Origin of the sequence: Streptomyces sp. NBC_01214 (assembly GCF_026340975.1) — a bacterium.
Lineage (GTDB): Bacteria > Actinomycetota > Actinomycetes > Streptomycetales > Streptomycetaceae > Streptomyces.
In genome coordinates this window covers 864035-920043 of the sequence record NZ_JAPEOS010000001.1, presented here as the reverse complement: position 1 = coordinate 920043, position 56009 = coordinate 864035, and the positions used below count along the sequence as shown (strand labels likewise).

The 56009-nt window shown below is 72.9% G+C and carries 53 protein-coding genes (1 of these 53 cut by a window edge); 30 read left to right on the top strand and 23 right to left on the bottom strand.

The window, feature by feature from the left end; all coding sequences use genetic code 11:
- Both OG594_RS04545 and OG594_RS04540 read right to left on the bottom strand, forming a co-directional pair.
- On the bottom strand, positions 1-203 hold the beginning of the coding sequence (locus OG594_RS04545) for an ATP-binding protein (RefSeq protein WP_266595382.1). 1045 nt of this gene lie to the left of the window's left edge; 203 of the gene's 1248 nt are visible here — the first part of the coding sequence; the start codon lies at positions 201-203; its stop codon lies beyond the left edge, outside the window.
- Positions 200-862 carry a response regulator transcription factor gene (locus OG594_RS04540; protein WP_266602594.1) on the bottom strand — a complete coding sequence of 221 codons (663 nt, stop codon included), beginning with the start codon at positions 860-862 and terminating at the stop codon, positions 200-202. The genes OG594_RS04545 and OG594_RS04540 overlap by 4 nt, the downstream gene beginning before the upstream one ends.
- Before the next feature lie 90 nt (positions 863-952).
- Between OG594_RS04540 and OG594_RS04535 the strand changes: the two genes are divergently transcribed.
- The 5 genes from OG594_RS04535 (at position 953) to OG594_RS04515 (ending at position 5051) form a co-directional block, all read left to right on the top strand.
- Positions 953-1441, top strand: a complete 489-nt coding sequence (locus OG594_RS04535; RefSeq protein WP_266595380.1) for a hypothetical protein — start codon at positions 953-955, stop codon at positions 1439-1441.
- Positions 1438-2553 carry a peptidoglycan-binding protein gene (locus OG594_RS04530; RefSeq protein WP_266595378.1) on the top strand — a complete coding sequence of 372 codons (1116 nt, stop codon included), beginning with the start codon at positions 1438-1440 and terminating at the stop codon, positions 2551-2553. The genes OG594_RS04535 and OG594_RS04530 overlap by 4 nt, the downstream gene beginning before the upstream one ends.
- Positions 2554-2573: 20 nt before the next feature.
- Positions 2574-3287, top strand: coding sequence for an ABC transporter ATP-binding protein (locus OG594_RS04525; RefSeq protein ID WP_266595376.1), 714 nt, complete (start codon positions 2574-2576; stop codon positions 3285-3287).
- Positions 3284-4510 carry an ABC transporter permease gene (locus tag OG594_RS04520; RefSeq protein ID WP_266595374.1) on the top strand — a complete coding sequence of 409 codons (1227 nt, stop codon included), beginning with the start codon at positions 3284-3286 and terminating at the stop codon, positions 4508-4510. The genes OG594_RS04525 and OG594_RS04520 overlap by 4 nt, the downstream gene beginning before the upstream one ends.
- 97 nt (positions 4511-4607) lie before the next feature.
- On the top strand, positions 4608-5051 hold the full coding sequence (locus OG594_RS04515) for an NUDIX hydrolase (RefSeq protein WP_266595372.1): 444 nt from the start codon (positions 4608-4610) through the stop codon (positions 5049-5051).
- Between the two features lie 177 nt (positions 5052-5228).
- Here OG594_RS04515 and OG594_RS04510 read toward each other — a convergent pair whose 3' ends face one another.
- Positions 5229-6092, bottom strand: a complete 864-nt coding sequence (locus OG594_RS04510) for a serine protease (RefSeq protein ID WP_266595370.1) — start codon at positions 6090-6092, stop codon at positions 5229-5231.
- 84 nt (positions 6093-6176) lie between these two features.
- Positions 6177-6671: a GNAT family N-acetyltransferase gene (locus OG594_RS04505; RefSeq protein WP_266595368.1), complete on the bottom strand. Its 495-nt coding sequence runs from the start codon at positions 6669-6671 to the stop codon at positions 6177-6179.
- Positions 6672-6832: 161 nt separating this feature from the next.
- On the opposite strand from OG594_RS04505, the gene OG594_RS04500 reads away from it, so the two are divergent.
- Together OG594_RS04500 and OG594_RS04495 are read left to right on the top strand one after the other, a co-directional pair.
- Positions 6833-8167, top strand: coding sequence for a ricin-type beta-trefoil lectin domain protein (locus OG594_RS04500; protein ID WP_266595366.1), 1335 nt, complete (start codon positions 6833-6835; stop codon positions 8165-8167).
- A gap of 93 nt (positions 8168-8260) precedes the next feature.
- Entirely contained in the window at positions 8261-9514 is a 1254-nt protein-coding gene (locus OG594_RS04495) for an MFS transporter (protein ID WP_266595364.1), read from the top strand.
- Between the two features lie 43 nt (positions 9515-9557).
- On the opposite strand, the gene OG594_RS04490 is transcribed toward OG594_RS04495, so the two are convergent.
- Positions 9558-10784: an amidohydrolase family protein gene (locus OG594_RS04490; RefSeq protein ID WP_266595362.1), complete on the bottom strand. Its 1227-nt coding sequence runs from the start codon at positions 10782-10784 to the stop codon at positions 9558-9560.
- A gap of 131 nt (positions 10785-10915) precedes the next feature.
- On the opposite strand from OG594_RS04490, the gene OG594_RS04485 reads away from it, so the two are divergent.
- From OG594_RS04485 to OG594_RS04475, 3 genes are all read left to right on the top strand, one after another.
- Positions 10916-14305 (top strand): BTAD domain-containing putative transcriptional regulator, encoded by a 3390-nt coding sequence (locus OG594_RS04485; protein ID WP_266595360.1) that lies wholly within the window; start codon positions 10916-10918, stop codon positions 14303-14305.
- A gap of 178 nt (positions 14306-14483) precedes the next feature.
- The gene (locus OG594_RS04480; protein WP_266595358.1) at positions 14484-14684 is read left to right on the top strand and encodes a hypothetical protein; all 201 of its coding nucleotides are present in this window, start codon (positions 14484-14486) and stop codon (positions 14682-14684) included.
- 160 nt (positions 14685-14844) lie between these two features.
- Positions 14845-15576: a class I SAM-dependent methyltransferase gene (locus OG594_RS04475; RefSeq protein ID WP_266595356.1), complete on the top strand. Its 732-nt coding sequence runs from the start codon at positions 14845-14847 to the stop codon at positions 15574-15576.
- A gap of 123 nt (positions 15577-15699) precedes the next feature.
- On the opposite strand, the gene OG594_RS04470 is transcribed toward OG594_RS04475, so the two are convergent.
- Positions 15700-17307: a FadD3 family acyl-CoA ligase gene (locus OG594_RS04470; RefSeq protein ID WP_266602592.1), complete on the bottom strand. Its 1608-nt coding sequence runs from the start codon at positions 17305-17307 to the stop codon at positions 15700-15702.
- Between the two features lie 142 nt (positions 17308-17449).
- Here OG594_RS04470 and OG594_RS04465 point away from each other — a divergent pair, with 142 nt between their 5' ends.
- The 6 genes from OG594_RS04465 to OG594_RS04440 all read left to right on the top strand — a co-directional run bounded on the left by OG594_RS04465 (position 17450) and on the right by OG594_RS04440 (position 21869).
- The gene (locus tag OG594_RS04465; RefSeq protein WP_266595354.1) at positions 17450-18601 is read left to right on the top strand and encodes a lipid-transfer protein; all 1152 of its coding nucleotides are present in this window, start codon (positions 17450-17452) and stop codon (positions 18599-18601) included.
- Between the two features lie 4 nt (positions 18602-18605).
- Positions 18606-19061 (top strand): Zn-ribbon domain-containing OB-fold protein, encoded by a 456-nt coding sequence (locus OG594_RS04460; RefSeq protein ID WP_266595352.1) that lies wholly within the window; start codon positions 18606-18608, stop codon positions 19059-19061.
- Positions 19058-19834, top strand: coding sequence for an enoyl-CoA hydratase/isomerase family protein (locus tag OG594_RS04455; RefSeq protein WP_266595350.1), 777 nt, complete (start codon positions 19058-19060; stop codon positions 19832-19834). The genes OG594_RS04460 and OG594_RS04455 overlap by 4 nt, the downstream gene beginning before the upstream one ends.
- Before the next feature lie 284 nt (positions 19835-20118).
- Complete coding sequence (locus tag OG594_RS04450; RefSeq protein ID WP_266595348.1) at positions 20119-20577, top strand: hypothetical protein; 459 nt, start codon at positions 20119-20121, stop codon at positions 20575-20577.
- A gap of 178 nt (positions 20578-20755) precedes the next feature.
- Entirely contained in the window at positions 20756-21355 is a 600-nt protein-coding gene (locus OG594_RS04445) for an SUKH-3 domain-containing protein (protein ID WP_266595346.1), read from the top strand.
- Complete coding sequence (locus OG594_RS04440) at positions 21348-21869, top strand: DUF6193 family natural product biosynthesis protein (protein WP_266595344.1); 522 nt, start codon at positions 21348-21350, stop codon at positions 21867-21869. The genes OG594_RS04445 and OG594_RS04440 overlap by 8 nt, the downstream gene beginning before the upstream one ends.
- 142 nt (positions 21870-22011) lie before the next feature.
- Here the strand turns inward: OG594_RS04440 and OG594_RS04435 are convergent, their stop codons facing one another.
- The 3 genes from OG594_RS04435 to OG594_RS04425 form a co-directional block, all read right to left on the bottom strand.
- A complete protein-coding gene (locus OG594_RS04435) occupies positions 22012-22509 on the bottom strand; it encodes a peptidylprolyl isomerase (protein WP_266595342.1) in 498 nt (165 codons plus the stop codon).
- A gap of 68 nt (positions 22510-22577) precedes the next feature.
- Positions 22578-24980 carry a PQQ-binding-like beta-propeller repeat protein gene (locus tag OG594_RS04430; RefSeq protein ID WP_266595340.1) on the bottom strand — a complete coding sequence of 801 codons (2403 nt, stop codon included), beginning with the start codon at positions 24978-24980 and terminating at the stop codon, positions 22578-22580.
- A gap of 307 nt (positions 24981-25287) precedes the next feature.
- Positions 25288-26079: a VOC family protein gene (locus OG594_RS04425; RefSeq protein ID WP_266595338.1), complete on the bottom strand. Its 792-nt coding sequence runs from the start codon at positions 26077-26079 to the stop codon at positions 25288-25290.
- A 319-nt stretch (positions 26080-26398) separates the two neighbouring features.
- On the opposite strand from OG594_RS04425, the gene OG594_RS04420 reads away from it, so the two are divergent.
- On the top strand, positions 26399-27046 hold the full coding sequence (locus tag OG594_RS04420; RefSeq protein WP_030013555.1) for a TetR family transcriptional regulator: 648 nt from the start codon (positions 26399-26401) through the stop codon (positions 27044-27046).
- A 71-nt stretch (positions 27047-27117) separates the two neighbouring features.
- On the opposite strand, the gene OG594_RS04415 is transcribed toward OG594_RS04420, so the two are convergent.
- Positions 27118-27591 (bottom strand): nitroreductase family deazaflavin-dependent oxidoreductase, encoded by a 474-nt coding sequence (locus OG594_RS04415; RefSeq protein WP_266595336.1) that lies wholly within the window; start codon positions 27589-27591, stop codon positions 27118-27120.
- Entirely contained in the window at positions 27591-28955 is a 1365-nt protein-coding gene (locus OG594_RS04410; protein WP_266595334.1) for an acyl-CoA dehydrogenase family protein, read from the bottom strand. The genes OG594_RS04415 and OG594_RS04410 overlap by 1 nt, the downstream gene beginning before the upstream one ends.
- Before the next feature lie 159 nt (positions 28956-29114).
- Here OG594_RS04410 and OG594_RS04405 point away from each other — a divergent pair, with 159 nt between their 5' ends.
- Positions 29115-30404 carry an acetyl-CoA acetyltransferase gene (locus tag OG594_RS04405; protein WP_266595331.1) on the top strand — a complete coding sequence of 430 codons (1290 nt, stop codon included), beginning with the start codon at positions 29115-29117 and terminating at the stop codon, positions 30402-30404.
- Between the two features lie 20 nt (positions 30405-30424).
- Here the strand turns inward: OG594_RS04405 and OG594_RS04400 are convergent, their stop codons facing one another.
- Positions 30425-30631 carry a DUF4287 domain-containing protein gene (locus OG594_RS04400; RefSeq protein WP_030388288.1) on the bottom strand — a complete coding sequence of 69 codons (207 nt, stop codon included), beginning with the start codon at positions 30629-30631 and terminating at the stop codon, positions 30425-30427.
- A 539-nt stretch (positions 30632-31170) separates the two neighbouring features.
- On the opposite strand from OG594_RS04400, the gene OG594_RS04395 reads away from it, so the two are divergent.
- Positions 31171-31650 carry a hypothetical protein gene (locus OG594_RS04395; protein ID WP_266595329.1) on the top strand — a complete coding sequence of 160 codons (480 nt, stop codon included), beginning with the start codon at positions 31171-31173 and terminating at the stop codon, positions 31648-31650.
- A gap of 948 nt (positions 31651-32598) precedes the next feature.
- Positions 32599-33273 carry a pyridoxal 5'-phosphate synthase gene (locus OG594_RS04385; protein ID WP_266595325.1) on the top strand — a complete coding sequence of 225 codons (675 nt, stop codon included), beginning with the start codon at positions 32599-32601 and terminating at the stop codon, positions 33271-33273.
- A 19-nt stretch (positions 33274-33292) separates the two neighbouring features.
- Here the strand turns inward: OG594_RS04385 and OG594_RS04380 are convergent, their stop codons facing one another.
- Both OG594_RS04380 and OG594_RS04375 read right to left on the bottom strand, forming a co-directional pair.
- The gene (locus OG594_RS04380) at positions 33293-33703 is read right to left on the bottom strand and encodes a Zn-ribbon domain-containing OB-fold protein (RefSeq protein ID WP_266602590.1); all 411 of its coding nucleotides are present in this window, start codon (positions 33701-33703) and stop codon (positions 33293-33295) included.
- An 8-nt stretch (positions 33704-33711) separates the two neighbouring features.
- Entirely contained in the window at positions 33712-34164 is a 453-nt protein-coding gene (locus OG594_RS04375) for a DoxX family protein (RefSeq protein ID WP_266595323.1), read from the bottom strand.
- A 205-nt stretch (positions 34165-34369) separates the two neighbouring features.
- Here OG594_RS04375 and OG594_RS04370 point away from each other — a divergent pair, with 205 nt between their 5' ends.
- The 4 genes from OG594_RS04370 (at position 34370) to OG594_RS04355 (ending at position 39708) form a co-directional block, all read left to right on the top strand.
- The gene (locus tag OG594_RS04370; RefSeq protein WP_266595321.1) at positions 34370-35590 is read left to right on the top strand and encodes an NAD(P)/FAD-dependent oxidoreductase; all 1221 of its coding nucleotides are present in this window, start codon (positions 34370-34372) and stop codon (positions 35588-35590) included.
- A complete protein-coding gene (locus OG594_RS04365) occupies positions 35587-36159 on the top strand; it encodes a hypothetical protein (protein WP_266595319.1) in 573 nt (190 codons plus the stop codon). Before OG594_RS04370 ends, OG594_RS04365 begins: the two co-directional genes overlap by 4 nt.
- Positions 36160-36389: 230 nt before the next feature.
- Positions 36390-38624 carry an acetate--CoA ligase family protein gene (locus tag OG594_RS04360; protein WP_266595317.1) on the top strand — a complete coding sequence of 745 codons (2235 nt, stop codon included), beginning with the start codon at positions 36390-36392 and terminating at the stop codon, positions 38622-38624.
- A 244-nt stretch (positions 38625-38868) separates the two neighbouring features.
- Entirely contained in the window at positions 38869-39708 is an 840-nt protein-coding gene (locus OG594_RS04355; protein ID WP_266595315.1) for an enoyl-CoA hydratase/isomerase family protein, read from the top strand.
- Positions 39709-39737: 29 nt separating this feature from the next.
- On the opposite strand, the gene OG594_RS04350 is transcribed toward OG594_RS04355, so the two are convergent.
- Positions 39738-40523, bottom strand: coding sequence for a VOC family protein (locus OG594_RS04350; RefSeq protein WP_266595313.1), 786 nt, complete (start codon positions 40521-40523; stop codon positions 39738-39740).
- Positions 40524-40621: 98 nt separating this feature from the next.
- Positions 40622-41551: a hypothetical protein gene (locus tag OG594_RS04345; RefSeq protein ID WP_266595311.1), complete on the bottom strand. Its 930-nt coding sequence runs from the start codon at positions 41549-41551 to the stop codon at positions 40622-40624.
- A 153-nt stretch (positions 41552-41704) separates the two neighbouring features.
- On the opposite strand from OG594_RS04345, the gene OG594_RS04340 reads away from it, so the two are divergent.
- Entirely contained in the window at positions 41705-42322 is a 618-nt protein-coding gene (locus OG594_RS04340; RefSeq protein ID WP_266602588.1) for a flavin reductase family protein, read from the top strand.
- A 249-nt stretch (positions 42323-42571) separates the two neighbouring features.
- Positions 42572-43504, top strand: a complete 933-nt coding sequence (locus tag OG594_RS04335) for a D-alanyl-D-alanine carboxypeptidase family protein (protein WP_266595309.1) — start codon at positions 42572-42574, stop codon at positions 43502-43504.
- 106 nt (positions 43505-43610) lie between these two features.
- On the opposite strand, the gene OG594_RS04330 is transcribed toward OG594_RS04335, so the two are convergent.
- The 3 genes from OG594_RS04330 to OG594_RS04320 all read right to left on the bottom strand — a co-directional run bounded on the left by OG594_RS04330 (position 43611) and on the right by OG594_RS04320 (position 46868).
- Positions 43611-44678: a Zn-dependent alcohol dehydrogenase gene (locus OG594_RS04330; protein ID WP_266595307.1), complete on the bottom strand. Its 1068-nt coding sequence runs from the start codon at positions 44676-44678 to the stop codon at positions 43611-43613.
- Positions 44675-45895: an acyl-CoA dehydrogenase family protein gene (locus tag OG594_RS04325; protein ID WP_266595305.1), complete on the bottom strand. Its 1221-nt coding sequence runs from the start codon at positions 45893-45895 to the stop codon at positions 44675-44677. The genes OG594_RS04330 and OG594_RS04325 overlap by 4 nt, the downstream gene beginning before the upstream one ends.
- Before the next feature lie 61 nt (positions 45896-45956).
- Positions 45957-46868 carry an SDR family oxidoreductase gene (locus tag OG594_RS04320; protein ID WP_266595303.1) on the bottom strand — a complete coding sequence of 304 codons (912 nt, stop codon included), beginning with the start codon at positions 46866-46868 and terminating at the stop codon, positions 45957-45959.
- A 120-nt stretch (positions 46869-46988) separates the two neighbouring features.
- On the opposite strand from OG594_RS04320, the gene OG594_RS04315 reads away from it, so the two are divergent.
- The 3 genes from OG594_RS04315 to OG594_RS04305 all read left to right on the top strand — a co-directional run bounded on the left by OG594_RS04315 (position 46989) and on the right by OG594_RS04305 (position 49799).
- The gene (locus OG594_RS04315) at positions 46989-47915 is read left to right on the top strand and encodes a cyclase family protein (RefSeq protein ID WP_266595301.1); all 927 of its coding nucleotides are present in this window, start codon (positions 46989-46991) and stop codon (positions 47913-47915) included.
- 139 nt (positions 47916-48054) lie between these two features.
- Positions 48055-48741: a hypothetical protein gene (locus OG594_RS04310; RefSeq protein ID WP_266595299.1), complete on the top strand. Its 687-nt coding sequence runs from the start codon at positions 48055-48057 to the stop codon at positions 48739-48741.
- A gap of 440 nt (positions 48742-49181) precedes the next feature.
- Complete coding sequence (locus OG594_RS04305) at positions 49182-49799, top strand: TOPRIM nucleotidyl transferase/hydrolase domain-containing protein (protein ID WP_266595297.1); 618 nt, start codon at positions 49182-49184, stop codon at positions 49797-49799.
- Positions 49800-49999: 200 nt separating this feature from the next.
- Here the strand turns inward: OG594_RS04305 and OG594_RS04300 are convergent, their stop codons facing one another.
- The 4 genes from OG594_RS04300 to OG594_RS04285 form a co-directional block, all read right to left on the bottom strand.
- Positions 50000-50476 carry an ATP-binding protein gene (locus tag OG594_RS04300; protein ID WP_266595295.1) on the bottom strand — a complete coding sequence of 159 codons (477 nt, stop codon included), beginning with the start codon at positions 50474-50476 and terminating at the stop codon, positions 50000-50002.
- Positions 50477-50897: 421 nt separating this feature from the next.
- The gene (locus tag OG594_RS04295; protein WP_266595293.1) at positions 50898-51812 is read right to left on the bottom strand and encodes an acyl-CoA dehydrogenase family protein; all 915 of its coding nucleotides are present in this window, start codon (positions 51810-51812) and stop codon (positions 50898-50900) included.
- A gap of 6 nt (positions 51813-51818) precedes the next feature.
- On the bottom strand, positions 51819-52976 hold the full coding sequence (locus OG594_RS04290; protein WP_266595291.1) for an acyl-CoA dehydrogenase: 1158 nt from the start codon (positions 52974-52976) through the stop codon (positions 51819-51821).
- On the bottom strand, positions 52976-54181 hold the full coding sequence (locus tag OG594_RS04285) for an amidohydrolase family protein (protein WP_266595289.1): 1206 nt from the start codon (positions 54179-54181) through the stop codon (positions 52976-52978). The genes OG594_RS04290 and OG594_RS04285 overlap by 1 nt, the downstream gene beginning before the upstream one ends.
- A gap of 133 nt (positions 54182-54314) precedes the next feature.
- Between OG594_RS04285 and OG594_RS04280 the strand changes: the two genes are divergently transcribed.
- Positions 54315-55868, top strand: coding sequence for an AMP-binding protein (locus OG594_RS04280; RefSeq protein WP_266595287.1), 1554 nt, complete (start codon positions 54315-54317; stop codon positions 55866-55868).
- Positions 55869-56009: the final 141 nt, after the last annotated feature.

Here is a 56009-nt window from a genome sequence, read left to right as displayed (position 1 = left end):
ACGGGGGGCCCGGGCGACTCGGCGGCGTAGGCCGGCGCGACGGTACGGACGGCCCCGCTGACGCTCGCGTAGAGGCCCTGGCCGACGAGGACGTAGACGAGCGCCACCAGGCCGCCGCCCGCCAGCAGCAGCAGGGAGCCGTACAGCGCGGTGAGGCGGCCTCGCTCCGTGCGCAGCAGCCCGATCGACGGGCGCCCGCTCACCGGGCCGCGATCCGGTAGCCCGCGCCCGGCACGGTCTCGATCAGCGGCGGCCCGCCCAGTTTGGCTCGGAGCTTGCTGAGGGTGACGCGGACGGCATTGGTCGAGTAGCTGGTGTCCTGCTCCCACACCTGCTCGATCAGGTCGTCGTTGCTGACGACGGCGCCCTCGGCGCGCAGCAGCGCCTCCAGCACCGCGAACTCCTTGCGGGACAGCGCCAGCCGGTGCCCGTCCCGGGTGGCACTGCGCCGGGCGGTGTCGACGGCGACCCCGGCGCGCTCCAGTACGGGCGGCAGCGCGGGGCGGACCCGCCGGCCCAGGGCCAGGACGCGGGCGAGCAGCTCGTCGTAGGCGAAGGGCTTGGTGAGGTAGTCGTCGGCGCCGAGACCGAGGCCCTCGACCCGGTCCCGCACGGTCCCGGAGGCGGTCAGCATCAGGACGCGGGTCAACAGCCGCTCGCGCACGACCTGCCGGCAGACCTCGTCGCCGTGCAGGCCGGGCAGGTCGCGGTCCAGGACGAGGACGTCGTACGCGCCGAGGCGCAGGCGCCGCAGGGCCTCCGGGCCGTCGCCGGCCTCGTCGACGGCGAGCGCGTCGCGGCGCAGCCCCTCGGCGATCATCTCCCGCAGGAATTCCTCGTCCTCCACCACCAGTACGCGCATGGCGTCCTCTTTACCGGAAATCGACATTTCGCCGTTGTAAGCAGGGTGCGAGAGGGAAGCGAAAGGCCCTTCCACCGCAGGCTCGGGCCCATGAAGCGATCCCTGATCATGACCACGGCCGCGGTCGTCACCGGGCTGACCCTGTTCGCCACCGCCTGCGCGAACGACTCCTCGGCGGGGAAGGCGGACTCCTCCGGGGGCGGCGGCAACCACTCCGAAACGGTGGCCGACAACGCCGTGAAGATGCGCCAGTGCCTGCGCGAACACGGCATCGACGTGCCCGACCCCGAGCCCGGCCAGGACCCGCGCGGGATGACGCTGGGCGGGGACGCCGATCCGCAGAAGATGCAGGAGGCCATGAAGGCCTGCGGCGCGAGCACCGGCTCGGGCGCCGGCCGGGAGCCCACGCAGGAGGAGAAGGACAAGGAGCTGGCGTGGATCCGGTGCATGCGCGAGAACGGCGTCGCCCTGAAGGACCCCGAGTACCACGAGGGCGGCATGAAGAGCGCCACCGAGATCCCCAAGGGTCAGGAGAAGGCCTTCGAGGAGGCCCAGAAGAAGTGCGACACCGGCCGATGAGGAAGCGGGCCAAGTGGCTGCTGGGCTCACTGGCCGCCGTACTGGCCGTCTCGGGGGGCGGCTGGGCCGCCCTGGACCGGCCGCAGCGCGACGGGGGCGAGCAGGAGCGGCGCGCGGCCGGCGGACTGCCGCCGGCCACGGCGCCGGTCAAGCGCGGCGACCTCAGCTCGGGCCTCCAGGTGGAGGGCACGCTCGGCTACGCGCGGGAGCGCAAGCTCAACGCGGGCGGCCCGGGCATGTTGACGTGGATCGCGGGCGAGGGCTCGGCGCTGGAGCGGGACGGAAAGCTGTACGAGGTCAACGGCCGGGCGGTGCGGCTCATGTACGGGGCCACGCCGATGTACCGGCCGCTGAAGGCCGGCGACGAGGGCGAGGACGTCCAGCAGCTCAAACGCAATCTCCAGGCCCTCGGGTACGGGACCGGGCTGGACCCGGAGGACGGCACCTTCACGGCGGGTACGGCCACGGCGGTCAAACGGTGGCAGAAGGCGCACAAGACGGCGGAGACGGGCGAGGTCGGCAAGGAGGACGTCGCCTTCGCCTCGGGGCCGCAGCAGGTGCGCGCGGGCGAGGCGGCGGTCGGTGACGAGCTGGCGCCGGGCAAGCCGGTGCTGACGGTGACGGGCACCGAGCGGATCGTCCGCTTCCAGCTGGACGCGGTGAAGGCGGGGGCGGTGAAGGCGGGCGACCCGGTGACCGTACGGCTGCCGGGCGGCGGCAGCGCCACCGGGAAGATCGACTCGGCGGGCGGGGCCGCCCGACCCGACGACAAGAACGGCGGCGGCGCGGGCGGCCCGGGCGGTGGCGCTGGTGGCGGCGACAAGAAGGCGCAGGTCGAGGTGGTCGTCACCTTCGACGCAACCGCCGAGGTGAACGCCCCTGACCAGTCCCCGGTGACCGTCGGCCTGACCGGTGAGACCCGCAAGGGCGTGCTCTCCGTGCCGGTGAACGCGCTGCTCGCGCTCGCGGGCGGCGGCTTCGGCGTCCAGGTCGTGGCGGACGGCCGGGCCCGCGAGGTGCCGGTCGGGCTGGGCATGTTCGGCAACGGCCGGGTCGAGGTGACCGGCGACGCCCTCGAGGAGGGCATGCAGGTGGGGATCCCGAAGCTGTGACGGCCACGACGACACAGCCCATGACGCATCCGCCGGCGCATCCGAACCCGGTCGTGGAACTGACCGGGGTCACCAAGGAGTACCCGGGCGGGGTCGCGGCCCTGCGCGGGGTCGACCTGACGGTCGCGGCCGGGGAGCTCCTCGCCATCGTCGGCCCGTCGGGCTCCGGCAAGTCCACCCTGCTGCACATCGTGGGCACCCTGGACCGCCCGACCGCGGGCGGCGTGCGGATCGCCGGGTACGACATCGCGGCCCTCCCGGACCGTTCGCTGTCGGCCCTGCGCTCCCGGCACGTCGGTTTCGTCTTCCAGTCCTTCCACCTGGTACCGCGCATCAGTGCCCGGGCGAACGTCGCCGAGGGGCTGCTCTACAGCGGCCTCCCACGGGCCGAACGGATGCGCCGGGCCGCGCAGGCCCTGGACCGGGTGGGCCTCGGCGACCGGATGGACCACCGACCGCACGAGCTGTCCGGCGGACAGAAGCAGCGCGTCGCGATCGCCCGGGCGGTGGCGGGCGCACCGGACCTGCTGCTGGCCGACGAGCCGACGGGCGCGCTGGACACGGCGTCCGGGGAATCGGTGATGGAGCTGCTGCGCGAACTGAACCGGGACGGGGCCACCATCGCCGTGATCACCCACGACCAGGAGATCGCGGCGAGCCTGCCGCGGCAGGTACGGATCCGCGACGGGCAGGTCGTCGCGGACGTACGCAGCCGGGCGGGGGCGGCGTCATGAGCCGCGCGAGGCCCCGTACGGGGACGCGCCCGCGGCGGTTGAAGCCGCCGAGGCTGTCCCCGCGGGACGTGCTGCACGTCGGATCGGCGGGCCTGCGCGCCCGCCCGGCACGGGTGTTCCTGTCCGCGCTCGGCATCGCCATCGGCATCGCGACGATGATCGCGGTGGTCGGGATCTCCTCCTCCAGCCAGGCCGAGCTCCTGCGGGAGCTCGACAAGCTGGGCACGAACATGCTGGTCGCGAAGCCGGGCGAGGGGATGTTCACCGGCCAGGACACCAAGCTGCCCGGGGACGCCCCCGGCATGATCTCCCGGATCGCGGGGGTCGAGTCGGTCGGCACCACCGGTGACGTGCCCGAGTCCGTACGCCGGTCGGAGAACGTCCCGAAGGGGGAGACGGGCGGGATCGTGCTCAAGGCCGCCAAGGACGACCTGCTGGGCACGTTGCGCGCGCGGATGGCGAGCGGCACCTGGCTCAACGCGGCGACCGGCCGCTACCCCTCGGTGGTGCTCGGGGACGTCTCCGCGCGCCGCCTCGGCATCACCGGACCGGGTCAGCAGGTCTTCGTCGGCGGCCGGTACTTCACGGTGATCGGCATCCTGGAGCCGGTCCCGCTGGCCCCGGAGATCGAGCGCTCCGCGCTGATCGGCTGGGACGCGGCCGAGCAGCTGCTGGGCTTCGACGGTCACCCGACGGCGGTGTACGAACGGTCGGCGGACGACCGGGTGGCGGCGGTCCGCGCGCTCATCCCGCGAACGGCCAACCCGCAGACCCCGAGCGCGGTGCAGGTCTCCGACCCCTCGGCGGCGCTCCAGGCGAAGGCGGCCACGGAGGGCGCGTTCAGCACGCTGCTGCTGGGGCTGGGCGGGATCGCGCTGCTGGTGGGCGGGGTCGGCGTCGCCAACACGATGATCATCTCGGTGCTGGAGCGGCGCCACGAGATCGGCCTGCGGCGGTCCCTGGGCGGCACGAAGGGCCAGATCCGGATCCAGTTCGTGACGGAGTCCCTGTTGCTGTCCGGACTCGGCGGCGTGGCGGGCATCGCCCTGGGCGGCGCGGCCACGGCGGTCTACGCCCGGGCCGGCGACCTGCCCTGGGTGGTCCCGCTCTGGGCGGTGACCGGCGGCTTCGCCGCCACCCTGGCGATCGGCACCCTGGCCGGGCTCTACCCGGCGGTGCGCGCGGCCCGGCTGTCGCCGACGCTGGCACTGGCGGCGGCGTAGCCGGGCGGTCCCGGGGGACGGGCGGGCGCGCAAAAGGCGGTAAAAGGCCAGGTGCAAGCCCATCCCCCGGAACCGATCACCGGCGTACATTGAATCGATGATGCGAACTCCACGTCACGCAGCGCGCGTTGTCATCCTGTCCCCCACCGGATCCGTGTTCCTCTTCCGGGAGGACAACGTGGAGGTGGGCATCCACTGGCTGCCGCCCGGCGGCGGCATCGATCCCGGGGAGAGTCCCGAGGACTGCGTGCGGCGCGAGCTGCGCGAGGAGACCGGCTGGACCGACCTGGAACCGGAACGGCTGCTCTGCACCTGGGAGCACGACTTCACGCACCAGGGGATCCCCGTCCGCCAGCACGAGCACATCTTCGTCACCACGGGCCCGCGCCGCGAGCCGGTCCTGGAGGCCCCGGACATCCACTGGCAGTGGCTCTCCCCGCAGCGCCTGGCCACCCTGGGCGAACCCCTGTGGCCCCCGCGCCTGCCGGACCTCCTGGCCAACACCCCGGCGGAACCGGTCCACCTGGGGCTGCTGGCCTAAGGAGCGTCTTGCCGATCGCATCGGCGGGCGATCCCGCCGCCGAGGCGGAGAACCCGCGTGCGCCACTGATGGTCATGGCCGGTGACCGGGAAGTGCCAGCCGTCAAGGCAACCGAGGACGACGCGGCGAGGCGCGACGCCGTCCACCGCGAGCCCGGCCAGACCGGCAGGACGCCCCCTAGGACTTCGCGGCGGGCGTCTTCCCCGTGGCCTTGGCGTAGAGCGAGGCCGCGTACTCCCCGAGGACCGTGCTGGTCGACACGTCGTCCGTGTCCCCGCCCGTGAGGATGCCGATGATCTTCCCGTCGCCGGCGATCCACGCGCTGCCGCTGGTGCCGCCCGGGAAGTCGGCGCAGTCGAAGCGCTGCTGGGTCGCGCTCTCGCGGACGGCGACCGACGTGCAGGTACGGGGAACCTTGCGGTCGGCGGGGTAACCGGTCACGGTGACCTCCTCGCCCGCGCGGCCGCTGGTGTCGAGGACGGCCGCGCCGGTCACGTCCTCGATGGTGCGGCCCTTGGCGTCCGGGGCGAGGCGGGCGAACGCGAGGTCGTAGTCGTCGTCCGTGCCCTCGGCCCAGCGGTCGTCCTCGAAGACCTGCTCGATCTTCCACGTGCCGTACGGGGCTACCCCGTTGGCGTAGGCGGGGGCGAAGACGGCGCTGCCGCCGCTCTGGTCCCCTTCGAGCAGGCAGTGCCCAGCGGTAATGATCATGTTGCGGCCGGGGCTGTGGACCACGGTGGCGGTGCAGAAGTGGTCACTGTCCAGGCCGTTGGTGAACAGGGCCCCGGTGAAGGCGGCGGGCCCTCCGGGCGGCGGGGTGACGGCCGGCGGCAGGGTGCTGCCGGGCGGGGCGGTGAGCTGGGGCTTCGCCGCTTGCGATCGCGACGACGGCCCCGTCGGCGAGGCGGTCGGTGCGGCCTTCGCCCGCGCGGACGGCACCGCTTCGGGCGGCGGAACCAGCTTCGCCACGGCGGCGGACGCCCCCAGAGCCGCGACCCCGCACAGCACCGCCGTCACGACGGTCCGCTTGTCCACCGGCATGATCATCCTTCCGCTTCACCCTGGCGAAGCATGCCCCGGCGGCGGGGGTGGGTGCAAGAACGCGGACGGCCGCCGACCCCTGCGTCACACCGTTTCAACCAGCAGGTCGCACACGAAGCTCAGTCCCGGGCGGCCGTCCAGGTCGACGTCACCCGTGGGCACGAACCCCGTGCGGGCCAGCACCGCGCGCGAGCCCGCGTTGTCGAGCGTGGTGACCGCCCGCAGCGCCGTCAGCCCGTACTGCGCCACCGCCAGCCCGCGGGCCTCCCGTACGGCGGCCGTGGCCAGGCCCCGACCCGTGGCGCGCTCGGCGATCCGGTACCCGAGCTCGGCCGAACCGTCGGCCACGTCCACCAGGTTGACCCGGCCCACCACGTCCCCGACGTCGTCCACCAGCACGTGGAAGAAGCACGCCCCGGTGGCCTGCTCGGCCATCAGCGCGGCGTGCCGCTCGTCGAAGTCGGCGAAATAGCGGTCCCCGCGGTCGGCTACGGACGCGGCGAAGTAGGCCCGGTTCGCCCGCTCGAACGCGAGCAGGGCCGGAGCGTGGTCGAAGCGCAGCAACTGGAGTCGGGGCACGGCCCGATGCTAAGCCGTGTCCGCACCGATCGCCGTCGACCGCGCCAACTGCCCCGCCAGTCACACCATTTGACCTATTGATCTATCATCGCTTCGATTTCCGCCGTCAGTGCGATCGCAAAGCCGGCGGGAAGCGGTTTCCGACGAGAGGCAGCAAGTACGTGCGACTGACAGGCAAGCACCGGATATCCCTGGTTGCCGTGGCGGCCGCGGCCGCGATCGTGGGAAGCCTGCAGCTCCCCTCCAGCGCGTTCGGCACCGAGGACACCGGGGGGACGGAGAACACCGGGAGCGCCGGCACCACTGCGCCGCCCGCCGCGGAAGCGCTCGATTCGCACGCCGAGGACTCCGCCTTCCACGGCAGCGACGGCACGGTCTTCCGGAACGGGGTCATGTCGCTCGGCGCGGAGCCTTCCCGCACCGCCGCGCGGGCCGCCGCGGCGGCCGCGCCCGCACCGCCCCAGGGCGAGGGGTGGAAGCTGAGCGGCTCCACCAAGTGGCTGCCGACGGGCTACACGATCAAGTTCTACGACCAGAAGTCCGCGGACTGGCTGGCCCCGTACGTGCAGGCCTCCGCCGCCGACCTGCGGCGCATCACCAACCTGCCGGTCACCGTCGACGCGAAGCCGGTCGGCTGGGACTACGTACGGCCCAAGGGCGAGGTCATCATCGGCGTGCTGCACCGCCCGTGCGTCCCGCCGGCGGGCGAGGGCAGCATGGGCAGCACCGGCTGGAAGATCGTCCGTGACGGGACGGGCACCGCCAACCTCAGCTGCGGTTTCACCAGCTCCTCCGTGGCCGAGACCGTGACCAGCGGACACGCCTACATCGACGATTCGTTCTTCACCCCGGCCGGCAAGCCGACGGCCGCCATGGGCGAGACGTACATGCGCAACCACATCAGCCACGAGATCGGACACACGCTGGGCCTCGCGCACGCCAACCGCAGCCTCCAGAAGAGCGACTGCGTCAAGGGGACCGACTCCGGCCAGTTCCCCGTCATGTGCTCCCCCACCTACGCCTACCAGGACAAGCGCGCCGGCACCTACGTCCAGCAGTTCGACGTCCAGGGCCTGCGCCGCCTCGCGGCCGGCGCCGGGGCCACGCTCTCCCCGCAGGGCCGGGTGACCGGCATCGGCGCCAAGTGCCTGGACGTCAAGGGCGGCAAGGCGGCCAACGGCACGCAGATCCAGCTCTACGCGTGCAACGGCTCCGCGGCCCAGTCGTGGATCCTGGGCAAGGACGGCACGTTCCGCGCGTTCGGGAAGTGCCTGGACAACGCCCGCAACGCGAGCACCAACGGCAACAAGATCAGCCTCCACGACTGCAACGGCTCGGCCGCACAGCGCTGGTCCGTCAACGCCAAGGGGCAGATCGTCCACGTGGCCTCGGGCAAGGTCCTCGACGTGACCGGCGGCTCGACCGCCAACGGCACGGCGGTCCAGCTCTACGCGGCGAACACGAACAAGCGCCAGGTCTGGGTCACCCCGAAGTAGTAGCCGCGCCCGCGGCGAGCGCAGCGCCGCCCGCGCGCTCCCTAGGGAGATTGCCCGATCCCCCCGCCCCGCCTTAGAACACAGGCTGGTTCGGTGATCGAACGAGGTGTGGGGAAGGTCCTGCGGGACCGCAATGCGGGGCTCTACCTGTCCGGGGTGGTCGTCTCGGGATTCGGCACGAGCGCCATGTGGCTGGTCGCCGGGGTCTGGGTGAAGTCACTGACCGGGTCGGACGCGCTCGCGGCGCTGACCGTGTTCACCCTGTGGGCGCCGGTCCTGGCCGGACCGGCGCTGGGGGCGCTCGCCGACCGGCTGCCCCGGCGGCCGCTGCTGGTCGCCCTCGGCCTCGTGATGGCCGCGCTGCTGCCCGTACTGACCCTGCTGGACTCGGCGGACCGGGTGTGGCTGCTGTTCGCGGTCCTGTTCGTGTACGGGATCTGCGGCACGGTGCACGGGGCGGCGGAGGCGGCCCTGGTCCCGCAGGCCGTCGGCCACCGGCTCCTCGGGGACTTCAACGGGCTGCGGCTGACCGCCGGCGAGGGCATGAAGCTGCTCGCACCGCTGGTGGGCGCAGGCCTGTTCGCCCGCTTCGGCGGGGGGTCGGTGGCCCTGCTCGACGCGGTGACCTTCGCGCTGGCGGCGGGGATCTTCGCCCTGCTGCGGGTGGACGAGGAGCCGCCGGAACGGGAGCGGATCCGGGCCGGGACCAAAGGGTTCGCGCAGGTGCTGGAGGGCTGGCGGCAGCTGCGTGAGGCACCCGCGCCGCGCACCCTGGTGACGGCCGGCGCCGCCGTGATGTTCCTGGCCGGGCTGAACGGCGCGGTGATCTACGCGGTCGCCGGGAACGTACTGGGGCACGCCCCCACCTACGTGGGGGTGCTGTACGCGGTGCAGGGCGCGGGCTCGGTCCTCAGCGGGCTCGTGGCGGGCCCGCTGCTGCGGCGCGTGCCGGAGAGGGTGTTCACGGCCGCCGGGGTGACCCTGTTCGCGCTCGGCGCCGGGGTCCGGGCGCTGCCGTACGACGCGGTGGCCCTGGCGGGCAGCGCTGCCATCGGCGCCGGGCTGCCGTGCGTGCTGGTCGCCGCGCTGACGGCGGTCCAGCGCGAGGTCCCGAACGCCGCGCTGGGCCGCGCCGCGGCCACGGCCAACACCCTGATCTTCGTACCGAACGCGCTGGCCCTGGCGCTGGGCTCGGCCCTGGTGGCCTTCGTGGACGTACGGGTGCTGCTGCCGGTGTTGACGGTGGCGGGACTGGCCACGGCGCTGCTGCTCGTGGCGGGACCGCGGGGCGGGCGCGGTGCCCGTAGGGCGGGCACGGGCGGGCGCGGGGCGCGCGGGTGGCTGTAGGGCGTGGCCGGTGGAGGGAGCCGGGCCACGCCCTACCGCGGGCTCACGCCCCCGGCCCCGCCCACAGGCCGTCCGCCGTGAGTCCGAGCAGGTCGATCGCGTTGCCGCGCACGATGCGCTCCACCACGTCCGGTGCGAGGTGGCCCATCTGCGCCTCGCCGACCTCGCGGGACTTGGGCCAGGTGGAGTCGGAGTGGGGGTAGTCCGTCTCGTAGAGGACGTTGGCGACGCCGATCGCGTCGAGGTTCTTCAGGCCGAAGGCGTCGTCGAAGAAGCAGCCGAAGACGTGCTCGGCGAAGAGCTCCGACGGCGGGCGCAGCACCTTGTCGGCGACTCCGCCCCAGCCGCGGTTCTCCTCCCAGACCACGTTCGCCCGCTCGAGGATGTACGGGATCCAGCCGATCTGGCCCTCCGCGTACATGATCTTCAGGTTGGGGAAGCGCTCGAACTTGCCGCTCATCAGCCAGTCGACCATGGAGAAGCAGCAGTTGGCGAAGGTGATGGTGGAGCCGACCGCGGGCGGGGCGTCGGCCGAGGTGGACGGCATGCGGGAAGAGGAGCCGATGTGCATGGCGATGACCGTGCCGGTCTCGTTGCACGCCTCCAGGAAGGGGTCCCACTCGTCCGTGTGGACGGAGGGGAGGCCCAGGTGCGGGGGTATCTCGGAGAAGGCCACGGCGCGCACCCCGCGCGCGGCGTTGCGGCGGACCTCGGCGGCGGCCAGGCGGGCGTCCCAGAGCGGGATCAGGGTGAGGGGGACGAGGCGGCCGCGGGCGTCCGGGCCGCACCACTCCTCCACCATCCAGTCGTTGTAGGCCCGGACGCCGAGGAGCCCCAGCTCGCGGTCCTTGGCCTCGGTGAAGGTCTGGCCGCAGAAGCGGGGGAAGGTCGGGAAGCAGAGGGCCGACTGGACGTGGTTGACGTCCATGTCGGCGAGCCGGTCGGGAACCGAGAAGGACCCCGGGCGCATCTGCTCGTAGGTGATGACTTCCAGTTTGATCTCGTCGCGGTCGTACCCGACAGCCGTGTCGAGGCGGGTGAGCGGCCGGTGCAGGTCCTCGTACACCCACCAGTCGCCGATGGGGCCGTCGTCGCCCTTGGCCCCCATCACGGGGGCGAACTTGCCGCCAAGGAAGGTCATTTCCTTCAACGGGGCGCGGACGACGCGGGGGCCGATGTCGCGGTACTTGGACGGGAGCCGGTCCCGCCAGACGTGGGGGGGCTCAACCGTGTGGTCGTCCACCGAGATGATCTTCGGGAAGGTCTCCATGACTCATACGGTAGCGCTGATCTGACGAACCGTCAGCTAGTTGACCAGTGATCGCTCGGACACGGGCTGACGTGGGCGCGCGAGACAGGGCAGACTGACCCTTACACCGACGGAAGGCAGGGGGACGACAGATGGACGGCGTACCGGCCATCCCGAGCCCGCGGAAACATCCCGAGGCCCGTACGGCTGCCGTCGTACCCGAAGCCGGCACGGGGGCGACCCCCGCCCTGGCGGCCGACCCCGCGGCGGCCCGGGCCGGGGCCACGGCGGGTCCTACCGCCGAACCCACCGGTAGCCCGGCGGACGCAACCGCTCCAACCCCGACCAGCCAGACCGGCTCCCCCAAGCCCACCACGCAGCCCACCGGTTCCACGGGGTCAACCGGGTCCACCAACCCCGCCGAGCCCACCGCAGGGTCCACCGAGCCCGCCGGGTCCACCACGGAGCCCGCCGGGTCTGCCGGTTCCACCGGGTCCACCAACCCCGCCGAGTCCACAGCAGGGTCCGACGGGTCTGCCGGTTCCGCCGAGACCACCGCAGGGTCCGCCGGATCTGTGGGGTCCACCGAGCCCGCCGGGTCTGCCGAGCCCGCCGCAGGCGAGACGGCTGGTCCGGGCGAGTCCCGCTTCGCCGTTCTCGGCCCCGTCCGCGCCTGGCGCGGCGCCGAGATCCTGCCCTCCGGCACCCCCCAGCAGCGCGCCCTGCTCGCCGTGCTCCTGCTGCGCGACGGCCGCACCGCCACCGCGCCCGAACTCATCGACGCCATCTGGGGCGAGGACCCGCCCCAGCAGGCCCTCGCCACCATCCGTACGTACGCCTCCCGCCTGCGCAAGGTCGTCGCCCCCGGCCTCCTCGTCACCGAGTCCGGCGGCTACGCCATCCGGCTGCGCTCCACCGCCACCCTCGACCTCGGCATCGCCCGCAGCCTCGCCGCCGACGCCGAAGCCGCCCGGGCCGCCGGTGACCGCTCCCTCGCCCGTACGCTCCTGGCCCGCGCCCTCGACCTCTGGGAGGGCGAGCCCCTCGCCGGCGTCCCCGGCCCGCACGCCGAGACCGAGCGCATCCGGCTCGCCGAATGGCGCCTCCAGCTGCTGGAGACCCGCCTCGACCTCGACCTGGAGGTCGGCCACCACGCCGAGGCCGTCTCCGAGCTCACCGCCCTCACCGCCGCCCACCCGCTGCGCGAACGCCTGCGCGAGCTGCTGATGCTCGCCCTCTACCGCAGCGGCCGGCAGGCCGAGGCCCTCGCCGTCTACGCCGACACCCGGCGCCTCCTCGCCGACGAGCTCGGCGTCGACCCCCGGCCCGAACTGGCCGCGCTCCAGCAGCGCATCCTCAATGCCGATGCCGATCTCGCCCGCGCGGAGGACCCGGCCCCGGCCGCCGCGACCGTTCACGTGAGGCCCGCCCAATTGCCTGCCACCGTTCCCGACTTCACGGGCCGCGCCAGCTTCGTCGCCGAGCTCGGCGCCATCCTCGGCGGCGGTGCCCAGGACCAGGTCATGGCCGTCTCCGCGCTCGCCGGCATCGGTGGCGTCGGCAAGACCACCCTCGCCGTCCACGTGGCCCACGCCGCCCGACCGCACTTCCCCGACGGCCAGCTCTACGTCGACCTCCAGGGCACCGAGGCCCGCCCCGCCGAACCGGAGGCCGTCCTCGGCTCCTTCCTGCGCGCCCTCGGCACGCCCGACACGGCCATCCCCGACTCCTCCGCCGACCGGGCCGCGCTCTACCGCTCGATCCTCGACGGCCGCCGGGTGCTGGTCCTCCTCGACAACGCCCGCGACGCCGCCCAGGTCCGTCCGCTGCTGCCGGGCACCGCCGGCTGCGCCGCCCTCGTCACCAGCCGGGTCCGCATGGCGGGCCTCGCCGGGGCCCATCTCGTCGACCTCGACGTGATGAGCCCCGAGGAGGCCCTCCAGCTCTTCACGCGCATCGTCGGCGAGGAGCGCGTGCGCGCCGAACGCCAGGCCGCCCTCAACGTCGTCGGCGCCTGCGGCTTCCTGCCGCTCGCCATCCGCATCGCCGCCTCGCGCCTCGCCGCCCGCCGCACCTGGACCGTGTCCGTCCTGGCCGCCAAGCTCGCCGACGAGCGCCGCCGCCTCGACGAGCTCCAGACCGGCGACCTCGCCGTCAAGGCCACCTTCGAGCTCGGCTACGGCCAGCTGGAGCCCGCCCAGCAGCGCGCCTTCCGCCTCCTCGGCCTGGCCGACGGCCCCGACATCTCCCTCTCGGCGGCGGCCGCCGTGCTCGATCTTCCCGAGTACGACACCGAGGACCTCCTGGAGGCTTTAGTCGACTGCTCCCTCCTCGAATCCGCCGCCCCCGGCCGCTACCGCTTCCACGACCTCGTACGCCTCTACGCGCGTGCCTGCGCCGAGCGCGACGAACAACCGCCGAGCGGGCGCGAGGCGGCCCTGGACCGGCTGCTGGACTTCTACCTGGCCACCGCCTCCGGGGTCTACGCCCTGGAACGCCCCGGCGACCGGCTGCCCGCGCACCTGTCCGACACCCACTACCCCGGGCTGGTCTTCGCCGAACCGCGCGCCGCCCTGGACTGGCTGTACGCCGAGGCCGACCCGCTGCTGGCGTGCGTACGGCAGGCCTCCGTACGGGGCGGCGAGTCGCTGGTCCTGCGCCGGGCCGTGGACCTGCTGTGGGCGGCGAAGGACCTCGCCGAGTCCGGGGCCAACTCCCGGCAGTACGAGTCGGCCGCGGTCGCCCTGCGCGACGCCGGCCAGGCCGCGAAGGACCCGTACGCCGAGGGCCGCGCCCGCACCACCCTCACCAACGTCCATCTGGTGGCCGGCCGCTTCGCCGAGGCCGACGAGGAGGCCGCCCGGGCCACCGTGCTCGCGCGCGAGGCCGGCGACCCGCTGCCCATGTGCTGGGCCCCCAACGACCGCGGGATCATCGCCCTCTACGAGGGCCGGCACGCGGACGGCGAGCGCTACCTGCTGGAAGCCATCGAGTGCTTCCGCGCCGACGCCAACAACGTCGGCGAGGCCAGCGCGCTGTGCAACCTCTCCCGCATCCACGTGGAACTGGGGCGCCTGCCCAGCGCCATAGACCTGGCCCAGCAGGGCATCGCCATCTACGACCGGATGGGCCTGAGCCTGCGCCTGGCCAACGGCCGCTACGCGCTGGGCATCGCCCTCACCCAGGCGGGACGGCTCGGCGAGGCCCTGGCGCAGCTCGCCGAGGCGCTGTCGCTGTTCCACGAGAACCGCCAGCCCCTGTGGGAGGGCGTGACGCACTTCCGGCTCGCCGAGGCCCACCTGGCGGCGCGCCGGCCCACCCTGGCCGCCTCGCACGCCGAGCAGGCCATCGCGCTGCGCGGGATCGGCGGGGAGTGGCGCCGGGCGACGGTCCTGACGGTGCTCGGCAAGGCGCTGCGGCGGCTGGGGCAGCGGGACCGCGCGCGGGCCTGCTGGCGGGACGCCGAGGCGGTGTTCGCGCAACTGCGGTCGACCGAACTGGGCGAAGTTCAGGCCCTGTTGGCCTCGGAGATCGCCGCCTGAGCTGCGCGGACGCCGGCTGAACGAGGCGTTCATCGTTCGTTTATCGCGGTCCGACAGGATAAGTGCATCGACCCGGTGCCTCGGGGGAGCATCCGGGCCGGTTGGTGGACTACCCGTTCGGCGGTCATCGGGGGAATCGCCGAACGGGCCCAGCCCTACCCATCCTTCAGGAGAATCGATGACGACGAACGAGAACTTCAAGCCGCTCGACAACCACGCCTCGGGCGTCGAGATCGAGACCCTGGACAACCACGCCTCGGGCATCGAGATCAAGCCGCTGGAGAAGACCGAGGACCCGGCTGCGGCTCCGGTCACGCCGCCGGTCGCGGGCGAGGAGATCCAGACGCTGGACAACCACGCGTCCGGTCCGCGCCCGTAGCACTCGCAAGACGTACGGGGGAACCACGGGGGAACCACAGGGGGGGACCACGGGGGCGTACGGGGGAGCAACGGGGGAACGGCGGTCGCGGTGGCCCGGAGGGGGAGCCACCGCGACCGCCGTACACGTATGTGCAGGGGCGGCGGCATAGGCTGGGAGCGTGTTCTCCTCCCACGGGCCGAGCGTCCGCGAACTGGCAGTGCAGGGCCTCTCCTCCGTCGAGCGGGGCTACGACCTCCTCGCGCCGAAGTTCGACCACACCCCCTTCCGAACCCCGGACCGGATGCTCGACGCGGTCGAGGAGACCCTCGCCCAGCACGAGGGAACCTTCGGCACCGGCCTGGACGTGTGCTGCGGCACGGGCGCAGGGATCGACATGCTGGGCCGGCTGTGCCGCGGCCGGATCACCGGGGTGGACCTCAGCGCGGGCATGCTCGCGGAGGCCGAGCGCCGGTACGGCGCGGACGCCGACCGCGTGGACTTCGTACGGGCCGACGCGCGGGCCCTGCCGCCCGCCCTCGCGGACACCTACGACCTGGCGGTCAGCTTCGGCGCCTTCGGCCACTTCCTTCCGTCGGAGCGCCCCGCGCTCTTCGCCGGGATCCACGCCGCCCTGCGCGAGGGCGGCGTCTTCGCCTTCCCGATCGGCGCCCCGCTGCCGCTCGGCTCCCGGGTCTGGTGGGCGACGACGGGCTTCGACGCGGCGATGCGGGTCCGCAACGCGGTGTGGCGTCCCCCGTTCGTCATGTACTACCGCACCTTCCCCCTGGGTCCGGTCCGCGAGGACCTCCGGGCTGCGGGCTTCACGGTGGAAACGGTCCCCCTGACCCACTTCGGCCACCGCCCCGACGGCACCCCCCACTGGCGCCTGGTCCTGGCCCGCCGCCGCTAGCCCACCCGGGCGGCGCGAGCCCGGCCGCCGTCGTCGCGGCCGATGACCGCCTGAAGCCCCTCCGGGGCCATGCTCCCCCGGAGCGCGCCCACCCAGCAGCGGGGGGGGGAGCCCTGAACCGGCTCAGCCGGCGCGGAGGGCGCGGAGGGCGCGTTTGAGGATCTTGCCGCTCGCGTTGCGCGGGAGTTCCGTCACGAACTCCACCGCGCGCGGGACCTTGTAGTTGGCCATCTCGCGGCGGGACCAGGCGATGAGGTCGTCCGCGGTCAGCGTGGAGCCAGGGCGGCGGACCGCGTAGGCCTTGCCGACCTCGCCGAGGCGCGGGTCCGGGATGCCGATCACGGCGACGTCCGCGATGTCCGGGTGGAGGCCGAGGAGTTGCTCGATCTCGGCGGGGTAGGCGTTGAACCCGCCGACGATGAACATGTCCTTGATCCGGTCGGTGATGCGCAGGTTGCCGACCTCGTCCACGTACCCCACGTCGCCGGTGTGCAGCCAGCCCTCTGGGGTGACGGTCCGGGCGGTCTCCTCGGGGTCCTCGAAGTAGCCCTGCATGACGTGGTAGCCGCGGACCGCGATCTCGCCCACGCACCCGGTCGACTGCGGCCGCCCGTCGGCGTCCAGGATCACCACCTCCGTGTCCGGGATGGCCCGGCCGGAGGTGGCGGAGACGGTCTCCGCCGGATCGCCGCGCCGGCACATGGTGACGATGCCGCTGGCCTCGGAGAGCCCGTACGCCGTGAGGACGGTGGCGATGCGCAGTTCCCCGCGCAGCCGTTCGACGAGCCGCAGCGGGACCACGGCCGCGCCCGTGACGACCAGGCGCAGGGCGGAGAGGTCGTGCTGGTCGCGCTGGGGGTGGTCGAGGAGCGACTGGTGGAGTGTGGGCGGCCCGGGGAGTACGGAGATCCGCTCGGCGGCGACGTTCGCGAGGACGGTGTCCACGTTGAAGACGGACTGCGGGACCATCGTGGCCCCGCGCATCAGGCAGGCGATGATCCCGGCCTTGTAGCCGAAGGTGTGGAAGAAGGGGTTCACGATCAGGTAGCGGTCGCCCTCGCGCAGTCCGGCGAGCTCGCTCCACACGTCGTAGCAGCGCAGGGACTGGGCGTGGGTGATGACCGCGCCCTTGGGGCTGCCGGTGGTGCCGGAGGTGAAGATGATGTCGGAGGGGGATTCGGGGCGGATCGATTCGGCGCGTGCGCGGACCGCCGCGGCCGGCACGCCGTCCCCGCCCGCCAGGAAGTCCTTCCAGGTGCGGAAGGAGTCGGGGGCGTCGTCGGCGAGGACGACGACCTGTTCCAGGTGCGGGAGTCCCGGCAGCGGTCCGGTGCCGGGGCCCTCGGCTGCGGCGCGGCGCAGGGAGGCGACGTAGGAGGTGCCGAGGAAGGTGCCGGTGACGAAGAGCAGCCGGGCCCGGCTGCGCTCGAGGACGTACGCGGCCTCCGCGCCCTTGAAACGGGTGTTGAGGGGGACGAGTACCGCGCCGGCCGAGACGGCGCCGAGGGCGGAAACGATCCACTCCAGGGTGTTGGGGGCCCAGACGGCGACCCGGTCGCCGGGCTCGATCCCGGCGGCGACGCAGGCCGCGGCGGCGCGCTCGACGCGTTCGCCGAGCTGCGCGTAGCTGATCCGGGCGCGCCCGTCGACGACGGCCTCGCGGTCGGCGTACCGTGCCGCTGCCTCCTGGACGAGCTGCGCGATGCTGCCCCAGCGCAGATCCCCGCGCACGTCCTCGCGCACGTCTTCGCGCCCGCCCTCGCGCCCGTCGCCGCCCATGCGTGCCACCTTCCCGCAGACCCAGTAGCTGACTATCCGTCAGATTAGCTGTAGCCTTCGCGGCTGTCAGTACTGGCGCACCCCGGAGGTGGCGATGGCGGCAACGCTCAAGGACGCGACGGCGATAGTCGGCATCGGGCAGACCGCCTTTGCCAAACATCTCCCGCAGTCCGAGAAGGAGTTGGCCTGCCGGGCCATTCTCGCGGCCCTCGCCGACGCCGGCATCGAGCCGTCCGAGGTCGACGCCTTCTCCTCGTACACCATGGAGGAGACCGACGAGGTCGAGGTCGCCAAGGCCATCGGCGCCGGCGACGTCACCTTCTTCTCCAAGATCGGCTACGGCGGGGGCGGTTCCTGCGCCACCGTCGGCCACCTCGCCTCCGCCGTCGCCACCGGCCAGGCCACCGTCGGCGTCGCCTGGCGCTCCCGCAAGCGCGGCTCGGGCCCCCGCCCCTGGAAGAACACCGCCGTCCAGCTGCCCACCCCGGGCCAGTGGACCCGCCCCTTCGGCCTGCTGCGCCCCGCCGACGAGATCGGCATGCTCGCCCGCCGCTACATGCACGAGTACGGCGCCACCCGCGACCACCTCTTCAACGTCGCCATGGCCTGCCGCAACCGGGCCAACGCCAATCCCGCCGCGATGATGTACGAGCGCCCGCTGACCCGCGAGATGTACATGACCTCCCGCATGATCAGCGACCCGCTCTGCCTCTTCGACAACTGCCTGGAGACCGACGGGGCACTGGCCTGCGTGATCGTCTCCGCCGAGCGCGCCCGCGACTGCCGCCAAAAACCCGTCTACGTGCACTCCGCCGCCCAGGGCCTGCCCGCCCAGCACCACGGCATGGTCAACTACTGGAACGACGACCCGCTGTCCGGCCCCGCCTGGACCGCCGCCCGCCACCTGTGGAAGCAGGCCGACTTCGGGCCCCAGGACGTGGACGTCGCCCAGATCTACGACGCCTTCACCCCGCTGATCCCGCTCTCCCTGGAGGGCTACGGCTTCTGCGGCCGCGGCGAGGGCGCCGCCTTCACCGAGGGCGGCGCCCTGGAGATGGGCGGCCGGCTCCCCATCAACACCGGGGGCGGCGGCCTGTCCGAGGCGTACGTGCACGGCTTCAACCTGATCAACGAGGGCGTCAAGCAGCTGCGGGGCGTCTCCACCTCCCAGGTGCCCGACGCCGCGACCTGCCTGGTGACGGCGGGCGAGGGAGTCCCGACGTCCGCGATCCTGCTGAGGAGCTGACCCGATGACCACCACTCCCGCCACCGCGGACGAACTGCTGCTGCCGGTCCCCGACGAGGACGGCGCCCCCTTCTGGGAGTACGCCGCCCAGGACGAGCTGCGCGTCCAGGCCTGCGCCGCCTGCGGCCGGCTGCGCTTCCCGCCGCGCCCCTGCTGCCCGCACTGCCGGTCCTTCGACAGCGAGTGGCGCCGGATGAGCGGCCGCGGCCGCATCTGGTCCTACGTCCGGCCGCACCCGCCGCTGCTGCCCGCCTACGCCGCGCAGGCCCCGTACAACGTGATCCTCGTGGAGCTCGCCGACGCCCCGCACATCCGGCTCGCCGGGAACCTGGTGACCTCGGCCGACGCCCCGCTCGACTCGGTGGACCCGGCCCGGCTGCGGATCGGCGCCCGGGTGCACGTGGTCTTCACCGAGACCGGCGGCATGGCCGTACCGCGCTGGGTCCTGGAGAAGTCATGACCGTGCGGGTGGAACGGGACAAGGCGACCGGCGTCGCCGTCGTCACCCTGGACCGGGAACACCGGCACAACGCCATCGACCTGGCCACGGCGGCCGAACTGGGCGAGGTGTGGCGGGAGTTCCGGTTCGCGGACGAGGTACGGGCGATCGTACTCACCGGCGCGGGGGCGGCCGCCTTCTGCACCGGCATCGACCGCGGCGTCGACGTGCCGCAGCCCGCCTCCCCCTACTCGACCGACGACCCGCTGATCGCCATCGGCCCCAAGGCGGGCGACCTGTGGAAACCGGTCGTCGCCGCCGTCAACGGCATGGCCTGCGGCGGGGCCTTCTACCTGCTGGGCGAGGCGGAGTTCCTGATCGCCTCCGAGACCGCCACCTTCTTCGACCCGCACACCACCTACGGAATGGTCAGCGCCTACGAGGCCGTCTACATGGCGCAGCGGATGCCCTTCGGCGAGGCGGCCCGGATGTCCCTGATGGGCACGGCCGAACGGCTCTCCGCGCGCCGGGCCCACGAGATCGGACTGGTCTCGGAACTGACCGCGCCCGACGGGCTGCTCCCGGCGGCCCTCCGGGCGGCGCAGACCCTGGCCGGCTTCCCCACGGAGGCCGTGCAGGGCACCGTACGGGCCCTGTGGTCGGCGAAGCAGGCCGCGCTCCAGCAGGCGCTGGCACAGGCGCCGGCGCTGATCGCGCTGGGGAACCTGGCGCCGGAACGGCAGGCGGAGCTGTTCGGCTCGCGGCGGCCCGGCACGGAGTTCAGGCTGCGCTGACGGGCCGGGCCCCGGGGCTCGCGCGTGGACGTCGGGGCGGACTCCCCCGGGGTGGCCCCGGACGCAGACCCGGGCGCAGACCCGGACGCAGAACCGGACGCAGAACCGGACGCAGACCCGGCACCGCCCGACGTGGTCCCGCGGCTCGATGGTGGCGCCGGTCGCGCTCGCGGAGGGCGACGCCACCGACCACCGCGCCGCCGTACAGGGGGCCCTCCGGCGTGCGGACCCCGGGAGCCCGGCGTAGCGTCGGGACCGAGACCCCCTAACCCGGAGGGCCGGGCATGCTGCGCAACGCACTCGGCTCCCTGATGGGTCTGATCGGAGCGGCGGCCGCCGTCTGGAGCCCCTTCCGTGCCTGGTACGACGGCCGTCTCGGGCGCGACTACAGCGTCCAGGAGCTCTTCACCGCGACCGGGATCACCGACCACCGGGCCACCCTGCTGGGCTCGATCCTGCTCCCGTACCTCTTCGCCGCCGCCCTCACCCTGTGCGCGGTCCTGCTCCGCTCGCGCCTGCTGATGGCACTGGCCGGGCTCGTCGTCCTCGGCTTCACCGTCCTGTGGACCGTCCGCCAGGGCCAGGCCGTCGGCAGCCTCACCGTCGGCGGCACCGCCCAGGCCCTCGGCGACGGCCTCGCGAACGCCTACGGCGCGGGCGCCCTGATCCTCCTGGGCGCAGCGGTCATGCGCGGCCGCCCCACCCGGAGCCCCCGCCCCCTCCCCCCGACGACACCCGCCTAGGCCCTGTCGTCGAAGTGGCGTCGGCCGAGCCCGCGGCGTCCGGTGCCGTACGTGGCAAGGCGGAGGGGCGCCCGTGTACTGGACGTACTCGGGCGCCCCGACCACCTGGGGTCCAACCGCCGCCCCCTCCCCGCTGTGTTGTCGCACTGCCGTGCAAGGATGATGCGCAGAAGCGGACATGACGGACTCGCTCCGCGAGTTCGCCGAGGACCTGCTGGACGACGGCCGGCTCGCGAACGACCACCGGGGAATTCCCCGAGGGCCGCGGGCACGGCCGAGACGCGCACCGAAAGGCAGTGCGGCAGTGAGACCACCGGCTCCGCAGGAAGAAGTCGAGGCATGGCTCCGGGACAACGGCTGGCACCCCGGTCACCGAGAACGGGAGGCGGCCGAGCAGCTCGTCGAGGCGCGCGTCCAGAACTCCGTGCGGCAGGGCTTCCCGCTGGCGCCCTGGGGGGAGGTCACCGATTTCGTCAGCCGCTACGCCGGCCTCGTCTTCCCCATGCCCCAGGCACCCGAGCGGAAGTTCGTCCCCGATCCGACCATGGGTTACGCGGATGACGCCGAGGACATCGTCGAATTGGCCACGGACATCGGCCACGAGCTGTTTCCCGTGGGGTACGAGACGGTCGAGGCGGGGATCGTCCTCATGGACGACATCGGGAGGTTCTTCTACCTGCACCACACGGGCCCGTACTTCCTCGGAAAGGACGAGGCCCAAGCCCTCTCCAGCCTCATGCGAGGCGATCAGGACGACGTGGACGCCTGCTTTGTCTGACGACGTGCCGGGCGTGCCCGCCCCGCTCCTCGCCCAGAACACCGTACTGGGCCACACCGATCTCAGCGGGGACGAGGCGCCCCGCCTCCCTCCCGCCGGCGCGGGCGCCTCCGTCGGCGAAGCCGCCGCAACCTGCGACGCCTGCGTCGCGGACCTCGTCCACCCAACCGCGGCGGAGATCGTGGCGACCGCCTGGCGGACCGTCCTCGACCACGGGCCGGACCGGGTCGATCCCGCCGTGCCGCGGGCCGCGTACGGCCATCCGGCACTGCGGGAGCTGTTCCCCGCCGTCAGCCACGGCGTGCTGTACCTCAGCCGTTGCATCCGGTTCCCGTGGACCCGGGACATCGGTACCGCCTTCCCGCAGGCCAGCGGCGGCTACCGGGTACGCCGACCGTCCGACAACACGCTGCTCGGCGTGACGGACACGGTGGAGGAGGCCTACCGCCTGACCGCCGCGCACCTCCCCGAGGGCTGCGGCCCGGCGATCGACGGCACCGCGAACGACCTGTGACGTCCCCCTGACGCACGACACGCGGTACGACACGCGGTACGACACGCGGTGCGGCGCGACCGGCCGGCCCGGCCCGGAAACGGCGGCGGCCCCGGCCCCCGGGAGGGGGCGGGGCCGACCGGCCGGTCAGGCGGTGTGGGGATCAGGCAGCGTCGACGACGCCGGACGCCGCGATCTCGACCTTGCCCTTGGGGGCGCCGGACTGGGAGCCCAGGGCCTCGATCTGGTCCACGAGCTCCTTGCCCTCGACGACCTCGCCGAAGACGACGTGCTTGCCGTCGAGCCACGAGGTGACGACGGTGGTGATGAAGAACTGCGAGCCGTTGGTGTTGCGGCCGGCGTTCGCCATCGACAGCAGGTACGGGCGGTCGTGCTTCAGCTGGAAGTTCTCGTCCTCGAACTTCTCGCCGTAGATGGACTTGCCGCCGGTGCCGTTGTGGTTGGTGAAGTCACCGCCCTGCAGCATGAACTGGGGGATGACGCGGTGGAAGCCCGAGCCGGCGTAGCCGTAGCCGTTCTGGCCGGTGGCCAGCTCACGGAAGTTGCGCGCCGTCTTCGGGACGACCTCGTCGAAGAGGGCGAAGACGATGCGGCCGGCGGGGGCGCCGTTGATGGTGATGTCGAAGTAGACGTTGCTCATGGGGTCCATCCTGTCACTCCCGGTGCGGTGCGCTACCCGGCGGGGCCGCAGCCCCGCCTCCGGGCAGGTCAGCCGCTCGTACGGGTGCCCGTTCCCTTCGCCGCGTCCAGGGCGTACACGCAGCGGTCCTTGCTGCATGCGTAGACCACGCCGGCCTCCGCCACCGGGGCGCCCGTGATCTCGCCGCCCGTGGCCAACTTCCAGCGCAACTGGCCGCCCGCCGCGTCCAGGGTGTACAGGCAGTGGTCGGCCGAACCGAAGTGCACCCGGCCGTCCGCGACCGCCGGCAGGCCGGTGATCTCGCCGCCCGCCGCGAACCGCCACTTCGGGGTGCCGGTGACCGCGTCGAGCGTGTACAGGGCGCTGCCCGCGCCCAGGTGGACGTTGCCGTTCGCGACCACCACCGGGTCCGCGGACTGCCGTCCCTCCGTCGCGATCCGCCAGCGGTCCTGGCCGGTGGCCGCGTCGAGGGCGTAGACCGTGCCCAGGTAGTCGACGAGGTAGACCCCGCCGCCCGTGATGGCCGCGCCGGGCGCGAAGGCCGGGGGCGCCAGGAAGACCGCGGGGGCCTCGAAGTGCCAGCGGACCCGGCCCGAGGCCCGGTCCACCGAGATGACCCGGGTGCCGGCCGCGACGTACACGTTGCCGTCCGCGGCGGGCGTGACCCGCACGGGCACGTTCCCGCAGGAGGCCGCGTCACCGATCGGGTAGGACCAGGACTCACGGCCGGTGCGGGCGTCCAGGGCCCGCAACCGGGCGTCCTGCCACACGTACACCGTTCCGTCCTGGAGGACGGGAGCCGCCTCCGGGGTCTCGAAGTCGCTCTGCGCGCCCGTCAGCTCCCACAGCTTCTGGCCGGTGGAGGCCTCCCGGCCCTGTACGCCGCCGCCGCGGGTGGCGGTGACGACCGTGCCGCGCTCGGCGCGCAGCGCGTACACCCAGGCGTCGGTGGACAGCCGCCACCGCTCGGAGCCGTCGCCGGCGTCGAGCGCGTAGAGGGACGGACCGTCGGAGGCGTGGATCCGGCCGTCGGCGACCGCCATGGACCAGGCGACGTCGCGGGTCTTGAACTGGCGGCGGCCGCTCGCCACGTCCAGGGCGTGGACCTCGAAGGAGGTCACGTAGAGCAGGTTCCCGGAAACGGTCGGCGTGCCCCACACCTCGTTGGACATGCGGAAGCGCCACGGCCGCCAGCGGCCGCTGTCCGGGGCCGGACCGGGGCTCGGTACGGGCTGCACCGCCGAGGGGGTGGCCACCGACCCGCCGGGCGGGCGGATCCAGCCGGTCGCCGAGTCCGCGGCGGCGGAGGAGGCGTGCGCGGCCGGGGCCGCGGCGGTCGCGCGCGGCCCGGGCCCGATCGGCACCGGCGAGCCGCCCAGGCGCACCGGCTCCCCCGAGGGCGCCGGAGACCTCGGCGGGTGGTGCGGACGCTGCGGGACGGCCTGGCCGGTACGCGGGTCCACCCACGAGTCGGCCCCGCGCGGGCGGCGGTGCGTGACGGCCTCGGAGGCCGCCCCGCGGCCCCCGGAGCCCGGTCCGGGCGCCGGCACCGCGGGGAGCGGCGCGGGCGGCGTACGGTGCCCCGCGCGCCGGGCCTCGATCATCGCGACGGCCCGGGCGGGCAGCCACGCCGAGGCGGTGCCGCTGTCGTCGCCGCCGTCGAATAGGTGCGGGGCGAGCTGCGCCTGCAGGTCGGCCGGGGTGGGCCGGAGCGTGGCGTCCATCTGCATGCAGGAGTCGATCAGCGGCCGCAGCTCGGCCGGCAGACCCTCCAGGTTGGGACCCTCGCGCAGCAGCATGAAGACCGTCTCCACCGGGTTCGCCCCGTGGTACGGCGGATGCCCGGTGGCGGCGAAGACGAGAGTGGAGCCGAGCGAGAAGACGTCGCTGGCGCCCTTGACGCTGCGCGAGTCCTTGGCCTGCTCGGGCGACATGTAGGCGGGGGTGCCGACGGCGACGTTCGTCATGGTCAGGCGGGTGTTGGAGACCCCGCTCGCGATACCGAAGTCGATCACGCGCGGGCCGTCCTCGACGACGAGCACGTTGGACGGCTTCAGGTCGCGGTGGACCAGGCCGGCGCCGTGGATGGACTGCAGGGCCTCGGCGATGCCGGCCGCGAGCCACCGTACGGCCTGGGCGGGCATGGGCCCGCACTCGTTGACGATCTCCTCCAGGGAGGGCGCCGGGACGTAGGCGGTCGCCAGCCACGGCACGGCGGCGCGCGGGTCGGCGTCGACCACGGCCGCGGTGTAGAAGCCGGACACCGCGCGGGCCGCCTCCACCTCGCGGGTGAAGCGGACCCGGAAGAGCTGGTCCTCGGCGAGCTCGGTGCGCACCGTCTTGATCGCGACCCGCCGTCCGGACGCGGACCGCGCGAGATAGACCAGCCCCATGCCGCCGGCGCCGAGCCGTCCCAGCACCTCGAAGGGGCCGATCCGTCTCGGGTCGTGCTGCGTCAGCTGCTCCACCACTCGCCTCCACACCTCCCCGTACGAGCCACTCAGCGGGCCCGCATCCACCGGCACGGGGCCCTGCCCCGTGCAGCGTCTCACTCCGGGCGCCGCCCGGGTCGAGCAACCCCGATTCTGTCAGGCCCGGACCCGGTCCGGCCCCGGCACGTCGAGCGGGGTGGTGTGATCTGCTCGGCGATCCCTCCGGGACCGGGGCGATACGGACGGGATACGGGGCCCGCGGCCCGGCGGACGGGGGCCGCGGCCCGGCGGGCGGGGGCCGTGCATCCGCCCGCACGTCCGGCTACGCGCCCAACTCCGCATCCAACTACGCGTCCGGCTGCGTGCGGGGTTCCGAGAGCAGCCCGAAGACCGCCCCCTGGTTGTCGGCGACCACCGCGATCCGCCCGTAGGGGGTGTCGAAGGGATCGGCGGTGACCCGGCCGCCGAGCCGCTGCACCGTGGCGACGGACCGGTCGCAGTCCGGTACGGCGAAGTAGGCGAGGAAGTGCGCGGGCATGGCTTCGGGGAAGGCGTCGGTGATCAGGCTGCGGCCGAGGACGGCGGTGTCCGTGCCGGGCGCGGTCCCGGGCGGGGACCAGATGCGGTACTCGACGCCGGCGTCGTCCTGGTCCTGCGGGACGTAACCGAAGACCTTGGCGTAGAAGACGTCGACGGCGTCGCGGGCGCGGGTGTAGACCTCGCTCCAGCAGTACGTGTACGGCTCCTGCTGGGCGTCGAAGCCGTGGTGGGTGCCGGGTTGCCACAGGCCGAAGACGGCGCCGCCGGGGTCGGCGGCCATCGCCGCGGTGCCGTACGGGCCGACGGGCATCGGGTCCATCACCATCTGGCCGCCGGCGGCGCGGATGCGTTGGGCGCAGGCGTAGGCGTCGGTGGTGTAGAGGTAGATCCCCCAAACGGTGGGCATGCGGCCGTCGGGCTTGGGGGCGAGGGCGGCGACGTTGCGGCCGCGGCTGTAGGCCTGGGTGTAGTGGCCGTACTCGGCGGCACCGCCGGAAAAGGTCCACCCGAAGAGCTCGCCGTAGAAGCGCTTGCCCGCCTCGACGTCCGGAAGCGAGGCGTCCACCCAGCAGGGTGCGCCTTCCACGAATGTGGCCATGGGCCCGTTTCCTTCCGTTGTGCGGGGGTGTGTACCCTCCCAACCCTCTCAGCCATGATCCGCCCGAAAACTTGTCCACAGCCTGTTGATAAGACTATTCGGGGGAAACCCTGTGGAACCGGGCGACGCGCCCGGGCCGGGGCGCGGGGCGCGGGTGGCGCGGGGACACGGCCCGGCCGGGGGCGCGCGGGAGCCGATTTTCGTCCGGAATGCGCCTGCCCGGCCGCCCGGGATCCTCTTCGGCCCAGGCCAGGCACCCCGTAACCCCATTTGCAGGCGGCCGAATAGCGCCCCGATCCCCCCTCGGTAAGCTGACGGCATGACAGGACAAGTACGCACCGTCGACGGGCGTGTCGCCGGCCGGCGCGGCCAGGCGACGCGGCAGAAGCTGCTCGACTGCCTCAGCGAGATGCTCAGCTCCTCGCCGTACCGCGACGTCAAAGTGATCGACGTCGCCCGCAAGGCCGGTACCTCCCCCGCGACCTTCTACCAGTACTTCCCGGACGTCGAGGGCGCCGTCCTGGAGATCGCCGAACAAATGGCCACCGAGGGCGCGCAGTTGACGTCGCTCGTCGAGGGCCGGACCTGGGTCGGCAAGTCAGGGTGGGCCGCCGCCGAGGAACTCGTCGAGGGTTTCCTGGAGTTCTGGCGCCGCAACGACGCGATCCTGCGGGTCGTCGACCTCGGCGCGGCCGAGGGCGACAAGCGCTTCTACAAGATCCGCATGAAGATCCTGAACTCGGTCACCAACTCCCTCACCGAATCGATGAAGGAGCTCCAGGCCAAGGGCAAGGTCGACAAGGACATCAGCCCCGCGGCGATGGCCGGTTCCCTGGTCGCGATGCTGGCCGCGGTCGCCTCGCACCAGAAGGGCTTCCAGACCTGGGGCGTCAAGCAGGCCGAGCTCAAGCCGAACCTGGCGCTGCTCGTCCACCTAGGCATCACGGGCAAGAAGCCCACGAAGTAGCGGCGGACCCCCGGACGCCCTCCAGGGGCCCACCGACCACCCGTCCGACCACCCCGTCCGATCGCCTGCGATCAGCGACGCTCCAGGCGGAACAACCGGATCTCGCGCTCGATGCGCGCCTGGTACGTCGCGTACGGCGGCCAGAACCCCAGCACCGCCTGCCACGCCTCCGCGCGTTCCTCACCCGCCAGCAGCCGGGCCCGGACGGGAATGTCCCGGCCTTGCCAACTCACGTCCGCGTCCGGGTGCTTGAGTAGGTTCCCGGTCCACGCCGGGTGCCCGGGCCGGCCGAAGTTGGAGCCGATCAGGATCCACGTCGTCCCGCCGTCCTCCGGCATGCAGGCGAGCGGGGTCGTGCGCGGCTCACCGGTCTTGGCACCCTTGGCGGTGAGGATCACGCCCGGCAGCATCTGGGCGCTGAGGATGACCTTGCCGCGGGTCAGCTTGTGCACCGCCTTGTCCAGGGCGGGGATGAAGTGCGGTGCGATCTTGGCGAAGAGCATGGTCGAGGAGACCTTCTGCATCAGCTTGACGCCGGGAGCCATCAGACGGCCACCTTCTCTTGTGCGGGCGGGGGCGGGGACGTGGGCGGGAACGTGGTCCCGGTCGGGGCCGCGGCGGTCGGGGCCGCGGCGGTCGGGGCCGCGGCGGTCGGGTCCGGGTCCGCTGCGGGGTGTTCCCGCGGCCGCGCGGCCGCCGGGTCCGCGAACAGGCCCGCGCGGTCGGCGGCGTGCGCCCGCAGCCGGTGGACCGGGCCGAACAGCAGCTCGTCGGCCGCCGCCCGCTTGAAGTAGAGGTGCGCGTCGTGCTCCCAGGTGAAGCCGATGCCGCCGTGCAGCTGGATCGCCTCGCCCGCGGTCACCCGTAGCGCCTCCAGGGCCTGGGCGAGCGCGAGGCCGCCCTGGTCCGGGTCCCAGGCGGCGTAGTAGGCCGCCGAGCGGGCCGCTTGCACCTGCACGTACAGGTCGGCGAGGCGGTGCTTGACCGCCTGGAAGGAGCCGATCGCCCGACCGAACTGCTCGCGCTGGCGTACGTACTCCACCGTGCGGGCCAGCGCCTGACCGGCCGCGCCGACCGCCTCGGCGGCCAGCACGGCAGCGGCGGTGCGCCCGGTGGCGGCGAGCGCGCCGAGCACATCGGCCCCTTCGGCGCCGAGCAACTCGGCCGGTACGTCGCGCAGTTCGATCCTGGCTTGCGGGCGGGTCTCGTCCAGGACGGCCTGCCGGGACCGTACGAGCCCCGGCGCGCCCTCCCGCACGAGGAACAGGAGCGTGCGGCTGCGCGCGAAGCCGCCGGTGTGCGCGGCGACCAGCAGGAGCCCGGCGCTGTGCCCGTCGAGCACCTGGACGGCCTCCCCGTACAGCCGCCAGCCGGTGTCGGCGGCGTCGGTGGTCGCGGCGGCGTCGGTGGTCGCGGCGGTCTCGGCGGCGACGGCGCGGGCCTGGACACCGCCCGCGCGGCCGCCGCCGGACCACTGTCCGGAAGCGTCCTCGCCGGTCAGCGCGAGGGCGGTGGCCAGCGCCGGACCGCTGACGGCGAGGGCGGCGGTCAGCCCGCCCGTCGCCAGCGGCGGGAGCAGCGCGGAGCGCTGGGCGTCGGTACCGAGGGCGGCGATCAGGGGCACGCACAGCGCGGCGGTGGCCAGCAGCGGCGAGGGCAGCAGCGCCCGGCCCGTCTCCTCGCAGGCCAGGGCCAGGTCGGCGGGGGCGCAGCCGACACCGCCGTACTCCTCGGCGACGGCGATGCCCGGCAGGCCGAGCTGCCGGGCCAGCTGCTGCCAGAGCTCGCGGTCGTGTCCGGCGGCGGTGCGGACGGCGGCCTTGACCTCGTCGGGGCCGCAGCGTTTGCCCAGGATCTCGCGCAGGGTACGGCGTATCTCGTCCTGCTCCGCGGTGAAGGCGGCATCCATCGTCGGGCTCCTCCCGGGGGCACCTCCCAGCGGTAGCTGGGGGAGTGTCTGACGGCCCGTCATATTAGGCCCGGCGGAAGCAGAAGCACAGGGGGTGAAGGAGGTCGATTGCGGGGCTGGGTCTAGCGTCTGACGCTTCGTCAGATATACCGTCCCCTCATGCCTGGACCCACATCCGGACCCGTCTCCGGACCCACGACCGGACCCACGACCGGGTCCGCAAACGGGCCTACGACCCGCCCCGCGATTCGCCCCGCGGCCGGCCCTACGACCGGACCCGCACCCCGCGCCCGCCGGAGGGTCGCGGTGGTCGGCGTCGCCCTCTCGGACTGCGGCCGGGTCGACGGCCCCACCCCCTACGCCCTGCACGCGCAGGCAGCCCGGCGCGCCCTGGCCGACTCCGGCCTGCAGCGCTCCGTCATCGACGGCTTCGCCTCGGCCGGCCTCGGCACGCTCGCACCGGTCGAGGTGGCCGAGTACCTGGGCCTGCGCCCCACCTGGGTCGACTCCACCTCGGTCGGCGGCTCGACCTGGGAGGTCATGGCCGCCCACGCGGCGGACGCGATCGCCGCCGGGCACGCCAACGCCGTGCTGCTGGTCTACGGCTCCACGGCCCGCGCGGACATCAAGGCGCGGCGCCGCACGTCCAACCTCTCCTTCGGAGCGCGGGGGCCGCTGCAGTTCGAGGTCCCGTACGGGCACACGCTGATCTCCAAGTACGCCATGGCCGCCCGCCGCCACATGCACGAGTACGGGACGACGCTGGAGCAGCTCGCCTCCGTGGCCGTACAGGCCCGGGCGAACGCGGCCACGAACCCGGACGCCATGTTCCGCGACCCGATCACGGTCGAGGACGTGCTCGGCGGCGACATGATCGCCGACCCCTTCACCAAGCTGCACTGCTGCATCCGCTCGGACGGCGGCTGCGCGGTGCTCCTGGCGGCGGAGGACTACGTACCGGACACCGCGAAGGCCCCCGTCTGGATCCTGGGGGCCGGCACGTCCGTCTCCCACACCACCATGTCGGAGTGGGAGGACTTCACCGTGTCCCCCGCGGCGGTCTCGGGCCGCATCGCCTTCGAGCGGGCCGGCCTCACCCCGGCGGACGTGGACCTCGCGGAGATCTACGACGCCTTCACCTACATGACCCTGGTCACCCTGGAGGACCTCGGCTTCTGCGCGAAGGGCGAGGGCGGGGCGTTCGTGGAGAAGGGCCGCCTGCTGCGCGACGGGGAACTCCCGGTCAACACCGACGGCGGCGGCCTCTCGGCCTGCCACCCCGGCATGCGCGGCCTGTTCCTCCTGGTCGAGGCGGTCCGCCAGCTCCGCGGCGAGGCGGGGGCGGGGCAGGTCACCAAACCCGGCGGCCGCCTCCCGGAGGTCGCCCTGGCCTCGGGCACGGGCGGCTGGTTCTGCTCGTCGGGCACGGTCCTGCTGGGGCGGGGGTGACCGGCCCCCGCCCGGGGGACCTACTTCCCCTCGGCGAGGGTGTGGGCGACGAGCGCGTTGGCGTGACCGTGCCCGAGACCGTGCTCGGTCTTGAGCCACGAGACGAGCTCCATGTGCTTGGTCAGCGGCGAGGACCGGATGAGGTCCTGCCACTCCCCGATCGGACGTCCGTACTTCTTCTCGATCGACGGAAAGTAGCTGGCGGGGCCCTTCACTGTCTCGGCCATGATGCGTGTCCCTCCGGGGGCGGTGCGGGTGTGTGTGCGGTGCGGTGCGGTCTCGTAGGTATGACCGCGTCGGGAAGGACAACTCATCGGTGGGGCGAAGAATTTCTTCGGGGCGGGGGTGGGGGCTTCGGTAGGCGGGGCTTCGGTAGGCGGGAGCCTGCCGGCCGGCATCAGGGATGGGTATGGGGGTTTCCTTTCCAGGGACGGGCGGTCGGAGGCACCCATCCCTGTCGGGCGCGAGAAGCCACGACCGAGAGGCGGGCCCATGACAGCCACCTGCCGCGTCGGGGGAAGCGCATCCAATCGCTACGCGCTCCTCATCCCTCAGCGTCTCCAGCCCGTCTTGGGCTGGACATAAGCCGCCCACGGGCCCCGGGCGTTCCCACCGAGGGCGCCCGACGACCGTCCGGGGCTGGACATAGGCCGCCCACGGGCACCCCTCCTTCACGCGTCCGACGGCCGTCCGCGGTTGGTCTCACCCCTGTTGTCCCTCATATGGGCGATGGCGGGTCCATTACTTTCGAAGTAGTTTCAAAGTCATGAGTGCCGAGAACGCCGCCGTGAACTTCTCCGAGCTGGTCAACAAGAACAAGCAGACTCTGGCTCGACTCAAGGAGTCACCACGGCTGCTGCTGCACCGTAGGGACGGTGAGGATTTGGTCCTCACCACCGCTGCCAGAGCCGAGCAGGACCAGACCGTGGTCTCGGCCGCCACAAGGATGCTGTCAGCCATGGCGAGGCGAGAGCCCGGCAGCATGGAGTTGCTCCTCGACATACTGCCGGAGGCGTTTCCCTGGGTCCGCTTCCTTCCCGAGCCGGACGTCCATGCCTTTGCTGTGGAATTGGTCGACACCATGCGTGCCGCCGACTCGATCGGCAACAACGCGTCCGTCGCCCAGTTGCTCATCGCTTGGCAGCACACGGCCGAGGTGCATTCCGATCCCGTTCTCCTGTCGGCACTGACGACAGACCATGGCGCGGACTACGGCCCCGTACCCGACCCTCTTGACGTTCGTTGACCACGGGACGCGGTGACCGAGCCGCACCCCCGGCACCGGAGGGTCAGTGGGATGTCCGCTTCGCCGATGCCGCATCGGCGAAGGGCTGGGAATGTCTCGCCCAGCAAGCCCGTGAGAACACGTACCGAGCCTGGGTCATGATGCGCACGGAACCCAGGCCCGTGGTCGAAACATCACGCCAACACCGTCTCAAGGGAACTCTGGCCCACGGCATTTACCGTGGACAGACGTGTGCGCAGTGGCAGATCGAGGTGACGGGAGGCGGTCGGATTTGGTACCTCGTGGACACGGCTCGTGACACCTGTTGGATCACCTTTGCCGGAACCGGACACCCACGCGCGACGGACGGCAAGTGACTTGGACAGCCGGTCGCAGGTCGAGCGCCGGACGACCAGCGGCCGTGGGCGGCCGATGCCCAACCGCGGTCGGCCGTCGGACGCCCTCCATCAGAACCCCCGAGGCCGTGGGCGGCTTATGTCCGACCCAAGACGGGCTGGAGACGCTGAGAGATGAGGAGCGCGTAGCGATTGGACGCGCTTCCCCCGACGCGGCAGGTGGCTGTCATGGGCCCGTCTCTCGGTCGTGGCTGTTCGCGCCCGACAGGGGTGGGTGTCTCCGACCGCCCGTCCCTGGAAAGGAAAGCCCGGCCCGTTATTTTGGGGGGGTTCCCGGCGGTCTTCGGTTCTCCGGGGCGGGACGGTCGGTCAAGGGTGGAGCGCAGCGACATCGCGTAGCGACGCGACGAAGGAGCGCCCTTGAGGGACCGGCCCGACACGGAGGGACGATGAGACTGACGGGAAACCCCCATACCCATCCCTGATGCCGGCCGGCAGGCTCCCGCCTACCGAAGCCCCCACCCGGCACGTCACCCGCCCCGGCGACCCCCGGCGCCCCCCGACCCCCTGGCCCCCTGGCCCTCACCCCACTCCCTGCTGTTGCATGGGCCGCATGAGCAGCGAGAACAGCAGCGACGAGTTCAGTGCCACCCTGCATTCCCTGCGCGTGTGGGACTTCCCGCTCCCCGGGTTCGATCCGGCCGCCGCGCCCGGTGAGCCTTTGGCGCTGTTCCGGGAGTGGTTCGTGCATGCCGCGCGGGCGGGGCAGTTGGAGCCGCACACGATGAGTCTGGCGACCGTGGACGGGGACGGGCGGCCCGACGTACGGACGTTGATGCTGCACGACGTCGACGCGCGGGGCTGGCACTTCGCCTCGCACGCCACCAGCGCCAAGGGCGTGCAGCTGGCCGGGCACCCGGAGGCGGCCCTCGGGTTCTACTGGCCGACCGTGGGCCGCCAGGTCCGCGTCCGGGGCCGGGTCGCCCCCTGCGGGCCCGAGGAGAGCCGGGCGGACCTGGCGGTCCGCTCGCGCGGTGCGCTCGCCGCCGCGCTCACGGGGCGGCAGAGCGAGGTGCTCGGCTCCGTGGAGGAGCTGGCGCGGGTCTCGGCGGCCGCCTGGGAGCGGGCCGGAGCCGAGCCGGACGCGCCGGCTCCGACCTGGACGCGGTACGTGCTGGACCCCACCGAGGTGGAGTTCTTCCAGGGGGACGCCGCGCGCCGGCACGTCCGCCTTCGGTACTCCCGTACGGCAGGCGGCCCTTGGGAGCGCGAGCTGCTCTGGCCCTGATCCCCGGCCCGCAGGGCCCTCAGTCCGGTGCCGGCCGGAAGACCGCCACCCACACCCCGTCCGCGGCCTCGCGGAAGGTGACCGTCAGCGGCATGCCGATGCGCAGGTCAGCCGCCTCGCAGTCCACCACCTCGGTCATCATCCGCGGGCCCTCGGCGAGGTCGACGACCGCCGCCGCGTACGGGACGCGCGTACCGAACGGCGGGAGGTCGTTGCGGTGGATCACCGACCACGTGTAGAGGGTCGCCCGGCCGCTCGCCGGCTCCCAGGTCACGCGGTCCTCGCCGGCCCAGCAGAACGGGCAGAACTCGCGCGGGTAGTGGTGCGCCCGCCCGCAGTCGGCGCAGCGCCGCAGCAGCAGCCGGCCCTCCGCGGCCGCGTCCCAGTAGGGGCGGGTGAAGTCGTCCGCCTCGGGGAGGTCATACCGCACCGTGCCGGTCACAGGAACAGTCCGATCGACGCGTCGAGGGACCAGGTCTGCCAGGACATGGCGAGGAGCGCGACGAGGGAAATGAGCGCCATCATCGCGTTCTGGCCCTGCTCGGCCCAGTCGTGGATCATCAGCACGAGGTAGAGCAGGTTCAGCAGGAGTCCGCCGATCAGGGCGACCGGGGTCAGGAAGCCGAGTACGAGGCCCAGCCCGAGGGCGAGTTCCGCGTAGACGACGGTGTACGCCATCGCCTTCGGCCGCGGTGCGACGACCAGCTCGAAGCCGCCCTTGACGAAGGTCCAGCGGTGCTTGTTCGCGACGTCGGCGGCCCAGGCGATGCCGGTGCCGCGCTCGAACCAGCCCTTCTTGTCCTTGTGCCGCCAGCTCTCCAGCCACCACAGGCCGAGGCCTATCCGGAGCACGGCGAGCCATTCGGCCCCACTGAGCCAGATGGTCTGCATCGGCAGCCCCCACCCCTCTCGCGATCGATGCGCACGCTCTATCTGACGGTACGTCAGTTGAGCGGATCCGGAGCGATCGCGCAAGGCCCCGGCCGGCAGCGGATCCGCGACCCCGCGGGCACCGCGCGCGCCCGTGATCGATCCGCAATCGATTCCCCGCCCGACCGAGACCCATCAACCCAGCGTGGCGATACGATCACACCTCATGCCCGGAGACCCCACAGCACCCGACATGACCACCCAGCCCCGCCCCGTGTACGTCATCGGGGCCGGCCCCGGCGGCCTCGCCGCCGCCGCCGCGCTGCGCGCCCGCGGGGTCCGCGCGGTGGTCGTCGAGAAGTCCGACGCGGTCGGCGCATCCTGGCGGCAGCACTACGACCGGCTGCGCCTGCACACCACGCGCCGGCTCTCCGCCCTCCCGGGCCTGGCCATGCCGCGCCGCTTCGGGCGCTGGGTCTCCCGCGACGACGTCGTGCGCTACCTGGAGCGGTACGCCGAGTTCCATGAGCTGGAGCTGGTCACCGGTGTGGAGGTGACCCGGATCGAGCCCGCCGGGCCCGGCCCCGAGGGCGAGGGCGAGGGCGAGGGCGAGGGCGGCTGGACCCTGCACGCCAGCGGTGGCCGGGAGCTCGCGGCCGCGGCCGTCGTCATCGCCACCGGGTACAACCACACGCCCGCGCTGCCCGACTGGCCGGGCCGGGACGCGTACGAGGGCCGACTGCTGCACGCCCGCGAGTACCGCAACCCCCTGCCGTACGCCGGCCAGGACGTCCTCGTCGTCGGCGTCGGCAACACCGGCGCCGAGATAGCCGTCGACCTCGTCGAGGGCGGCGCGGCGCGGGTGCGGCTCGCCGTGCGCACCGCTCCGCACATCATGCGCCGTTCCACCGCCGGTTGGCCGGCCCAGCGCAGCGGGATCCTCGTGCGCCGGCTGCCGGTGCGGCTCGTGGACCGGGTGGGTCGACTCGTCGCCGCGGCCTCCGTGCCGGACCTGTCGGCGTACGGCCTTCCGCGCCCGGCCACCGGCCTGTACAGCAGGGTGAAGCAGGGGTCGATACCGGTTCAGGACGTCGGTCTGATCGACGCGGTCCGCAGCGGCAAGGTGGAGCCGGTGGCCGCCGTCGAGTCCTTCGACGGCGCCGAGGTGGTGCTCGCGGACGGTTCGCGGATCACCCCGGACGCGGTGATCGCGGCGACCGGCTACCGCCGGGCGCTGGAGGGGCTGGTCGGCCACCTCGGGGTGCTCGACGAGCGCGGCCGTCCGCGCACGCACGGCGCCCGCACCCCCGAGCAGGCCCGCGGCCTGTACTTCACCGGATTCAGCAACCCCATCAGCGGCATGTTCCGGGAGATGGCCCTGGACGCGGAGAAGATCGCCAAGGCGGTCGCCCGCCGCCTGCGCACCACCGGGGCGGCTCCGCGATGAGCAATTCCGATGCCGGCGCCGTCCTGACGACGCCCGACCTGGAGGAGGCGATCCGCGCCGTGCGCACCCTGCTGGACATCGCGGACACCACGGGCGGGGAGGTCGACTTCGAGGCCGTGGTCCGGTCGCCGGAGGTCCTGGCCCGCGTGCTCGAGGTGCTGCCCGCCCTCAAATGGCGGTCCATGGACGAATCCGAGCAGGCCTCGTCGGACGCCGGCGACGACCCGGCGCGATGCCTGCCGATCGCGGTGTTCGACTGGTGCCACCCGCTCGAACTCGCCGAGCCGTTCATCGCCGCGCTGGGTCCCGACCCGGCGGCCGTCCGGTTCGATCTGAACGCCTGGCCCGAGGTGCCCGAGGCCGGGCTGGAATACGTCTCGCAGAAGTACGCGTACCTCACGCTCTCGGTCAACTCCCGCGACCTCTACCAGTGCGAGCTGTCCGAAGACCACACCGTCCACGTCCACGTGCGGAACGCCGCGCTCGCCGAGGACACCGCCCGCATCGTGTGGCTCGCCGATCAGGTCGGCGGCCGGTTCACCGGCCGGGTGGAGACGGCGCTGCTGTGAGCGACCGGGGCTGCCGGGCTGCCGGGCGGGGCGGACCCGCCCGGTCGTCGTGTCGGCCGAATCGCGCCCTGGACCGGTCCCGGCGGGATCTGTCACCGTTCACTTCGCCACATCACCTCCACACCTTTCCTGCGCAGCCCTGTTCCTGACGGCACGTCAGTTCAGTAATCTGACTGCACGTCAGTTATTGAGTTCCATCGAGGTTCATCGAGCAGGAGCGGGCGGCAACGATGCTTGGATCTACTCACGGCACCCTCACCACCGACTTCCGCGCACGTGTCGAGGCCTGCGGGGAGTCTCCCAGGACCGCTGTCCACTCGTCGGCGGCCCCCTCCGCCGACGACGCGGTCCCCCTGGACGTCAGCGGACGGCCGCTGTACGCCGAGGTCCCCGACCTGGACCGGTTCTTCCGGCCCGAATCCGTGGCCGTCATCGGCGCCTCCGACGCGGAGGGCCGGCCGAACACCGGCATCACCCGCCAGCTCATCGCCTGGGCGGAACGCGTCGGCGCCCGGATCCACCCCGTGCACCCCACCCGCACCACCGTCTTCGGGCTGACCTGCCACGCCTCCGTGGCCGACCTGCCCGAACAGGTGGACCTCGCCGTCCTCCTCGTCGCCGACCCGCTCCCCGTCATCGAGGAGCTGGCCGAGACCAAGGTCAAGTTCGCGGTCGCCTTCGCCTCCGGCTTCGCCGAGACCGGCGACGCGGGAGCCGCCGCCCAGGAGCGGCTCGGCGCCGCCGTCCGGGGCTCCGGCCTGCGCCTGCTCGGCCCGAACACCAACCTCAACGCCTTCGAGGAGTTCCGCGAGGACCTCGACGGCCCGGCAATCGCCCTCATCACCCAGTCCGGCCACCAGGGCCGGCCCGTCTACACCCTCCAGGAGCTGGGCATCCGGCTCTCCCATTGGGCGCCCACCGGCAACGAGGCGGACCTGGAGACCTCCGACTTCATCTCCTACTTCGCCGAGCAGCCCGAGGTCGGGGCCATCGCCTGCTACGTGGAGGGCCTCAAGGACGGCCGGGCCTTCCTGCTCGCCGCCGACCACGCCGCGCGCAACGGCGTCCCCGTCGTCGCCGTCAAGGTCGGCCGCACCGAGACCGGCGCCCGGATGGCCGCCTCCCACACCGGGAAGCTGACCGGCGCCGACACCGTCGTGGACGCCGCCATGCGCCAGTTCGGCGTCATCCGCGTCGACGGTCTCGACGAGCTCCAGGACACCGCCGCGCTGCTCGCCCGGGCCCGCAGGCCCAAGGCGGACGGGGTCGTCGTCTACTCCATCTCCGGCGGCACCGGGGCCCACTTCTCCGACCTGGCCTCGGAGGCGGGCCTGACCCTGCCCACCCTCTCGCAGGCCAAGCAGGACGAACTCCACCAGTGGATCCCCGGATACCTGAACGTCGCCAACCCCGTCGACAACGGCGGCCACCCCGTCGGCGACTGGCGCGGCCGCAAGATCATCGATGCGATCCTCGCGGACCCGTCCGTCGGCGTGCTGATCTGCCCGATCACCGGCCCCTTCCCGCCCATGAGCGACAAGCTCGCCCAGGACCTGGTGGACGCCGCCGAGCAGAGCGACAAGCTGGTCTGCGTGATCTGGGGCTCCCCCGTCGGCACCGAGGACGCCTACCGCACCACCCTCCTCGGCTCCTCCCGCGTGGCCACCTTCCGTACCTTCGGCAACTGCATCACCGCCGTACGCGCCTACCTCGGCCACCACCGCTTCACCGCCGGATACCGCTCCCCCTTCGAGGACGCACCGCGCACGCCCTCGCCCTCGTACCGCAAGGCGCAGGCCCTCATGCGGCCGTCCCAGCAGCTCAGCGAGCACGCGGCGAAGCAGCTCCTGCGCGCCTACGGGATACGGGTGCCGCGCGAGCAGCTGGTGACCAGCGCGGCGGCGGCGGTCCGCGCGGCCGGGCTGGTCGGCTACCCGGTGGTGATGAAGGCCTCGGGCCCGCAGCTGGGGCACAAGACGGAACTCGGCCTGGTGAAGATCGGCCTCACCTCGGCGAGCCAGATCCGCGACGCGTACCGGGAGCTGACCGACATCGCGCGCTACGAGAACGTGCCGCTCGACGGGATCCTGGTCTGCCAGATGGTGGAGCGGGGCGTGGAGATGGTCGTCGGCGTGACCCAGGACGACCTCTTCGGCCCCACCGTCACCGTCGGGCTGGGCGGGGTCCTGGTGGAGGTCCTGCACGACGCGGCGGTCCGCGTGCCGCCGTTCGGCGAGGACCAGGCGCGGGCGATGCTGCGGGAGCTGCGCGGGCATGCGCTGCTGGAGGGCGTACGGGGGGCGCCCCCGGCCGATGTGGACGCCCTGGTGGAGGTCGTCCTGCGGATCCAGCGGATGGCGCTCGAGCTGGGCGACGAGCTGTCCGAGCTGGACATCAACCCGCTGATGGTGCTCCCGCGGGGGCAGGGGGCGGTGGCGCTGGACGCGCTCGCCATCTGCCGCTGACGCTGCGCTCCTGCCCCGCGGTCACCGCTGCGCGGAGCCTCTCCCCGCCCCGCCCCTTCGCCATCCCCCAGACTCCGTCCGGGGGGACCCCCAGCCGGGGCTCCGCCCCGGACCCCGCTCCTCAAACGCCGGCGGGGCTGTATTTCAGCCCCGCCGGCGTTTGAGGCGCGGGGGCTCGGGGGCAGCGCCCCCGCAACGGCGCCGCACACACCGCACCCGACTGCCCCCGAACGGGAGTTCACCCATGACCGGCATCGCGGAGGACGAAGTCCTGCACCGCATCGAGAGCAACGTCTCGTGGATCACCCTCAACCGCCCCGAGGCGATGAACGCCGTCACCTGGGACCAGCGCGAGCGCGTCATCGCGCTGCTCGCCGAAGCCTCCGCCGACCCGGCCGTGCGGGCCGTCGTCGTCACCGCCACCGGCAAGGGCTTCTGCGCGGGCGCCGACCTGCGCGGTGGCCCCGCCGCCGGGGCCGGGGCCGGGGCCGGGGCCGGGGCCGGGGCCGGCGGGGAACGCGTCGCCGGCGACGTCGCCCGGATGATCCGCCTCGGCGCGCAGCGCCTGATCACGGCCGTGCTCGACTGCGAGAAGCCCGTCCTCGCCGCCGTCAACGGCACGGCGGCCGGTATCGGCGCCCACCTGGCCCTCGCCTGCGACCTCGTGATCGCCGCCGAACCGGCCCGTTTCATCGAGGTGTTCGTCCGGCGCGGCCTGGTTCCCGACGGCGGGGGCGCGTACCTGCTGCCGCGGCTCGTCGGCCCGCAGAAGGCCAAGGAGCTGATGTTCTTCGGCGACGCCGTCCCGGCCGCCGAGGCCGAGCGCCTGGGCCTGGTCAACCGGGTCGTTCCGGCGGAGGAGTTGGAGGCGACGGCCCGGGAATGGGCCGAGCGGCTCGCCCAGGGGCCCACCCGGGCCCTGGCCATGACCAAGCAGCTGGTCAATGCCTCCCTGGACAGCGACCGGGCGGCCGCGCTGGCCGCCGAGGCCACCGCTCAGGAGATCAACATGACCACCGCCGACGCGAACGAGGGCGTGGCGAGCTTCGTGGAGCGCCGCACGCCCAAGTACCTCGGCCGCTGACCCCGGCGCGGCGCGGCCGCAGCGGTGCACTACATCCGCGGGTCGGGCCTCAGCAGCGCGAACACCGCTCCGGCCGGGTCGGCCAGCCAGGCGATCCGGCCGACCTCGGGGAGGTCGGTGGCCGGCATGATCACCGTTCCGCCGCCCGCCTTGGCCGCCGCGACGGTGGCGTCGACGTCCGCCGAGGCGAAGTACGGGACCCAGCGCGCCTGCTCCTCGCCGCCCTCGCCCAGGAAGGGGGCGACCCCGCCGAAGGAGGTGTCCTGCTGGTCGCCGTCGGCGGTGCTCAGCACCCGGTACGTCATTCCGGGCGCGGGCATCTCGGCGCTGCGCCAGCCGAACACCCCGGTGTAGAAGGCGATGGCGGAGACGGGGTCCGGCACGTGGAGTTCCGTCCACACCAGCGTGTTGTCGGCGGAGGTCAGCTGGAGTCCGGCGGTCTTGCCGGGCTGCCAGCAGGCGAACTCGGCGCCCTGCGGGTCGGTGAACTGGGCCAGCCAGCCCTCTCCCATGACGTCCCCGGGCTCCATCCGGACCGTGCCGCCGCCGGCGGTGACGGCCGTCGCGGTGGCCTGGATGTCGGGGGTCATGAAGTGCTGCATCCAGGCGGACGTGGCCCCCTCCTCGGTGAGCGGCCCGAGTGCGGCGACGGTCTTGCCGTCCACCTGGAAGAACCCGTACCCGCCCGCCTCGGGTCCGGCGGAGGCGAACTCCCAGCCGAGGACGGCGCCGTAGAACGCGGCGGCCGCCGCGGTGTCGGGGCTGCCGAGGTCGAGCCAGTTGGGTGATCCGGTGGTGAAGTCGGTGCCGAGCATGGGGTCCTCCCGGGACTACGGCGGCGGTACGAGGTCGCTGCCACGATGCCGAGCCTCCACCCGCGCCCGGGCGTACGGCCCCACGGAGGCGTGGGGTTTCACCCGTGTGGGGGTACGGGCACGCGGCGCAGGATCCGCAGCCCACCGGCGTCCGGGTCACCGACCACCTGGAACAGTTCGGGCCGGTCCACGGTCCCGGCCACCCGCCAGGTCCGCTCCCAGCCGGCGCAGTCCGTGATGATCAGGTCCACTCCGGCGCGCTGGTGGAAGCCGGTGTCGGGCGGCCGTTCCTGCCAGGTGCCGGCGGCCGTGCAGCGCGTCACCACGTGATCGGAGCCGCCCGCTCGGCGCCGGTCCACCGGGAGGTCCTCGACCACGAGCTCGCCGCCCTCCTGGAGCCGGACCACCCCGCCGTCCGTCCCGCGCCACTCGCCCACGTACTGCGCGCGTGCCAGCCGGGGCGGCTCGGATTCGCCCAGTGCGGCCCCGTCCGTCAGCTCGAGCCCGACGATCAGGGCGGCCAGCGCGAGCACCCCGGACAGAACGCTCGCCACCGTCCCGACGAAGGCGGTCGACCGGGCGCTGCGCAGCCCCAGGCCCGCCACCAGCAGGGGGAGTGCGCCACTGCCCCCGATCCAGGCGAGCGAGGCGGCGTACGGGGCCCCCGCGCACCAGGGGAGCAGCGCGCAGGCCGCCGATGCCCCGAGGAGGTAGGCCGGTGCGACGAGCCGCCGGCCGGTCCGGCGGGACAGGGCCAGGGCGGGGCGGGTGAAGACGAGGGCGTGCAGGACGGCGGCGCCCAGGAGCGGGACGGGGGTGATCACGGCCGCCGCCAGGAAGAGCACGAGCACGCCGAATCCGGGTCCCGGGCCGAGGTCGTAGTCGTCGCTCGGAGGTGTCAGTACGCACCAGAGGACGGCCCCGATCAGCAGCTGTCCGGCGAAGACGACCTCCGCGCCGGGGGCCGCGGCCCACCATCCGCGGTCCCCCTCCCGTGGCACCCGTCCCGCCCGCACCGTCTGCACCATGCTGACCACCACCCCCGCCTGAACGCGTTCAATTATCCGAGCCGAGACTCTACACCTATATTGAACGCGTTCAATCAACCGGATCCACGCCCCCACCCCTTCCTATCTGACGAGCCGTCAGTTTCAATCGTTGCTGTGATGGGACATGCAGGGATGGCGGCCACCGTCGTCCGATACCTCAGGTCAGTGGGCTCCCCCACCTCCGCCCCGGCGCAGCGGGAACCCGGTTCCGTCGACGCCCTGCCGCGTCCCGACCTGCGCGCCGTCGGCGAGGACGAGCGCGCGCCGGTGTCCCCCGCCGAGTTCCGGGCCGTACTCGGGAACTTCGCCAGCGGGGTCACCGTCATCACGGCACCGCCCGGCGAGGACGCGCAGGGCCCGGCCGGCTTCGCCTGCCAGTCGTTCGCCTCGCTGTCCCTCGACCCGCCCCTGGTCACCTTCATGGTGGCCCGTACGTCGACGACCTGGCCGCGGATCGCCCGCGCCGGGGTGTTCTGCGTCAACATCCTCGGTGCCGAACAGGGTGAGTTGTGCCGGTCCTTCGCCGTCAGCGGCGCGGACAAGTTCGCCGGGGTGACCCACACGCCCGCCCCCGTCACGGGATCGCCGCAGCTCGACGCCGTGCCCGCCTGGATCGACTGCCGGATCCAGGCCGTCCACACCGGCGGGGACCACCTCATCGTCGTGGGCCGGGTGGTGGCCATGGGTGCGGCCGGCGAGGGCGGACCGCTCCTCTTCCACAAGGGCCGCTTCGGGCGCCTCGCCGACTGACGGACCGGGCCGACTCGGCGGGGCGGGCCGACGGGGCGGGGCGGGCCGCCGGGGCAGGGCCGGCCGGCAGGCAGGCAGGGCCGTCGGACCGCCCGCCGTTCTTCCTGCGGCAGTTCGATGTCCCCGCGGCAGTTCGATGTCCCCGCGTCCGTCCGCTGCGTAAGCTCCCCCAGGGGCTGGGGCGCCTCGGCGTGCGGGCCCCTTCGGAATTCTTCGGAAACGCGGGGATTTGATTTGATACTGAACCTGATGCGCCGCACGCGCGGCGCGATCGCCGTCACGGTCGCCACCGGGGCCTTCCTGGTGGCCGCTTCGCCGGCCTCGTCGGCGGCTCCGGTCGCCGCACCTCCCGTCACGGCCGCCGGCTCGATCCTGATCGACGGCACCAGCGGGGCCACGCTGGCCAGCAAGGACGCTGACACCCAACGGCAGGGGGCGAGCACCACCAAGATCATGACCGCCCAGGTCGTGATGCGCACGCCCAACCTGAACTACGACCAGAAGATCACCATCAAGCAGGAGTACGTGGACTACGTCGTCCGCGAGGGCGCCAGCTCGGCCCACCTGAAGGTGGGTTCCACCCCGACGGTCCGCCAGCTGCTGTACGGGCTGATGCTCCCGTCGGGCTGCGACGCGGCCTACGCGCTCGCCGACACCTTCGGCAAGGGCGCGACCACGCAGGCCCGCACGGCGGACTTCGTCGCGCAGATGAACGCCAAGGCGAAGTCGCTGGGCATGACCAAGACCGTCTACGACTCCTTCGACGGCATCTCGCCGACCGGCAAGAACCTCACCACCGCGCGCGACCTGGCGAAGCTCACCAAGTACGCGATGTCGGGCGTCGCCTTCCCGAAGATCGTGGCGGCGAAGACCTACAGCACGGGCGGCACCTCGACCGACGCCACGTGGGGCAACAGCAACCTGCTCATCAGGGAGCGTCCCACCGGCTACGCGTACCCGGGTGCGATCGGTGTCAAGACCGGCACCGGCACCGCCGCGGGCAAGTGCCTCGTCTACTCCGCGACCCGTAACGGCAAGACCGTCATCGGCGTCCTGCTGAACGACGAGGAGCGCTACGCGGACTCGATGAAGCTCATGGACTGGGCGCTCGGTTCCAGCGCCGGCTCCGGGGCGGCGCTGCAGCGCGGCAACACCGACCCGATCCCGGACGTCCTCGACTGACGGTGATTCGGTTCACGGCTCCTCCGCCGGCGGGTGCGATCCCGCCGGCGGGGGAGCCGAGCCGTTTCCGGAGAGCGGTAGGGGGCGAGGCACCCCCCAGGGCGGGTCAGAAGGTGAGCACTCCCCTGGCCACCCGTCCGTGGTGGGCGTCGTCCACGGCCTTGGCGAAGTCCTCGACCGGGTAGACCTCCGTCACCAGTTCGTCCAGCAGCAGCCCGCCCTGCCGGTAGAGCTCGGCGTAGAGCGCGATGTCGCGCTGCGGGCGCGAGGACCCGTACCGGCAGCCCATGATCGTCTTGTCCAGGTACATGGACGACACGAGGAACGACGCCTCCTCCTGGAAGCCGGGCACGCCGAGCAGGATCGCCTGGCCGTGCCGGTCGAGGAGGTCGATCGCCTGGCGGATCAGCTTGACGTTGCCCACGCACTCGAAGGCGTGGTCGGCGCCGGTCGGCAGGATCTCGCGGACCGCCGCCGACGGGTCGGCCACCGCGGACGCGTCGACGAAGTGCGTGGCGCCGAACTGCCGGGCCACCGCCTCCTTCGCCGGGTTCGCGTCCACCGCCACGATCGTCGTGGCGCCCGCGATCCGGGCCCCTTGCAGCACGTTCAGCCCGATGCCGCCGGTGCCTATGACGACCACGCTCTCACCGCGGTCCACCCGCGCCCGGTTCAGTACGGCCCCCACCCCCGTGAGGACCCCGCAGCCGATGAGCGCCGCCGAGGTCAGCGGGATGTCGGCCGGGATCTTCACGGCCTGCACAGCCTTGACCAGCGTGCGCTCCGCGAAGGCGGAGTTGGAGGCGAACTGGAACAGCGGCTTCCCACCGCGCGAGAACGGCTGGCCCGGCATCCCGATCGCCTTGCGGCACATCGTCGGCCGGCCCCGGTCGCAGTCCGCGCACGCCCCGCAGTTGGCCAGGGTGGACAGCGCCACGTGATCGCCCGGCGCCACGTGGGTGACGCCCGGGCCCACCGCCTCCACGACCCCCGCGCCCTCGTGCCCGAGCACCACCGGCGGTGGGAAGGGGATCGTCCCGTCGATCACCGACAGGTCGCTGTGGCACAGCCCGGCCGCGCCGATCGCGACGAGCACCTCCCCCGGCCCCGGATCCCGGATCTCCAGGTCGTCGACCACCTGAGCCTGCTTGCCGTCGAACACGACGCCTCTCACCTGGACTCCTTAGGCAGGCCGAGCACGCGCTCGGCGATGATGTTCCGCTGGATCTCGTCCGAGCCGCCGTAAATGGTGTCGGCGCGGGTGAACAGGAACAGGCGCTGCTCCTCGTCGAGTCCGAGTTCGTACGGGAGCCCGGGCGCCCAGCCCGCCGGCCCGGCCGTGGCCGCCGCCCCGCGGACCTCCACCGCCAGCTCCCCGAGCCGCCGGTGCCAGCCTCCCCACAGCAGCTTGGCCACGCTGGGCGCGCCCGCGTCGCCCGCGTCGCCCACGCCTCCCGCGGCTCCGAGGGTGCGCAGCGCATTCCACCGCATCGTGCGCAGCTCGGCCCACTGCCGGACGAGGCGCTCCCGCAGGACGGGGTCTCCGGCTCCCGCGGCGGCGCGCGCCGCGTACGCGGCCAGGACGCGCTCCAGTTCCGCCGCGAAGCCGATCTGCTGGACCAGGGTCGAGACTCCGCGCTCCAGGGCGAGCAGGCCCATGGCCACGGTCCAGCCGTCGCCCTCGGCGCCGACGACCTCGGCTGCGACCGCTCCGTCGAAGAACACCTCGTTGAACTCGCTCGTGCCCGACATCTGCCGGATCGGCCGGACCTCGACGCGGCCGGGCTGGTCCATCCGGACGAGCAGGAACGACAGACCCCGGTGCCGGCGCGAGCCGGGTTCGGTGCGGGCGAGAACGAAGCACCAGTCGGCTTCCTGGGCGAGCGAGGTCCAGATCTTCTGGCCGGTCACCCGGTACAGTCCGTCGGCCGCGTCCCGTACCGCGGCCGTACGGATGCCCGCGAGGTCGGATCCGGCGCCCGGCTCGCTGTAGCCCTGGCACCACAGCTCCTCGCCCCGCGCGATGCCGGGCAGGAAGCGGCCCTGCTGCTCGGGCGACCCGTAGGCGATGAGCGTAGGGGCGAGGAGGTTCTCGCCGATGTGGCCGACCCGGCCGGGCGCGCGCAGGGCCGCGTACTCCTCGGCCCACACCACCTGGCCGGTCAGGGACAGCCGCCGGTTTCCCCACCCGTCGGCCTCCCAGCCCTGCCCGATCCAGCCGCCCCGGCCGAGCTCGCGCTCCCACGCCCGCCGGATCCCGGCCCCTTCGTGCTCGCTGCCCGGCCCGCCGAGGCCGAGGACTTGCGCGTACGGGCCGACGAGGTGCTCGGTCAGCCACGTCCGGGCGCGCCCGCGCAGCTCCTCGTCCTCGGCCCCGAAGCTGAAGTCCACGCCGCTCCCCCTGGTCCTGTCCGGTCCGGTCCTGTCCGGTCCTGTCTGGTCCTGTCCGGCCCTACGCGTTGGGGCGGTCCTTGGCGGCCGCCGCCTTGGCCATGGCCTCCAATTGCGCGAGCATCGGCATCGGATCGGTGCCGACCGTGCCGGGCAGGAAGTCGGCGATCTTCTCCGGCGTCCAGGACCCTTCGGCGTATCCGGCGCGCAGCTCGCGCGGCTGCGCCCAGACGGCGATCTTCGGGCCGGCGATCGTGTAGACCTGGCCGGTGATGTCCTCGGCCCTGGCCCGGTCGCTGAGCAAGTAGGTGACCAGCGCCGCCACGTCCTCGGGTTCGCCGATCTCCTTGAGCTCCATGGGGACGCCCGCGGACATGCGGGTGCGGGCGACGGGTGCGACGGCGTTGGCCGTCACCCCGTACTTGGCCAGGCCCAGCGCGGCGGAGCGGACGAGGGAGATGATCCCGCCCTTGGCGGCGCTGTAGTTGGCCTGGGCTACGGAGCCCTGGTGGTTGCCGCTGGTGAAGCCGATCAAGGTGCCCGTGCCCTGCCTGCGCATGACGGCGGAGGCGGCGCGGAAGACGGTGAAGGTGCCCTTGAGGTGGGTGGCGACGACCGGGTCCCACTCCTCTTCGGACATGTTGAACAGCATCCGTTCGCGCAGGATGCCGGCCACGCACACGACGCCGTCGATGCGGCCGTAGTGCGTGAGCGCGGTGTCGACGAGGCGCTGACCGCCCGCCATGGTGGAGATGTCGTCGGCGACGGCGACGGCCTCCCCGCCGAGTGCGGTGATCTCCTTCACCACGGCCTCGGCGATCTCGCTGGTGGGCTCCGCGCCCTCGATCCCGACCCCGTAGTCGTTGACGACGACCTTGGCGCCCTCGGCGGCCGCGGCGAGTGCCACGGCCCGCCCGATGCCCCGGCCGGCGCCGGTGACGGCGACGACCTTGCCTGCCAAGAAGTTCCCCACGTCCGGCCCCTTCCCGCGATTTCTGACGGACCGTTAGATTCTATGGGTAGTCAGATGTACCTGCACAAGCCCTCGTTGACGTCGTAACCGCCGCATCCACGCAAGGAGCTGTCGACGCCCATGACCTTGCCCGCCGAGTTCCACGACATCGCCAAGCGCGTCAACAACTGGGGGCGCTGGGGCGCCGACGACGAGATCGGCACCCTGAACCTGATCACCGACGAGGTGGTCCGGGGCGCCGCGGCGCAGATCCGCACCGGCCGCCGGATCCCGCTCGCCCTCCCGCTCAAGGAGGACGGGGTCCAGGTCGGCATGATCCCCGGCCGGATCAACCCGCTGCACACGATGGTGCAGATCAACCAGGAGCTCTTCGGCCCGGGCACGGTGGCGTGCAGCGACGACGCCGTGAGCATGGGCCTCCAGGCGGGCACCCATTGGGACGCCCTCACCCACGTCTCGCACTCGGGGAAGATCTACAACGGCCGCCCGGCCGGCACCATCACGGCGCACGGCCGCGCCGAGTTCAGCGGCATCGACAAGGCCGGCCACATCGTCTCGCGCGGGGTGCTCCTCGACGTCGCGCGCGCGAAGGGGGTGGACCGACTGCCGGGCGACCACGCGGTGACCCCCGGGGACCTCGACGAAGCCGAGGAGTTCGGCGGGGTCACCGTCCGCCCCGGGGACATCGTCCTCGTCCGCACCGGCCAGATCCAGGTCTACCTGGCGGGCGACAAGCACGGCTACGGCTTCCCCTCGCCCGGACTGTCGATCCGTACGCCCGAGTGGTTCCACGCGCGGGACGTGGCGGCCGTCGCGAACGACACCCTGACCTTCGAGATCTTCCCGCCGGAGATCGAGAACCTGTGGCTGCCCGTGCACGCCCTCGACCTGGTTGAGATGGGCATGCACCAGGGCCAGAACTGGAACCTCGAAAAGTTGTCCACAGCCTGTGCAGAAGAGAACCGGTACGCGTTCCTCCTCTCCGCAATGCCGGAGCCCTTCGTCGGCGGCACCGGTACCCCCGTGGCCCCGGTGGCCGTCCTCTGAGCCCGGCGGGGCGGGCGGCGGCGGACCCGACGAACCCGGCCACCCGCGGGCCGTCCCGGTGGAACCATGAGGTGGACATGACGCGTCACCGTACGCGCGTCACACCCCGTCCCCACCACGTCCCGCAGGAGAAGCCCGCATGGCCAACCCGTACCAGGTAACGCCGCCACCTGCCCCCAGACGCCGCTCGGGCGGCACCGTCGTCGCCGTCATCGTGCTCGCCGTGGTCATCATCGGCGGCTACTTCGTCGTGCAGTCGCTCCGCAAGGACGACGGCAAGCCGTCGGCTTCCCCCTCGGCCTCCCCTTCCGCCAAGCCCACCGCCAAGGACCCCGGATCCCCCGAGTCCTCCTCCGACACCTCCAGCGCGTGGAAGGTCGGCGACTGCGGCGGCCCCGACCCGGCCAAGGCCCCCGACGGATACAAGCGGACGGGCTGCTCCGACTCCGGGGCCACCTTCAAGGCGATCGACATCAAGGAAGCCAGCATCCTCCCGGGCGCGATCCAGTGCCCGCCCGGCACCGACCTGATGATCGACGTGAGCATCTCCTACGGCGGCAAGTCGAGCGGCATCCCCACCAACACGGTCTGCGGCCGCAACCTGTCGGGCGACCACCCCGGCGACGCCGGCGCCGGCGGCGGCCAGTTGGTGAAGGGTGACTGCGTGACCTCCCAGGCCAAGGAAGTCGCCTGCGGCGGCTCGGGCGCCCTGAAGGTCCTCGGCCTCGTCAAGACGCAGGCCGAGTGCCCCTCCGGCACCACCGACCCGATCAAGCTGACCATCGCGGTCGGCCGCCCGTACGACGTGATCTGCACCGACGGCTAGACACCCTCGGGGGGGGCCGCACCGGCGGCGGTGGCGCAAGTACCTCGCCACCGCCGCCGGCCGCTCGGCGCCGCCTCAGTCCGTACGGGGAACCGTCGTGACGAGGGCGACGAGGGCGACGAGGGAGCCGGCCCGCGGGGTGCGCGGGCGCGGAGGCGGCGCGCGGTCAGGACGAGTTCCTCCGGTACGAGCATCCTCTCCAGCACGAACCGGCCGAGCACGCCCTGCGGCCCGGTGACGACCAGGACGTGTCCCTCCGCGCCCCTTCGACCGGCTCGTCCCTCTGCTCCCCCGCCCGCGCGTGCACAACGCCGCTGCCCGTCAAAACCATATGCCAGCACGGGCGTTCAGGTGCCTGACCTGCCTCGCACGCCGGCTCAGGGGCCGGCCGCCGCGGAAAATTCCGTGCCCCCGCGCCGGTGGAGGCGCAGACTCACCCCATGGCGGACATGCAGGCGTTCCGGGCAGCGGTCGACGACTGGGCGAGCGGCGGTTCCGGCGGGGCCGCGAGCGAGCTGGCCGCCCACCTGGACGTGCGGACGGCGGTGCTGCTGGAAGGCCCCAGCGACCTGGCTGCCGTCGAGGCGCTGGCCGCGCGGCGCGGCCGCGACCTCGCCGCCCAGGGCGTGTGCGTCGTATCGATGGGCGGGGCGATGAGCGTCGCCCGCTACACCGACCTCCTCGGGCCGCCCGGCCTCGGCCTGCGCCTGACCGGACTGTGCGACGAGCGCGAACGGCCCTTCTACGACCGGGCACTGGAACGGGCCGGGGCGCCGCGGCGGGGCTTCTTCGTGTGCGTGGCGGACCTGGAGGACGAACTCATCCGCGCACTGGGCACCGCCACGATCGAGGAGATCCTCCGGGCCGAGGGCGATCTCCGCTCCTGGGAGACCTTCGTGCGCCAGCCCGCCCAGCACGGTCGGCCCCGGCAGCAGCAGTTGCGGCGCTTCCTCGGCACGAAGAAGGGACGCAAGATCCGCTACGGCCGCCTCCTCGTCGAGGCCCTCGCCCCCGACCGGGCACCGGCTCCGCTCGACGATCTCCTCGCGAGCCTGTGACCGATCGGGCCGGGCCGCTCGGCGCAGCAGCCCGGCCCGGCGGGTTCTTCGGGTGGCGGCGACGCGCATGCACGCCCCGAGCGCGGCACGGCGGCCGCCACCCCACGACCCGCACTCGTCAAGGCCTGCCCTTGGCGTCCCCTCGCGTCGAATCGCTCCACACCAGGGTGATCAAGATGTGACGAACCGTCAACACCTCGTTAGAGGTACACGCGCGGTTCCCGCGGCGGGGTATGACATTCCGACGGGCCGTCCGAGGGCCTCTCGGACGCGCAGTCCGAGGTCGATTTCTGTGCGCGGTCGATCTCGCACCAGATCCGCTTGCCCGCGCCCTCGCGCTGCCAGCCCCAGCGGTCCGCCAGCCCGTCGACCAGCTCCAGGCCGCGCCCGCCCGTGTCCTCCCCGCACGCTTGCCGCCGGTTCGGCGCCCGGTCGCTCGCGTCGGCCACCTCGACCCGCACCCCCGGCCCCCCGAACAGCATCCGCAGCACGGCCGGACAGCCCGTGTGCACGACCGCGTTCGTGACAAGCTCGGAGATCAGCAGGATCAGCGTCTCGGCGAGCGGCTCGTCGTCCCCTATGCCCGACCCCGCCAACCGGGAACGCGCCCACCGGCGGGCCCGGCCGACCTCGGCGGGATCCGCACCGACCTCCAGCTGAACCTGAAGCACCTGCACCGCTCACACCATCCGAACCGGCGGACACTTCGCCTCGCGACAGGACGGGACCACCGACTGTGATCCCCTTCCGTAGCAGCATGGTTGACGTACAGTCACCACAACAAGCGCTTCGGGCATATTCCCGCGCGAAGGAGTGGGCGTGGTGCATACTGTGCGACGCTCGCGCCGCTCAACCGCTCGCATTCGTGGGAGCGTACCGGAGCAGGCCCCCGCTTCCTGGGCGCAATGAGTCGGGCGAAGGACACAAACCGATATCAACTCTCTGTAATCGGACATGCGTCCCGCGTCGTCCCTCCCGTGCCTCCGCGTCACGGTGAGCAACGCCCATCGAGAACCTCCGACCGACGGGCCCCTGCCCCGCCCGCCGAGCCACCCGCCCCGTCCTGCCCGCCGAGCCACCCGCCCCGTCCTGCCCCGCCTACGCCACCTGCCCGGCCTCCTCCACCGAGCCCAGCAGCTCCTGCGCCAGCAGCTCCTGCGCCTGCGCCGCCGTCCGCCACTGCTCGGCCCGCACCCAGGCCCGTTTCAGGTGCAGGTGCACGTCCGCCTCCCAGGTGAAGCCCATCCCGCCGTGCACCTGCAGACAGTCCCGAGCACCCTGCACCGCCGCCCCGTCCGCGAGGAGCTTGGCCGCGGCCACCTCGCCCGCGTCCCCCGTCACCGCCGCCGCGTAGACCGCCGTACGGGCCACCTCCGCCCGCACCAGCATCCGCGCGCACAGGTGCTTGACCGCCTGGAACGCCCCGATCGGCTGCCCGAACTGCTCGCGCTCGCCCGCGTACCGCACCGCCAGCTCCACCGTCCGCAGCGCGCTCCCGACCTGTAGCGCGGCCGTCAGCAGCGCCCCCGCCTCCCGGTACGCCGAGGCGTCGCCCGCCACCGCCACCCGGTGCAGCGGGGTCAGCGGGTCCACCGACCGCACCGGCTCGCCCGCCGGCACCCCGGGCGCCCCGAGCACCGCGTCCGCCTCCGCGAGGTGGGCCACCAGCGGCCCGTCCAGGTCGAAGGCGCTCACCACCGCCGTCCCCGCCGCCGCCCCCGGGACCACCCCGGCGGCCAGGTGCGTGGCCACCAGCGGCCCCGGCACCAGCGCCCGCCCGGCCTCCTCGAAGACCAGGACCGCCTCGGGCAGCCCCAGGCCCACACCGCCCTCGGATTCCGGCAGCCGAAGCGCGAAGAAGCCCGCCTCACCCAGCTCCCGCCACAGCGCGCGGTCCACGCTCGTGCCCGTGTCCACCGACGCCCGTAGCGCCTCGCGTCCGTACCGGCCCGCCAGCAGGTCCCGTACGCCCGCCCGCAGGTCCTTCTGGTCCTCGGTCGGCTGGAAGTCCATGCCCCTTCACCGGCCCTTCGGGAGGCCGAGGATCCGCTCGGCGACGATGTTGCGCTGGATCTGCGAGGTGCCCGCCGCGATCGTGTACGAGAGGGAGGAGAGCCGGTCCAGGGTCCACTCCTCCTCCAGCGACAGGGACCGGGCCCCGAGGACCTCCGCCGCCGTGTCGTACAGCTCCTGGCGGGCGTGCGAGTAGGCGAGCTTGAAGACGGAACCGCCGATGCCGGGGACCCCGCCCGCCGACCGCTCGGCCTCGCTCACGTTCCACTGGGTGAGCCGCCACAGCGCGCCGAACTCCCCGTACAGCCGGCCCAGCCGGCGCCGCAGCACCGGGTCGTCCCACCGGCCGTTGGCCTTCGCCGTCCGGGCCAGTTCCCCCAGGGTCCGGCGGCAGGCGACGACCTCGCCGACGAAGGCGGTGCCCCGCTCGAAGGACAGCGTGACCATGGTGACCCGCCAGCCGTCGTTCTCCGCGCCGACCCGGTTGGCCACCGGGACCCGTACCTCGTCGAGGAACACCTGCGCGAACTCCGCCGACCCGGCGAGCGTGCGCAGCGGCCGTACGCTCACCCCCGGCGCGTCCATCGGCATGGCCAGCCAGGAGATCCCCCGGTGTTTGGGCGCCCCGGGGTCGGTGCGCACCAGCAGCTCGCACCAGTCGGCGACCTCCGCGTGCGAGGTCCAGATCTTCGACCCGCTGATCACGTAGTCGTCGCCGTCGCGCACGGCCCGCGTCCGCAGGGAGGCCAGGTCGGAGCCCGCGTCCGGCTCGCTGAACCCCTGGCACCACACCTCGTCGCCGCGCAGGACGGGCGGCAGCCAGCGCGCCCGCTGCTCCGCCGTGCCCTCGGCGGCGACGGTCGGCCCGGCGTGCAGCAGCCCGACGAAGTTCGCGCCGACGTACGGGGCGCCGGCGCGCTCGGCCTCCTCCAGGAAGATCAGGTGCTGGGTGGGGGTGGCTCCGCGGCCGCCCGCGTCCACCGGCCAGTGCAGGCCCGCGTACCCGGCCTCGTACAGCCGGCGCTGCCAGCCCAGGTCGTACGCGCGCCGGCCCGGCCAGTCGTCGGGGGACGGCTTGGCGGGCAGCTCGGGGAGCACCTTGGCGAGCCAGGCGCGCAGTCGGACCCGGAAGTCCTGCTCCTCCTCGGTGTAGGTCAGGTCCATCAGCGGCGGCTCTTGTCCAGGTCGAGGCCGAGCATGCGGATGGCGTTGCCGCGCATCAGCTTGTAGACCGTCTCGTCGTCCAGGCCCTTCACGTGGTCGAGGGCGACCTCCTTGGTGTGCGGGAAGGTCGAGTCCACGTGCGGGTAGTCGGTCTCGAAGGTGGCGTTGTCGCGGCCGACGACGTCGAGGGAGGCGATCCCGTGCTTGTCGCGGAAGAAGCAGCAGAACATCTGCCGGTAGTAGTACGTGGACGGCGGCTCGGGGATCAGGTCGCGGACGCCGCCCCAGGCCCGGTGCTCCTGCCAGACGTCGTCGGCGCGTTCCAGGGCGTAGGGGATCCAGCCCATCTGGCCCTCGCTGTAGGCGAGCTTGAGCGTCGGGAACTTCACCAGGACGCCGCTGAAGAGGAAGTCCATCATCGAGGCCATCGCGTTGTTGAAGCTGAGCGAGGCCTGGACGGCGGGGGGTGCGTCGGGGGAGGCGGCGGGCATCTGGGAGCTGGACCCGATGTGCATGTTGACCACCGTGTCGGTCTCCTGGCAGACGGCGAAGAAGGGGTCCCAGTAGCCGGAGTGGATGGAGGGGAGCCCGAGGTAGGTGGGGATCTCGGAGAAGGTCACGGCCCTCACTCCGCGGGCGGCGTTGCGCCGGATCTCGGCGACGGCGAGGTCGATGTCCCAGAGCGGGATGATGCACAGCGGGATGAGCCGGCCGCCGCTGTCGCCGCACCATTCCTCGACCATCCAGTCGTTGTAGGCGCGCACGCAGGCGAGGGCGACTTCCTTGTCCCGGGCCTCCGCGAAGGTCTGCCCGCAAAAGCGCGGGAAGGTCGGGAAGCAGAGCGAGGCCTCGACGTGGTTGAGGTCCATGTCGGCGAGGCGCGCCGCGGGGTCCCAGCAGCCCCGGCGCATCTCCTCGCGGGTGATGCCCTCCAGGGTCATGTCGTCGCGGTCGAAGCCGACGGCGGCGATGTTGCGCTTGTACGGGAACTTCAGGTCCTCGTAGATCCACCAGTCGGTCGGCGGGCCGTCGGGGTCCATGGTGATGACGTACTTGCCGCCGGTGTAGGCGAGTTCGCCGATGCCGGCGGTGAGCGCCTTGGGGCCGCGGTCGCGGTACTTGGCGGGCAGCCAGACGTCGAACAGGTGCGCGGGCTCGATCACGTGGTCGTCGACGCTGATGATCCGAGGCAGTCCCAGTTCCATAGCAGTCTCCCCAATTCACCGATCTGATGGATCGTCAGAAACAAGCTAGCCCCGCCACCCCTGGACCGACAAGCGTCGGCGCCCTACGCTCTGCGCTTGATCTGACTATCCGTCAGCTATGGGGAGGTCTGGGATGACGGACACCGCGACCGCGACAGAACTGAGCCGGTCCCGCACCCTGTGGGAACTGGTCTCCCGCCGGGCCGCACTGACCCCGGACACCACCGCCCTCGTCGAGGCCGCCGAGGACCCCGCACACGACCGCCGACTCACCTTCGGGGAACTGCGCGACCGCTCCGAACGCGTCGCCGCCGGCCTGCACGAGCGGGGCGTACGCCCCGGCACGGTCGTCGCCTGGCAGCTCCCCACCCGCATCGAAACGGTGCTGCTCTCCGTCGCCCTCGCCCGGATCGGCGCCGTCCAGACCCCCGTCATCCCCTTCTACCGGGACCGCGAGGTCGGCTTCGCCCTCCGCGAGTCCAAGGCCGAACACTTCGCCGTCCCCGGGACCTGGCGCGGCTTCGACCACACCGCCATGGCCGCCCGCCTCGGCGCGCGCGGCGTCTTCGAGGCCTACGCGACCCTCCCCGACGGCGACCCCGCCGTACTCCCTGCGCCGCCCGCCTCCGGCACCGACGTCCGCTGGATCTACTGGACCTCCGGCACCACCTCCGACCCCAAGGGCGTCCTGCACACCGACCGCTCCTTGATCGCGGGCGGCTCCTGCCTCGCCCACGCCCTCCACCTGAGCCCGTCCGACGTAGGCTCCATGGCCTTCCCGTACGCGCACATAGGCGGCCCGGACTACCTGGTGATGCTCCTCCTGTACGGCTTCCCCGCGGTGCTCTTCGAAAAGTTCGCGATGCCGGACGCCCTGAACGGGTACCGCCGCCACGGGGTCACCGTGGCCGGCGGCTCCACCGCCTTCTACTCCATGTTCCTGACCGAGCAGCGCAAGGCCCCGGACGTCCCGCTGATCCCCACCCTGCGCCTCCTGGCGGGCGGCGGCGCCCCCAAGCCGCCGGAGATCTACCACGCGGTCGTACGGGAGCTGCGCTGCCAGCTGACCCACGGCTACGGCATGACCGAGGTCCCGATGATCACCATGGGCTCCCCGGACGACACCGCCGAGAACCTCGCCACCACCGAGGGCCGCCCCCCGGCGGGCATGTCCATCCGCATCACCGCCCCGGACGGCACCGAGCTGCCGCCGGACACGGACGGGGAAGTACGGCTGCGCGGCGAGGCCGTCTGCCGGGGCTACCTGAACGGCGACGACCCGGCCGGGGCCTTCGACCCCGACGGCTACCTGATCACGGGCGACCTCGGCCACCTCACGCAGGACGGCTACCTGGTCCTCACCGGCCGCAGCAAGGACGTCATCATCCGCAAGGGCGAGAACGTCTCGGCGAAGGAGATCGAGGACCTCCTCCACCGCCTGCCGGCCGTCGCCGACGTGGCGGTCATCGGCCTACCGGACCCCACCCGCGGCGAACGCGTCTGCGCGGTGGTGGAACAACACCCGGGAGCCGCCCCCCTGACCCTCCCCCAACTGACCGCCTACCTCCGCGCCCAAGGCCTGGCCACCCACAAGCTCCCGGAACAACTCGAACTCCTGGAGGCCCTCCCCCGCAACGAAACCCTGCGCAAGGTCCTGAAGTACAAACTGCGGGAGCGCTACGCGTAGGGGTCGGGGCGGGAGCCGCCACGAGCGGTGGCGTCGAGGAACGGAAGCTTCCCGGCCGAGGCGGCGCATCCGTTCACAACGCATATTCGTCACTCTGACGTGAAATTCCCTGAACCGGGCTGCCGTTCAGCGAGGCTCTGC

Excerpts from the sequence above, each read along its gene's own strand:
- OG594_RS04395 (WP_266595329.1), top strand. The coding sequence starts at position 31,171 with ATGAGTGCCGAGAACGCCGCCGTGAACTTCTCCGAGCTGGTCAACAAG.
- OG594_RS04525 (WP_266595376.1), top strand. The coding sequence starts at position 2,574 with ATGACGCATCCGCCGGCGCATCCGAACCCGGTCGTGGAACTGACCGGG.
- OG594_RS04435 (WP_266595342.1), bottom strand. The coding sequence starts at position 22,509 with ATGAGCAACGTCTACTTCGACATCACCATCAACGGCGCCCCCGCCGGC.
- OG594_RS04335 (WP_266595309.1), top strand. The coding sequence starts at position 42,572 with ATGCGCCGCACGCGCGGCGCGATCGCCGTCACGGTCGCCACCGGGGCC.
- OG594_RS04280 (WP_266595287.1), top strand. The coding sequence starts at position 54,315 with ATGACGGACACCGCGACCGCGACAGAACTGAGCCGGTCCCGCACCCTG.
- OG594_RS04540 (WP_266602594.1), bottom strand. The coding sequence starts at position 862 with ATGCGCGTACTGGTGGTGGAGGACGAGGAATTCCTGCGGGAGATGATC.
- OG594_RS04405 (WP_266595331.1), top strand. The coding sequence starts at position 29,115 with ATGCCTGGACCCACATCCGGACCCGTCTCCGGACCCACGACCGGACCC.
- OG594_RS04360 (WP_266595317.1), top strand. The coding sequence starts at position 36,390 with ATGCTTGGATCTACTCACGGCACCCTCACCACCGACTTCCGCGCACGT.
- OG594_RS04290 (WP_266595291.1), bottom strand. The coding sequence starts at position 52,976 with ATGGACCTGACCTACACCGAGGAGGAGCAGGACTTCCGGGTCCGACTG.
- OG594_RS04350 (WP_266595313.1), bottom strand. The coding sequence starts at position 40,523 with ATGCTCGGCACCGACTTCACCACCGGATCACCCAACTGGCTCGACCTC.
- OG594_RS04425 (WP_266595338.1), bottom strand. The coding sequence starts at position 26,079 with ATGGCCACATTCGTGGAAGGCGCACCCTGCTGGGTGGACGCCTCGCTT.
- OG594_RS04305 (WP_266595297.1), top strand. The coding sequence starts at position 49,182 with ATGGCGGACATGCAGGCGTTCCGGGCAGCGGTCGACGACTGGGCGAGC.
- OG594_RS04445 (WP_266595346.1), top strand. The coding sequence starts at position 20,756 with ATGACGGACTCGCTCCGCGAGTTCGCCGAGGACCTGCTGGACGACGGC.
- OG594_RS04455 (WP_266595350.1), top strand. The coding sequence starts at position 19,058 with ATGACCGTGCGGGTGGAACGGGACAAGGCGACCGGCGTCGCCGTCGTC.
- OG594_RS04365 (WP_266595319.1), top strand. The coding sequence starts at position 35,587 with ATGAGCAATTCCGATGCCGGCGCCGTCCTGACGACGCCCGACCTGGAG.
- OG594_RS04490 (WP_266595362.1), bottom strand. The coding sequence starts at position 10,784 with ATGGAGACCTTCCCGAAGATCATCTCGGTGGACGACCACACGGTTGAG.
- OG594_RS04295 (WP_266595293.1), bottom strand. The coding sequence starts at position 51,812 with ATGGACTTCCAGCCGACCGAGGACCAGAAGGACCTGCGGGCGGGCGTA.
- OG594_RS04535 (WP_266595380.1), top strand. The coding sequence starts at position 953 with ATGAAGCGATCCCTGATCATGACCACGGCCGCGGTCGTCACCGGGCTG.
- OG594_RS04370 (WP_266595321.1), top strand. The coding sequence starts at position 34,370 with ATGCCCGGAGACCCCACAGCACCCGACATGACCACCCAGCCCCGCCCC.
- OG594_RS04385 (WP_266595325.1), top strand. The coding sequence starts at position 32,599 with ATGAGCAGCGAGAACAGCAGCGACGAGTTCAGTGCCACCCTGCATTCC.
- OG594_RS04485 (WP_266595360.1), top strand. The coding sequence starts at position 10,916 with ATGGACGGCGTACCGGCCATCCCGAGCCCGCGGAAACATCCCGAGGCC.
- OG594_RS04450 (WP_266595348.1), top strand. The coding sequence starts at position 20,119 with ATGCTGCGCAACGCACTCGGCTCCCTGATGGGTCTGATCGGAGCGGCG.
- OG594_RS04420 (WP_030013555.1), top strand. The coding sequence starts at position 26,399 with ATGACAGGACAAGTACGCACCGTCGACGGGCGTGTCGCCGGCCGGCGC.
- OG594_RS04530 (WP_266595378.1), top strand. The coding sequence starts at position 1,438 with ATGAGGAAGCGGGCCAAGTGGCTGCTGGGCTCACTGGCCGCCGTACTG.
- OG594_RS04355 (WP_266595315.1), top strand. The coding sequence starts at position 38,869 with ATGACCGGCATCGCGGAGGACGAAGTCCTGCACCGCATCGAGAGCAAC.
- OG594_RS04415 (WP_266595336.1), bottom strand. The coding sequence starts at position 27,591 with ATGGCTCCCGGCGTCAAGCTGATGCAGAAGGTCTCCTCGACCATGCTC.
- OG594_RS04345 (WP_266595311.1), bottom strand. The coding sequence starts at position 41,551 with ATGGTGCAGACGGTGCGGGCGGGACGGGTGCCACGGGAGGGGGACCGC.
- OG594_RS04515 (WP_266595372.1), top strand. The coding sequence starts at position 4,608 with ATGATGCGAACTCCACGTCACGCAGCGCGCGTTGTCATCCTGTCCCCC.
- OG594_RS04480 (WP_266595358.1), top strand. The coding sequence starts at position 14,484 with ATGACGACGAACGAGAACTTCAAGCCGCTCGACAACCACGCCTCGGGC.
- OG594_RS04285 (WP_266595289.1), bottom strand. The coding sequence starts at position 54,181 with ATGGAACTGGGACTGCCTCGGATCATCAGCGTCGACGACCACGTGATC.
- OG594_RS04375 (WP_266595323.1), bottom strand. The coding sequence starts at position 34,164 with ATGCAGACCATCTGGCTCAGTGGGGCCGAATGGCTCGCCGTGCTCCGG.
- OG594_RS04315 (WP_266595301.1), top strand. The coding sequence starts at position 46,989 with ATGACCTTGCCCGCCGAGTTCCACGACATCGCCAAGCGCGTCAACAAC.
- OG594_RS04510 (WP_266595370.1), bottom strand. The coding sequence starts at position 6,092 with ATGCCGGTGGACAAGCGGACCGTCGTGACGGCGGTGCTGTGCGGGGTC.
- OG594_RS04465 (WP_266595354.1), top strand. The coding sequence starts at position 17,450 with ATGGCGGCAACGCTCAAGGACGCGACGGCGATAGTCGGCATCGGGCAG.
- OG594_RS04460 (WP_266595352.1), top strand. The coding sequence starts at position 18,606 with ATGACCACCACTCCCGCCACCGCGGACGAACTGCTGCTGCCGGTCCCC.
- OG594_RS04400 (WP_030388288.1), bottom strand. The coding sequence starts at position 30,631 with ATGGCCGAGACAGTGAAGGGCCCCGCCAGCTACTTTCCGTCGATCGAG.
- OG594_RS04410 (WP_266595334.1), bottom strand. The coding sequence starts at position 28,955 with ATGGATGCCGCCTTCACCGCGGAGCAGGACGAGATACGCCGTACCCTG.
- OG594_RS04520 (WP_266595374.1), top strand. The coding sequence starts at position 3,284 with ATGAGCCGCGCGAGGCCCCGTACGGGGACGCGCCCGCGGCGGTTGAAG.
- OG594_RS04340 (WP_266602588.1), top strand. The coding sequence starts at position 41,705 with ATGGCGGCCACCGTCGTCCGATACCTCAGGTCAGTGGGCTCCCCCACC.
- OG594_RS04310 (WP_266595299.1), top strand. The coding sequence starts at position 48,055 with ATGGCCAACCCGTACCAGGTAACGCCGCCACCTGCCCCCAGACGCCGC.